The 57,671-nt window shown below is 41.9% G+C and carries 53 protein-coding genes, 1 tRNA gene and 1 pseudogene (2 of these 55 only partly in view); 32 read left to right on the forward strand and 23 right to left on the reverse strand.

The window, feature by feature from the left end:
* From asnB to nagB, 5 genes are all read right to left on the reverse strand, one after another.
* Positions 1-1,246, reverse strand: partial view of an asparagine synthase B gene (gene asnB / locus CHJ_RS03980; protein ID WP_317916930.1) — the 5' portion only. The gene continues 419 nt to the left of window position 1, outside the view; only the first 1,246 of its 1,665 coding nucleotides appear in the window; it begins with the start codon at positions 1,244-1,246; the stop codon falls past the left edge of the window.
* A 180-nt stretch (positions 1,247-1,426) separates the two neighbouring features.
* Positions 1,427-3,028 (reverse strand): cation:proton antiporter family protein, encoded by a 1,602-nt coding sequence (locus CHJ_RS03985; RefSeq protein ID WP_317916931.1) that lies wholly within the window; start codon positions 3,026-3,028, stop codon positions 1,427-1,429.
* Between the two features lie 92 nt (positions 3,029-3,120).
* Entirely contained in the window at positions 3,121-4,335 is a 1,215-nt protein-coding gene (nagC, locus tag CHJ_RS03990; protein WP_171754263.1) for a DNA-binding transcriptional regulator NagC, read from the reverse strand.
* 2 nt (positions 4,336-4,337) lie between these two features.
* Entirely contained in the window at positions 4,338-5,474 is a 1,137-nt protein-coding gene (gene nagA / locus CHJ_RS03995) for an N-acetylglucosamine-6-phosphate deacetylase (protein WP_171754331.1), read from the reverse strand.
* 19 nt (positions 5,475-5,493) lie between these two features.
* The gene (nagB, locus tag CHJ_RS04000) at positions 5,494-6,297 is read right to left on the reverse strand and encodes a glucosamine-6-phosphate deaminase (protein ID WP_171754264.1); all 804 of its coding nucleotides are present in this window, start codon (positions 6,295-6,297) and stop codon (positions 5,494-5,496) included.
* 252 nt (positions 6,298-6,549) lie between these two features.
* Here nagB and nagE point away from each other — a divergent pair, with 252 nt between their 5' ends.
* The 4 genes and pseudogenes from nagE (at position 6,550) to CHJ_RS04020 (ending at position 10,920) form a co-directional block, all read left to right on the forward strand.
* Positions 6,550-8,013 (forward strand): N-acetylglucosamine-specific PTS transporter subunit IIBC, encoded by a 1,464-nt coding sequence (nagE, locus tag CHJ_RS04005; RefSeq protein WP_171754265.1) that lies wholly within the window; start codon positions 6,550-6,552, stop codon positions 8,011-8,013.
* 256 nt (positions 8,014-8,269) lie between these two features.
* Positions 8,270-9,937, forward strand: a complete 1,668-nt coding sequence (gene glnS / locus CHJ_RS04010; protein ID WP_171754266.1) for a glutamine--tRNA ligase — start codon at positions 8,270-8,272, stop codon at positions 9,935-9,937.
* Between the two features lie 172 nt (positions 9,938-10,109).
* Positions 10,110-10,304: a YqaE/Pmp3 family membrane protein gene (locus CHJ_RS04015; RefSeq protein WP_171754267.1), complete on the forward strand. Its 195-nt coding sequence runs from the start codon at positions 10,110-10,112 to the stop codon at positions 10,302-10,304.
* Positions 10,305-10,412: 108 nt separating this feature from the next.
* Positions 10,413-10,920 (forward strand): annotated as a pseudogene (locus CHJ_RS04020) (GNAT family N-acetyltransferase).
* Positions 10,921-11,106: 186 nt separating this feature from the next.
* Here CHJ_RS04020 and fur read toward each other — a convergent pair.
* Positions 11,107-11,553 (reverse strand): ferric iron uptake transcriptional regulator, encoded by a 447-nt coding sequence (fur, locus tag CHJ_RS04025; protein WP_171754269.1) that lies wholly within the window; start codon positions 11,551-11,553, stop codon positions 11,107-11,109.
* Between the two features lie 179 nt (positions 11,554-11,732).
* Here fur and CHJ_RS04030 point away from each other — a divergent pair, with 179 nt between their 5' ends.
* Positions 11,733-12,236 carry a DUF4442 domain-containing protein gene (locus tag CHJ_RS04030; protein WP_317916933.1) on the forward strand — a complete coding sequence of 168 codons (504 nt, stop codon included), beginning with the start codon at positions 11,733-11,735 and terminating at the stop codon, positions 12,234-12,236.
* A 67-nt stretch (positions 12,237-12,303) separates the two neighbouring features.
* Here CHJ_RS04030 and fldA read toward each other — a convergent pair whose 3' ends face one another.
* The 3 genes from fldA to CHJ_RS04045 form a co-directional block, all read right to left on the reverse strand.
* Complete coding sequence (fldA, locus tag CHJ_RS04035; RefSeq protein ID WP_171754271.1) at positions 12,304-12,831, reverse strand: flavodoxin FldA; 528 nt, start codon at positions 12,829-12,831, stop codon at positions 12,304-12,306.
* A 49-nt stretch (positions 12,832-12,880) separates the two neighbouring features.
* Positions 12,881-13,102 carry a DUF2788 domain-containing protein gene (locus tag CHJ_RS04040; protein ID WP_171754332.1) on the reverse strand — a complete coding sequence of 74 codons (222 nt, stop codon included), beginning with the start codon at positions 13,100-13,102 and terminating at the stop codon, positions 12,881-12,883.
* Positions 13,103-13,364: 262 nt separating this feature from the next.
* On the reverse strand, positions 13,365-14,177 hold the full coding sequence (locus CHJ_RS04045) for an alpha/beta fold hydrolase (protein ID WP_317916934.1): 813 nt from the start codon (positions 14,175-14,177) through the stop codon (positions 13,365-13,367).
* A gap of 270 nt (positions 14,178-14,447) precedes the next feature.
* On the opposite strand from CHJ_RS04045, the gene seqA reads away from it, so the two are divergent.
* The gene (seqA, locus tag CHJ_RS04050) at positions 14,448-15,020 is read left to right on the forward strand and encodes a replication initiation negative regulator SeqA (protein WP_171754273.1); all 573 of its coding nucleotides are present in this window, start codon (positions 14,448-14,450) and stop codon (positions 15,018-15,020) included.
* A 116-nt stretch (positions 15,021-15,136) separates the two neighbouring features.
* On the forward strand, positions 15,137-16,783 hold the full coding sequence (gene pgm, locus CHJ_RS04055) for a phosphoglucomutase (alpha-D-glucose-1,6-bisphosphate-dependent) (protein ID WP_171754274.1): 1,647 nt from the start codon (positions 15,137-15,139) through the stop codon (positions 16,781-16,783).
* 65 nt (positions 16,784-16,848) lie between these two features.
* Here pgm and CHJ_RS04060 read toward each other — a convergent pair whose 3' ends face one another.
* From CHJ_RS04060 to CHJ_RS04070, 3 genes are all read right to left on the reverse strand, one after another.
* Positions 16,849-18,816 (reverse strand): hypothetical protein, encoded by a 1,968-nt coding sequence (locus CHJ_RS04060; RefSeq protein ID WP_317916935.1) that lies wholly within the window; start codon positions 18,814-18,816, stop codon positions 16,849-16,851.
* Positions 18,817-18,833: 17 nt separating this feature from the next.
* Positions 18,834-19,784, reverse strand: coding sequence for an OmpA family protein (locus tag CHJ_RS04065; protein WP_317916936.1), 951 nt, complete (start codon positions 19,782-19,784; stop codon positions 18,834-18,836).
* Positions 19,785-20,398: 614 nt separating this feature from the next.
* A complete protein-coding gene (locus CHJ_RS04070; RefSeq protein ID WP_317916937.1) occupies positions 20,399-21,166 on the reverse strand; it encodes a DUF1853 family protein in 768 nt (255 codons plus the stop codon).
* Positions 21,167-21,223: 57 nt separating this feature from the next.
* On the opposite strand from CHJ_RS04070, the gene CHJ_RS04075 reads away from it, so the two are divergent.
* Positions 21,224-21,979, forward strand: a complete 756-nt coding sequence (locus tag CHJ_RS04075) for a Nif3-like dinuclear metal center hexameric protein (protein ID WP_317916938.1) — start codon at positions 21,224-21,226, stop codon at positions 21,977-21,979.
* 106 nt (positions 21,980-22,085) lie between these two features.
* Here the strand turns inward: CHJ_RS04075 and CHJ_RS04080 are convergent, their stop codons facing one another.
* On the reverse strand, positions 22,086-23,375 hold the full coding sequence (locus tag CHJ_RS04080; protein WP_171754280.1) for a citrate synthase: 1,290 nt from the start codon (positions 23,373-23,375) through the stop codon (positions 22,086-22,088).
* Positions 23,376-23,771: 396 nt separating this feature from the next.
* Here CHJ_RS04080 and sdhC point away from each other — a divergent pair, with 396 nt between their 5' ends.
* The 9 genes from sdhC to CHJ_RS04125 all read left to right on the forward strand — a co-directional run bounded on the left by sdhC (position 23,772) and on the right by CHJ_RS04125 (position 34,039).
* Positions 23,772-24,164 carry a succinate dehydrogenase cytochrome b556 subunit gene (gene sdhC / locus CHJ_RS04085; RefSeq protein ID WP_171754281.1) on the forward strand — a complete coding sequence of 131 codons (393 nt, stop codon included), beginning with the start codon at positions 23,772-23,774 and terminating at the stop codon, positions 24,162-24,164.
* The gene (gene sdhD / locus CHJ_RS04090; protein ID WP_171754282.1) at positions 24,158-24,505 is read left to right on the forward strand and encodes a succinate dehydrogenase, hydrophobic membrane anchor protein; all 348 of its coding nucleotides are present in this window, start codon (positions 24,158-24,160) and stop codon (positions 24,503-24,505) included. Before sdhC ends, sdhD begins: the two co-directional genes overlap by 7 nt.
* A complete protein-coding gene (gene sdhA, locus CHJ_RS04095; protein ID WP_171754283.1) occupies positions 24,506-26,272 on the forward strand; it encodes a succinate dehydrogenase flavoprotein subunit in 1,767 nt (588 codons plus the stop codon).
* An 18-nt stretch (positions 26,273-26,290) separates the two neighbouring features.
* Positions 26,291-27,004, forward strand: coding sequence for a succinate dehydrogenase iron-sulfur subunit (locus tag CHJ_RS04100; protein WP_171754333.1), 714 nt, complete (start codon positions 26,291-26,293; stop codon positions 27,002-27,004).
* 92 nt (positions 27,005-27,096) lie between these two features.
* Positions 27,097-29,907, forward strand: coding sequence for a 2-oxoglutarate dehydrogenase E1 component (gene sucA, locus CHJ_RS04105; RefSeq protein ID WP_171754284.1), 2,811 nt, complete (start codon positions 27,097-27,099; stop codon positions 29,905-29,907).
* Positions 29,908-29,936: 29 nt separating this feature from the next.
* Complete coding sequence (gene odhB / locus CHJ_RS04110) at positions 29,937-31,148, forward strand: 2-oxoglutarate dehydrogenase complex dihydrolipoyllysine-residue succinyltransferase (RefSeq protein WP_171754285.1); 1,212 nt, start codon at positions 29,937-29,939, stop codon at positions 31,146-31,148.
* Between the two features lie 188 nt (positions 31,149-31,336).
* A complete protein-coding gene (gene sucC / locus CHJ_RS04115; protein ID WP_317916939.1) occupies positions 31,337-32,503 on the forward strand; it encodes an ADP-forming succinate--CoA ligase subunit beta in 1,167 nt (388 codons plus the stop codon).
* Positions 32,503-33,375, forward strand: coding sequence for a succinate--CoA ligase subunit alpha (gene sucD / locus CHJ_RS04120; RefSeq protein ID WP_317916940.1), 873 nt, complete (start codon positions 32,503-32,505; stop codon positions 33,373-33,375). Before sucC ends, sucD begins: the two co-directional genes overlap by 1 nt.
* A 94-nt stretch (positions 33,376-33,469) precedes the next feature.
* The gene (locus CHJ_RS04125; RefSeq protein WP_317916941.1) at positions 33,470-34,039 is read left to right on the forward strand and encodes an NnrU family protein; all 570 of its coding nucleotides are present in this window, start codon (positions 33,470-33,472) and stop codon (positions 34,037-34,039) included.
* 237 nt (positions 34,040-34,276) lie between these two features.
* On the opposite strand, the gene CHJ_RS04130 is transcribed toward CHJ_RS04125, so the two are convergent.
* Complete coding sequence (locus tag CHJ_RS04130; protein ID WP_171754289.1) at positions 34,277-35,452, reverse strand: multidrug effflux MFS transporter; 1,176 nt, start codon at positions 35,450-35,452, stop codon at positions 34,277-34,279.
* A gap of 385 nt (positions 35,453-35,837) precedes the next feature.
* Here CHJ_RS04130 and CHJ_RS04135 point away from each other — a divergent pair, with 385 nt between their 5' ends.
* The 3 genes from CHJ_RS04135 (at position 35,838) to CHJ_RS04145 (ending at position 38,060) form a co-directional block, all read left to right on the forward strand.
* Entirely contained in the window at positions 35,838-37,073 is a 1,236-nt protein-coding gene (locus tag CHJ_RS04135; protein WP_317916942.1) for an MFS transporter, read from the forward strand.
* 178 nt (positions 37,074-37,251) lie between these two features.
* Positions 37,252-37,539, forward strand: a complete 288-nt coding sequence (locus CHJ_RS04140; protein WP_317916943.1) for a hypothetical protein — start codon at positions 37,252-37,254, stop codon at positions 37,537-37,539.
* 80 nt (positions 37,540-37,619) lie between these two features.
* On the forward strand, positions 37,620-38,060 hold the full coding sequence (locus CHJ_RS04145) for a DUF411 domain-containing protein (protein ID WP_317916944.1): 441 nt from the start codon (positions 37,620-37,622) through the stop codon (positions 38,058-38,060).
* A gap of 91 nt (positions 38,061-38,151) precedes the next feature.
* Here the strand turns inward: CHJ_RS04145 and sodB are convergent, their stop codons facing one another.
* Complete coding sequence (gene sodB, locus CHJ_RS04150) at positions 38,152-38,736, reverse strand: superoxide dismutase [Fe] (RefSeq protein ID WP_171754293.1); 585 nt, start codon at positions 38,734-38,736, stop codon at positions 38,152-38,154.
* A 283-nt stretch (positions 38,737-39,019) separates the two neighbouring features.
* On the opposite strand from sodB, the gene CHJ_RS04155 reads away from it, so the two are divergent.
* Positions 39,020-39,352: a Grx4 family monothiol glutaredoxin gene (locus CHJ_RS04155; RefSeq protein ID WP_171754294.1), complete on the forward strand. Its 333-nt coding sequence runs from the start codon at positions 39,020-39,022 to the stop codon at positions 39,350-39,352.
* 64 nt (positions 39,353-39,416) lie between these two features.
* Here CHJ_RS04155 and CHJ_RS04160 read toward each other — a convergent pair whose 3' ends face one another.
* The gene (locus CHJ_RS04160; RefSeq protein WP_171754295.1) at positions 39,417-40,739 is read right to left on the reverse strand and encodes a Na+/H+ antiporter family protein; all 1,323 of its coding nucleotides are present in this window, start codon (positions 40,737-40,739) and stop codon (positions 39,417-39,419) included.
* Positions 40,740-40,820: 81 nt separating this feature from the next.
* On the reverse strand, positions 40,821-41,465 hold the full coding sequence (rnt, locus tag CHJ_RS04165; protein ID WP_171754296.1) for a ribonuclease T: 645 nt from the start codon (positions 41,463-41,465) through the stop codon (positions 40,821-40,823).
* Between the two features lie 329 nt (positions 41,466-41,794).
* Between rnt and motY the strand changes: the two genes are divergently transcribed.
* On the forward strand, positions 41,795-42,676 hold the full coding sequence (gene motY / locus CHJ_RS04170; RefSeq protein WP_171754297.1) for a flagellar protein MotY: 882 nt from the start codon (positions 41,795-41,797) through the stop codon (positions 42,674-42,676).
* Positions 42,677-42,718: 42 nt separating this feature from the next.
* On the opposite strand, the gene CHJ_RS04175 is transcribed toward motY, so the two are convergent.
* Together CHJ_RS04175 and purU are read right to left on the reverse strand one after the other, a co-directional pair.
* Complete coding sequence (locus tag CHJ_RS04175) at positions 42,719-43,156, reverse strand: DUF2753 family protein (RefSeq protein ID WP_171754298.1); 438 nt, start codon at positions 43,154-43,156, stop codon at positions 42,719-42,721.
* Positions 43,157-43,381: 225 nt separating this feature from the next.
* Complete coding sequence (purU, locus tag CHJ_RS04180) at positions 43,382-44,218, reverse strand: formyltetrahydrofolate deformylase (RefSeq protein ID WP_171754299.1); 837 nt, start codon at positions 44,216-44,218, stop codon at positions 43,382-43,384.
* A gap of 363 nt (positions 44,219-44,581) precedes the next feature.
* On the opposite strand from purU, the gene CHJ_RS04185 reads away from it, so the two are divergent.
* From CHJ_RS04185 to CHJ_RS04225, 9 genes are all read left to right on the forward strand, one after another.
* Positions 44,582-46,501 carry an ATP-dependent DNA helicase gene (locus CHJ_RS04185; RefSeq protein ID WP_317916945.1) on the forward strand — a complete coding sequence of 640 codons (1,920 nt, stop codon included), beginning with the start codon at positions 44,582-44,584 and terminating at the stop codon, positions 46,499-46,501.
* A 33-nt stretch (positions 46,502-46,534) separates the two neighbouring features.
* On the forward strand, positions 46,535-47,236 hold the full coding sequence (gene tsaB / locus CHJ_RS04190; RefSeq protein WP_317916946.1) for a tRNA (adenosine(37)-N6)-threonylcarbamoyltransferase complex dimerization subunit type 1 TsaB: 702 nt from the start codon (positions 46,535-46,537) through the stop codon (positions 47,234-47,236).
* Between the two features lie 94 nt (positions 47,237-47,330).
* Positions 47,331-47,627, forward strand: coding sequence for a chromosome partitioning protein ParA (locus CHJ_RS04195; RefSeq protein ID WP_171754302.1), 297 nt, complete (start codon positions 47,331-47,333; stop codon positions 47,625-47,627).
* A gap of 56 nt (positions 47,628-47,683) precedes the next feature.
* Positions 47,684-48,232: a Slp family lipoprotein gene (locus CHJ_RS04200; RefSeq protein WP_317916947.1), complete on the forward strand. Its 549-nt coding sequence runs from the start codon at positions 47,684-47,686 to the stop codon at positions 48,230-48,232.
* A gap of 44 nt (positions 48,233-48,276) precedes the next feature.
* Positions 48,277-49,152: an alpha/beta hydrolase gene (locus CHJ_RS04205; RefSeq protein ID WP_317918078.1), complete on the forward strand. Its 876-nt coding sequence runs from the start codon at positions 48,277-48,279 to the stop codon at positions 49,150-49,152.
* 115 nt (positions 49,153-49,267) lie between these two features.
* Positions 49,268-50,983 carry a long-chain-fatty-acid--CoA ligase FadD gene (gene fadD, locus CHJ_RS04210; RefSeq protein ID WP_317916948.1) on the forward strand — a complete coding sequence of 572 codons (1,716 nt, stop codon included), beginning with the start codon at positions 49,268-49,270 and terminating at the stop codon, positions 50,981-50,983.
* A gap of 260 nt (positions 50,984-51,243) precedes the next feature.
* Complete coding sequence (gene rnd, locus CHJ_RS04215) at positions 51,244-52,365, forward strand: ribonuclease D (RefSeq protein WP_317916949.1); 1,122 nt, start codon at positions 51,244-51,246, stop codon at positions 52,363-52,365.
* Between the two features lie 7 nt (positions 52,366-52,372).
* A complete protein-coding gene (locus CHJ_RS04220; protein WP_317916950.1) occupies positions 52,373-52,657 on the forward strand; it encodes a YcgL domain-containing protein in 285 nt (94 codons plus the stop codon).
* A gap of 51 nt (positions 52,658-52,708) precedes the next feature.
* Complete coding sequence (locus tag CHJ_RS04225) at positions 52,709-53,677, forward strand: lytic transglycosylase domain-containing protein (RefSeq protein WP_171754307.1); 969 nt, start codon at positions 52,709-52,711, stop codon at positions 53,675-53,677.
* A gap of 95 nt (positions 53,678-53,772) precedes the next feature.
* Here the strand turns inward: CHJ_RS04225 and folD are convergent, their stop codons facing one another.
* Positions 53,773-54,624, reverse strand: coding sequence for a bifunctional methylenetetrahydrofolate dehydrogenase/methenyltetrahydrofolate cyclohydrolase FolD (gene folD, locus CHJ_RS04230; RefSeq protein ID WP_317916951.1), 852 nt, complete (start codon positions 54,622-54,624; stop codon positions 53,773-53,775).
* 186 nt (positions 54,625-54,810) lie between these two features.
* On the opposite strand from folD, the gene CHJ_RS04235 reads away from it, so the two are divergent.
* Positions 54,811-54,887 (forward strand) — tRNA-Arg (locus CHJ_RS04235).
* 534 nt (positions 54,888-55,421) lie between these two features.
* On the opposite strand, the gene CHJ_RS04240 is transcribed toward CHJ_RS04235, so the two are convergent.
* The 3 genes from CHJ_RS04240 to CHJ_RS04250 form a co-directional block, all read right to left on the reverse strand.
* On the reverse strand, positions 55,422-56,042 hold the full coding sequence (locus CHJ_RS04240; protein WP_317916952.1) for a class I SAM-dependent methyltransferase: 621 nt from the start codon (positions 56,040-56,042) through the stop codon (positions 55,422-55,424).
* Positions 56,043-56,075: 33 nt separating this feature from the next.
* A complete protein-coding gene (locus tag CHJ_RS04245; protein WP_171754323.1) occupies positions 56,076-56,624 on the reverse strand; it encodes a VTT domain-containing protein in 549 nt (182 codons plus the stop codon).
* Between the two features lie 284 nt (positions 56,625-56,908).
* Positions 56,909-57,671: the end of a serine hydrolase domain-containing protein gene (locus tag CHJ_RS04250; protein WP_317916953.1), read on the reverse strand. It continues 1,148 nt past the right edge of the window; the window shows 763 of its 1,911 coding nt (coding positions 1,149-1,911); its start codon lies beyond the right edge, outside the window; its stop codon occupies positions 56,909-56,911.

Consider the following 57,671-nt stretch of genomic DNA (forward strand, 5'->3'; position numbering starts at 1 on the left):
TGCGCATCGCGACATCGATAAACTCTTTGTCTAAGAATGGAACGCGTCCTTCTACACCCCAAGCTGCAAGTGATTTATTCGCACGAGCACAATCGAACATGTTAAGTGCTAGTAGCTTACGTACCAGCTCTTCATGCATCTCTTTAGCATTTGGTGCTTTGTGGAAATACAAGTAACCACCAAATATCTCATCGGCACCTTCACCAGAAAGAACCATTTTGATGCCCATGGCTTTAATTTTTCTGCCCATTAAGAACATCGGAGTTGATGCACGAATGGTGGTCACGTCATAAGTTTCAATGTGATAAATGACATCGCGAATGGCGTCTAAACCTTCTTGAACGGTATAGGTCATTTCGTGGTGAACCGTTCCAAGTTTATCGGCAACATCTCGTGCAGCAATAAGGTCTGGAGCGCCTTCTAACCCAATGGCAAATGAGTGCAATTGAGGCCACCAAGCGGTGGATTTTTCATCGTCTTCAATTCGCATTGCGGCAAATCGCTTAGCAACTGCGGATGTGATGGATGAGTCTAACCCACCTGAAAGCAATACACCGTATGGAACGTCGGTCATAAGCTGGCGCTTAACGGCCGCTTCTAGAGCTTCTGTAAGTTCCTCTTTAGATGCTTCGTTATCTTTAACGGCATCAAATTCCATCCAGTCGCGGGTATAGTAACGCGTAGGTTCTTCATTGGTTGATGAATAGAAGCTACCAGGAGGAAACTCGCTGATGGTTTTACACACAGAGACCAGCGCTTTCATTTCCGAAGCAACATAGTAATTGCCTTGGCTATCGCGTCCTTGATAAAGAGGCATGATTCCGATGTGGTCGCGACCAACTAAATATTGATCTTTTTCTTCGTCATACAGAACAAAGGCGAAAATGCCATTAAGTTCTTCGAGTAATTTTTCACCCATATCTTGATAGAGGGCTAAAATAACTTCACAGTCAGAGTCCGTTTGGAAATCGTAGCTGTCTTGGTATCTTTCACGGATCTCTTTATGGTTATAAATCTCGCCATTTACCGCTAAAACTAACTTTTTATCAGGGCTATACAGAGGTTGCGCACCGCTATTCAATCCAACAATGGCTAAACGTTCATGAGCTAAGATTGCTCTTTTAGAAGCGTAGATACCTGACCAGTCTGGTCCGCGATGACGTAGTTTTTTAGACATTTCTAGCGCAATAGGTCGTAGCGCTGCATCGTCATGTTTTATGTCTAAAATACCAAATATTGAACACATATGTTTTTATTCCCTAATTAAATTCCGTTGTAGCAATAGAACAAATTTGCCATCGTCATTAAAAAAAGCAACCTTTTACGATAAAAAAAGTAATTAAAATGCCAATTAAAAAGATTTCATTTAATAAATCGGCTGAATAATGAATAAAATCCATAATCCGCTGCTTTTTTAGACGACTTTTTAATGTTGCTGTTTTTCTGTTATCTCAAATTGAGGTTGCAATTGATCACAGACGTGTCGAGCAAACCCGCTTCCTGCTTCGTTATATATGTTAAATGCCGCATCTACTCCCTCAATTAACAGCGAGTCGAGTTGATCTTGGTACTCTGCAATGGCGGCAATCTTCCCTTTATAGCCTTTTTTCTTAAGTTGTTGTAGCGCTAGCTGGTTTCCTAAATGGTGGGGCATAGCTAACAGTATCAGCTCTACTTTTCCTGTATCTAATATTCTTTCCCAGAAATCGGGGTCAGTGGCATCACCTTGAATAACAGAACGGCCATTTTGTATGTGGCGTTGAACGGCATCTTGACGAACTTCAATACCAAGGTTAATCGGACCATGTCGATGAGTCAGCTCGTCATATGCACCACTGCCAATTCGTCCCATTCCCAAAATCAGTACTTGAGCTTGACCCGGATTGATTCGCTTATCTAAGGCGTTCAGTTTTTCTGCTGACTGCTCTTTTAGCCAATTGGATGAGCGCTGATAAAGTCCATGACCGAATCTATTTAATGGTGCCGCTAGAATAAATGATAAGGAAACCGCGATGGCTATAGAGACCAATAGATCTCCCGGTAACCAACCCATCTTAAACGCTAGACCGCCAACAATAAGGCCGAATTCGCTGTAGTTGAACAATGATAGACTGGCAAGAAAAGAGGTCCGTACTCGAAATTTAAAACCATTAAACACCAGATAGTAGAGAGCGCCTTTGATAGGTAATAACAGCAAAAAGAGCAGAGCGGTTATAAATCCCGACAGAGTAGGGTGTTCCGAAAGACCAATATTAAGGAAAAAACAGACCAGAAATAGCTCTTTAAGGTTGAAAAGAGCTTTAGATAGCTCAGACGATTTTTTATGTCCAGCTAGAATCATTCCAAGAATAAGGGCACCTAAGTCCGCTTTGATACCGACAAGTTCAAATAAACCTGCCCCCATAACCAGTGCGAAAAAAATACCAAATATAACCAGCATTTCGCCATGGCCAACCCAAGTGAGAAACCGATAAAATAGCGGACGTAATAGTGGTAAGAGGAACAGAAAAATAGCGTACCATTCAGGCATTTTCCCTGTGGAAATGGTTAAAAAGACCACCGCAAAAATGTCCTGCATGACAAGAAAGCCGATGGCTATATTGCCGTAAATAGCATTCATTTCACCTTTTTCTTGTATGGTTTTTATGGCAAAGACAGTACTGGAGAAAGATAAGGCAAACGCTAAAAGTAGTAATTGGTCAAAGGCAAGCGCCGCGAAGCTGGATACTCCAACGACCTTTAATGCCATAAGGCAGGCCGTAAATAGAAGTGTGGAAAGTAGGTTATGTATGCTTGCCCCTGCCCATATCTCTTTTGACAGAAGCGTTTTGATATCTAATTTTAAGCCGATGGTAAATAGAAGCAGTGTGACACCCAGATCGGCGAGTAGCTCAATGGTGCTATTAGATTCAAAACCAAGAAAATTGAGAGCAAAACCAGCCACAAGAAAACCAACTAATGGAGGTAGTTGGCACTTTAATGCGATAAATCCTGAAATGAAAGCGGCTGATAATAAAATGATGTCCATACTTCTCCTTAAAATAAGAGGTGTTAGTTAACTGAGATTACAGTGAGCCTGTATTCATGCAAAACTAACAGTACTAGACTATTGGAAAACTCTTATTCTTCAAGAAGTTTTTGTAACAAAACACCATTTAACATTGAACGTTTGATCATGGCAAATGCGCCGATGGTTGGTTTTCCTTCAAGTTCAGAGGCAACGATAGGCAAATCAGTATGAAAGGTCGTTAAAGATTGCGTTTCGATATTACGTCTAATGGCAGGGAAAATCAGTTCTTGTGCGGCAGTGATATCGCCAGCAATGATGATTTTCTGAGGATTGAATAAGTTGATAGTAATCGCTATAGCCTTACCCAACTTATTACCTACACGAACCAAGCTCTGTTTGGCTAACTCATCGCCATTTAAAGCGTGTTGGCAGACATGCTGCATCGTAAGTTCTTCAATATCAGCTAATGAGGAATCATAACCTTGAGCGAGCAAAAGTTTTATTCGCTCTAGAATCGCTGGATTTGATGCGACGGTTTCCAAGCATCCAAAGTTACCACATTGGCACTGTGTACCGAGTGGATCAATTTGGATATGGCCAATTTCCCCAACATTGCGGTTAGCTCCTAAGAACACTTGCCCATGTACAATTATTCCTGCTCCCGTTCCTCGGTGAACGCTGACCAGTATTGAATCGTTGCAATCACGGCTAGCTCCAAAGTAATGCTCTGCAAGTGCTTTACCGCGAATGTCATTACCAATGAAACAACTGACGTTAAAATTATCGGTAATCAGATCAGTTAAGGCAAAATTATCAATGTCAGTATTGGGAATGTAGTCTACGACACCGGTTTCTGGGTTCACTAAGCCGGGTAATACAACGCCAATAGCAATAAGCTGTTTTATTTTGCTCTGTTGGCTATCAATAAAATGCCGGATGTGAAGGAGTAAGCCTTGTTGAAGCTCTACCTGATTGGTGTATTTAAAGGCATTGGAGTCGCTTGCCAGTTCAACACCACCTAGATTGAATAAACTGAACTGGATATAATCGCGACCCAAGCGGATCGCGATAGAGTGAAAGGTTTCAACCTCTGTCGTCAGTGAAATTGCCCGACGGCCACCAGTGGAAGCTTGCTGCGCCACCTCTTTAATTAGGCCGCGCTTTATTAACTGTCGGGTTATTTTTGTGACACTGGCGGGAGCCAATTGGCTAACGTCTGCAACTTGTATTCGAGAAATTGGCCCTTGTTGGTCAATTAAGCGGTAAACAGCTGCGCTGTTAAGTTGCTTTACAAGATCTACGTTACCTATTTGTCCGCCATTCATATTTATGTTTGCTCGTATTGTCCGTTTACTATTGTCGCACAGACGTTGAAATCTCTATCAAATATGGTCAAGTTTGCAACCATACCTTGTTTTATCCTGCCGAGTTTATTGTCCAAGCCAATTGCGCGAGCTGGATATAATGTCGCCATTCTTAGAGCTTCATCTAGTGCGATGCCAACTTGTTGTACGGTATTTTCTACCGCTTCTATCATGGTAAGGGCTGAGCCTCCAAGTGTGCCGTTTTCATCAATGCACATACCATCTCGGTAATATACTTTCTTCCCAACAAAAATAAAGTGATCCATCTCTGCGCCCGCTGGAGCTGTGGCATCGGTCACTAATACCAACTTATCACCTTTTACTTTATGTGCGATTCGAATATTAGCGTAATGAACGTGGAAACCATCTGCGATAACACCCGCATATACATCAGGGGTGTCATAAATGGCACCAATCACTCCCGGTTCCCGTCCAACCATTGGTGTCATTGCATTGAATAAGTGGGTTGCGAAACTGATGCCAGCTTCAAATCCCTTGCGTGCTTCTGCGTAGGTGGCGTTGGTATGTCCAATAGAGACAATAATTCCTGCTTCTTTAAGTTGCTTAATATGAGCTGGATTATTCTGCTCTGGTGCCAGTGTGACTTTTTTAACGTATTGATTATTATCGCAAATGTAATCAATCATCTCTTGTTCAGAGGCGCGAATAAAGTCAGGGTTATGAATGCCTTTTTTCATGACATTCAAATATGGCCCTTCAAGGTGTAAACCAAGAGATTGATGTTGATATTTTTCTTGGTATTGACGTTCTGTTTCAATGGCTTGACGCATGTTGTCATCAGATGACGTAATGAGTGTCGGCAAAAAGCTAGTGCAACCCGATTTTATATTGGTTTCATGCATGATTTGCAGTGTCTCAGGAGTAATGTCATCGTTAAACATCACACCACCACATCCATTGAGCTGTAAGTCTATAAAACCGGGGCTTAAGTTAGCTCCCTTGAGATCGACGCTCTTAATATCATTTGGCAATTGATCATTAGCAATGATGGAATGAATCGTATCACCCTCAATAATGACAGCGTGTCGATCAAGCACGTCACTACCGGTATAAATGGTACAGTTGGTTAGCGCATACATAGCAGGGAGCCCCATCTAATTACTTAAGATTACGGATATTTTCAGCTTCAAGTTCGCTGAAGTACTTAACGGTTTTCACTTTTAGTTCCTGCGTTGCAGGTTCATTGCAGACAATCACCGATTTTGCATGAAGCTGCAATGCTGACACAGTCCAAAGATGATTAACAGAACCTTCGACGGCTGCTTGCAGTGCTTGTGCTTTATTGTGGCCAGTAATCAAGATCATCACTTCTTTTGCTTCAAGTAGCGTACCGACACCGATAGTTAATGCGTATTTAGGAACTTGGCTTGTATCACCATCGAAAAAGCGTGAATTTGCTATGCGTGTGTCTTCAGTCAGTGTTTTGATACGAGTTCGTGAAGAGAGGGACGAAGCTGGCTCGTTAAATGCGATGTGACCATCGTTACCCACACCTCCCATAAAGAGATGAATTTGGCCGTAAGATTTAATTTTTTCTTCGTAACGTTGGCACTCGAGTTCGTGGTCGTCAGTGTTACCGTTAAGCAAGTTGATGTTTTTGTCTTGTATATCAACATGATCAAAGAAGTTTGAATACATAAAAGTGCGATATGATTCAGGGTGATCTGATGCAAGCCCTACATACTCATCCATGTTAAAAGTCACCACATGTTTGAAGCTTACTTCGCCTAGCTTATAAAGTTCAATAAGACGTTCATATGTCTTCAGTGGAGTGCCACCCGTTGGCAATCCGAGTACAAATGGACGCTCTTCAGTTGGCTTGAATGCATTGATACGATTAATAATATGTCTTGCTGACCAAAGGCTAACATCATAATCAGTAAGTAATGGAATGAGTCTCACGGTGGCACCTCAATAGTTCGATAATACGGTTAAAGTTTAATCCCGAAGGGTTGTTAATTCGAATCATAAAATAAGTTTTATGATCTCGCTAGCAAAATATCGCTTTTATGGCCAAAATGAGCGATATCGATCACACTATATGAGCTTTTAATTTGCGGGACGAAATTAATTACTTAAACTGAATATGACTAAATTGGAAGGCTAAAATAAGTCGGCCAAACAAAATTAAAATTCTATAGGGGGAATTTTACGGTGAATGTTCTCGGATATTTTCAAAAAGTAGGTAAGGCATTAATGGTGCCTGTTGCTACATTACCAGCAGCAGCAATATTAATGGGTATCGGTTACTGGATCGATCCAACCGGTTGGGGTGGTAACAATGCGTTGGCTGCGTTTTTAATTAAAGCGGGCGCGGCAATTATAGACAATATGTCTGTACTGTTTGCAATTGGTGTTGCATACGGTATGTCTAAAGATAAAGATGGTGCAGCAGCACTTGCTGGCTTTGTTGGCTACATGGTAATTACAACATTATGTAGTGCAGGTTCAGTCGGCGCTATTGGTCTTGTTGAATTAAATGAAGGTTCTACACTTGCTTTCAACAAAATTGGTAACCAATTTGTTGGTATTCTATCTGGTATTGTTGCGGCAGAGCTGTACAACCGTTATTACCAAGTAGAGTTACACAAAGCACTAGCCTTCTTTAGCGGTAAACGTTTAGTACCCATTTTGACCTCATTTGCGGCTATCGTCATTTCATTTGTACTAATGTTTGTATGGCCTATTATTTTCAATGGTCTTATTTCTTTGGGTGAAGGTATTGTTGGACTTGGAGAAGTGGGGTCTGGTATCTATGGCTTCTTTAACCGTTTATTGATTCCTGTTGGTCTTCACCATGCACTAAACTCTGTGTTCTGGTTTGATATGGCTGGTATTAATGATTTGGGTAACTGGTGGACACCAAACGCTGTAGAAGCGGGTGTAGGTGTTGTTGGTGAAACAGGTCGTTATATGGCTGGTTTCTTCCCAATCATGATGTTTGGTCTACCGGGTGCAGCTTTGGCTATCTACCACACAGCTCGTCCTGAGAACAAAACACGCGTAGCTTCAATCATGATTGCGGCAGGTTTTGCATCATTCTTTACTGGTGTTACAGAGCCTCTAGAATTCTCGTTCATGTTCCTTGCTCCTATGCTGTATGTGTTACACGCCGTATTAACGGGTGTATCTCTATTTATTGCTGACATGATGAACTGGACGGCTGGTTTTGGATTCTCAGCAGGTTTAGTGGATATGGTGCTTTCTGCACAAAACCCACTAGCAAACAAGTGGTACATGCTGATTGTTCAAGGTTTTGTTTTCTTCGCAATCTACTACTTTGTGTTCCGCTGGGCGATTACAACCTTCAAGTTGAAAACACCAGGACGTGAAGATGATGATGTGGAAGATACAAGCAAATCTCACGGCAGCGAAAACTCTGCAGAGCTAGCAAAACAGTATCTAGAAGTACTAGGCGGTCACGCTAACCTACAAAATATCGATGCATGTATTACTCGTCTACGTTTAACAGTAAACGACATGGATATTATCGATGAAAGTAAGCTTAAAGCATTGGGTGCTATGGGTGTTGTTAAACTAGGTAATAACAACCTTCAAGTTATCCTTGGGCCGCTAGCAGAAATCATTGCAGGCGAGATGAAGAATCACGCAAGCTAACTCTGTTATTCCAAGTTTTGTAACTGGAATAGACGGTTTTTGATAATGCCTCCCGATTGGGAGGCATTTTTCGTTAATATCTAGCGAAAATCGTTAATTAATGCGTAGTTTTAGTTGTGTCTATAGTGAGAAATGTGGATCATTAGCAGTTCAAACTAAAAAAGGCGAAAATCTTAACTGTCGTCTATTTTGGTCACTATTTTTGACAATACTAAGGCGGGTGAATAACTCGCCCCCAACAACTAGAGGTGCTTAGATGAGTGAAGCTGAGGCTCGTCCATCGAATTTCATTCGCCAAATTATTGATAAAGATTTAGCGGATGGCAAACACACAAGTGTGCATACTCGATTTCCGCCGGAACCGAATGGTTACCTGCATATCGGGCACGCAAAATCTATCTGTTTGAACTTTGGTATTGCTCAGGACTATCAGGGACAGTGTAATCTTCGATTTGATGATACAAACCCTGAGAAAGAAGACATCGAATACGTTGAGTCGATTAAAAATGATGTGCATTGGTTGGGTTTTGAATGGTCAGATGATATTCGTTATTCATCGGACTATTTTGATACGCTTCATGGATATGCTGTTGAATTAATTACTAAAGGCTTAGCGTATGTTGATGAGCTAAGTCCAGAGCAGATCCGTGAGTATCGCGGTACTCTTAAAGAACCTGGTAAAAACAGCCCTTATCGTGATCGTAGTGTAGAAGAGAACCTAGCGTTATTTGAAAAAATGCGTTTAGGCGAATTTGCAGAAGGTACCATATGCCTTCGAGCGAAAGTCGATATGGCTTCACCATTTATGGTCATGCGTGATCCGGTAATTTACCGCGTGCGTTTTGCTCATCACCATCAGACCGGTGATAAATGGTGCATCTATCCTATGTACGATTTTACTCATTGTATTTCGGATGCTATTGAAGGAATAACGCACTCAATATGTACTCTTGAGTTTCAAGACAATCGACGTATTTACGATTGGATATTGGATCACATTGATATTGAGTGTCAGCCTCGCCAGTATGAATTTAGCCGACTAAATTTAGAATATACGGTGATGTCTAAACGTAAACTTAATACTTTGGTTACCGACCAGTTAGTTAATGGTTGGGATGATCCTCGTATGCCGACCATTTCTGGTTTGCGTCGTCGCGGTTTTACACCAGCTTCAATTCGTGAATTTTGCCAACGTATTGGTGTGACAAAACAAGAAAACATGATTGAGTTTAGCTCGCTAGAATCTTGTATTCGTGATGACTTAAATGAAAATGCTCCTCGTGCGATGGCTGTGTTGGATCCGATTAAAGTTGTGATTGAAAACTTTGATGCAGAGAAAACCGAAACGTTATCGTTGGCGAATCACCCAAATAAACCAGAGATGGGTAGCCGTGACGTTCCTTTTACTCGAGAAGTGTTGATAGAGAGAGACGACTTCCGCGAAGAAGCAAACAAGAAATACAAACGACTTGTTTTAGGTAAAGAGGTTCGTTTACGCGGCGCTTATGTGATTAAAGCAGAGCGTATTGAGAAAGATGCTCAAGGTAACATTACAACTATTTACTGCAGTTATGATGCTGATACCCTTGGTAAGAATCCTGCGGATGGTCGGAAAGTGAAAGGGGTGATCCATTGGGTCTCTGCTAATTTAGGCTTACCAGCAGAAATACGTCTGTATGACCGTCTATTCACGGTTGAAAATCCAGCTGCCGCCGATGATTTTGCCGCGACTATTAATCCTGAGTCCTTAGTGGTACTTAATGGTGTGGTAGAGCCGAGTTTAGCTGTCGCGAAACCTGAAGATGGTTATCAGTTTGAGCGTACAGGCTATTTCTGTAGCGATGTTAAAGATTCTAAGCCTGATGCCTTGGTTTTTAACCGTACCGTTGGTTTACGTGATACATGGGCTAAAAAAGACCAGTAGACGTGACAATCTGTTGAAGAGTGCTCAAGCTGAATAAGCTTGGGCATTTTTTTTTACTCGCGATAATTTTTAAAATGTAGTAGCTTGTTTTTTAAGCTCAGAATTATACTAATTTAACCTCAATTTTAGATAATTTAGAACAGTACTAATTTACACTACAAGGGATACAATAATGAGACTTATATTGGCCATTCTTTTGCCGTGGTTTCAGTTTTTTACCATAGGCCGACCTTTCGCTGGCATCATCTGCTTAGTGCTACAAATTACGTTAATTGGCTGGATACCTGCTGCTATTTGGTCTGTTTATGCATTAAGCCAATACAAGACAGATCAAAAAATTAATCGCGCGTTAGGTGGTGAGAAGTAGCGAATAATTCAGCTGACGCTACCGTTGTAGCGCCAGAGTTAAACACCCACTAGTCTTATCTCTTGGGTGTTTTTTTATGCCGAATAATTGAAGGGGTTTTAAATTAGAATGCTGATTGAAACTGATCGACTAACAATGGCGCAGATAACTAACGATGACTGGCCTCTTTTTCTTCGTCTAAACACAGACCCAAGTATTATTTCACTCTGTTTTGATATTCCGAGTGAAAGTGAAATCAGAGCAAAGTTTCAATCACGTCTGCCTCTATGGAATTCGCAGTCCAACGAATGGCTCTGTTTAGTGATTCGGGGAAAAAAACTCAGCAATGGCCGTTGGTATAACAGGCTTTTTCATTGATAACTCAGTAGCCGAGGTTGGCTATCTCTTATTACCTGAGTTTCATGGAAGGCAATATGGCACAGAATCATTGTCAGCGCTGATTGACAGGGCTTTAGCGCTAGATGAAATTGTGAGTTTTCGAGCGGTTGTGACCGAAGGCAATATCGCTTCAGAACGAGTACTGCAAAAATGTGGCTTTACCCTGAGTCAGGTTATACCGCAAGCATACAGTATTGCGGGTAAACGGTATGATGACCGTATTTATTTAAAGGGATAATTTGAAAGTAAACTAGCCTGTAACTACTTGAAAAATAATAAGTGTCGCCTCTTTGTCGGGTGACTGGCGTTACGGTTATCGCAATGTGACTGGTGTAAACCGAATATGAATAGTAAAAAACCAGCTGGTTAGCCAGCTGGTTTTTTTTGCTTATCTAGTGATTAACAACTCAGTAAACTGAACTCTTTACTTCTTGATGTGCGCAGACTTATCATCTTTACAGTTTCCTTCAAGACATTTGCCGTAAAGGTATAAACTATGATTGGTCAGTTCAATATTGTAAGAGAGAGCAATCTCTTTTTGGCGCTGCTCAATGACATCGTCTGAAAACTCAATAACTTCGCCACAATCTAGACACACTAAATGATCATGATGATGCTGAGTGGACAATTCAAATACTGATTTACCGCCTTCAAAATGGTGACGGGTTACGATACCTGCATCGTCGAACTGATTCAGAACACGGTAAACCGTCGCTAAACCAATCTCTTCACCAAGGTCTATTAGTTTTTTATACAGCTCTTCGGCGCTGATGTGCTGACATGCTGGCTCTTGAAGTACTTCAAGAATTTTAAGACGTGGTAAGGTCACTTTAAGTCCAGCGTCTTTAAGCGCTTTATTATTATCTGTCATATCTCTTCCTGTAGATGAACTGCATAGTTAATGCGACAGTTACAATTGTCCCCATTATAGGTCAGCGTGCAATAACATTAAACCTCAAACTTCAAAGGGTTAATAATTAACATTTGAATATTTGCTCGAAATTTCGGATATTGTACTCTGGTAATAACATTTTGTTAACAGGGATAGTTATGAATAAGGGACTAGCGCGTATTTATCGACCGGGAATTGTGCGGTTTGCGCTTAATGCTTGGCCACCTTTTTGGGGAGCAGGGATTAAAATTGAAAGCATTAGTGAGGATTTTAGGAACGTAAGAGTACGGTTGAAACTACGCTGGTGGAACAAAAATGCGAATCGAACTCAGTTTGGCGGGAGTATTTTCTCTTTGACGGATCCCATATACGCATTGATGCTAATGGGTATTTTAGGTGAGAAGTACTTTGTTTGGGATAAAGAGGCGAGCATCAACTTTATTAAGCCGGGGTCGAGTGATCTTTATGCCGAATTTCAAATAAGTCAGGATGTACTGGATGATATCTTGACCAAAACCGCTACTGGTGAAAAGTGTTTTCCCGAATTTGTGATCTATGTAAAAGATCAGGATGACAATGTTATTTCAGAGGTACAGCGAAAACTGTATGTGAGAAAAAAGCCAAAATATAGAGAAATGGAAGAAAAAAGCGTTTCAGTTTAATGAAACGCTTTTGCCGTTACTTGTACAAAATAACCAGTAAGAATTTGAACAGCTGAGTTGGCAGACGTTAGTCTTCTAGCTCAGCCAAGCACATTTCTTCATGGATTTGGTTAACCCATGTAGTGACGCGCTCATTGGTGAGCTCTGGTTGACGGTCTTCATCGATACACAGCCCAACGAATGTGTTTTCGTCGACTAGCGCTTTTGACGCTTCAAACTCATAGCCTTCGGTTGGCCAGTGTCCAAGTACTGTGCCACCTTTTGTTTCAACGATGTCACGAATGTTACCCATTGCGTCACAAAAATACTCTGCATAGTCTTCTTGATCACCACAGCCAAAGATCGCAACAAGCTTGGTAGAAAAATCAATATCTTCAAGCTCTGGGAAGAAGTCATCCCAGTCACATTGTGCTTCACCGTAATACCAAGTTGGGATACCTAAAATAAGCAGGTCAAAGTTATCGATATCTTGCTTGCTGCTTTTTGCAATATCCTGAACATGAACGAGCTTTTTACTAAGCTGTTTTTGAATCATCTTTGCTACGGCTTCTGTATTACCAGTATCGCTACCAAAGAAGAGACCTACACTTGCCATAAATGAATACCTATAATTTATTGTTGATGTTGGCGGAAGCGTTGAGGTTTTAACCTAGCCCTGTGCCTTCCCAGCTAAGTTGAATAATGCCTTTGGCGATAAAGCCTGCACACCCCAAAAATAGAACAGACCAAACAACACGCTGACCAAATATAGGAACATTACCTTGCTTTAGAACGTCTTTTATTGCCATACCAATGAGAAAAAAGATGGCGGCAAATAATAGATCTAATCCGATAGATTCCAGTATATCGATGTAGTCGTAGAGCATGTCACTTCCTAATGCCATTTTCGTGCACGCACTATATCATTCTTAACATGTAAAGTTAATGATCTATTACCTTGGGCTGTGGATCTCGTTAAGGCAGTCTCTTTGGGCATTTTGGCATAGTAAACGATTATTATATAACTGTCGGATGTATACTCAAGTGACCTCAAGGTGCTCGTTCAGCGAGAATTTATTGGCAGCTGATCAAGGTTGTGATTTGAAGGCATAGTCATACTACGGCAAGAGTATATAGCCCTTTTCACCACTATTTTTTTATAAAGCGCCTTATAGCGCGTAATACTTCTTGAGGTTTCTCTGCGTGTAACCAGTGTCCAGTATTGGCGATAACATGAGCTTTAGCATTGGGAAATTGGCTTTGAATATCTTTCTGGTACTGTGTGGTAATGTAATCAGAGTCTGCTCCTTTTAAGAACAAAGTATTAACATCACAAGGTGGGTTTTCTGTCCAGCCAAGAATATTCCAGTAGTTTTCTAGAATAGAGTCGACATTAAAACGCCATACTAGCTTGCCTTCTTTTTTGAACAAAGATTTACTAAGAAACTGTCTAACACCTTCCATTTCGATATGCTGGGCTAGTAGCGCTAAAGCTGAACTGCGATCCGCTGGCGGCGTATTAATAACCGCTTGTAAACCATCAAAGACGTTATCATGTTTTCGGCGTGTATAGGCCACCGGAGCCATATCCATAACAATGAGCTTATTGATCAGTTCACAATGGTCAGCGGCCAATTTCATAGCAACCTTTCCGCCCATAGAGTGACCAATTAACGTTACCTTACTCAAGTTCAACGATACAAGCAGTCTATAGACATCATTGGCCATTTCTGCGTAGCTGTGACTTTCGCTATGGAAGGATTGGCCGTGATTTCGGAGGTCAATACTTAAAACTTGGTGATCGTCGACAAGATCTCGAGCAAGCAGACCTAAATTATCTAGGTTTCCAAACAGTCCGTGTAATAAGACGATGCTATCGCCGTTACCTTGCAGTTTGTAGTTAAGTTGCTGGCTGTCAGGTTGGTTATTGTCTGGCTGAATATGGTTAAACTGATTATGCATAATAGGTATTTTATTGAAGTTTTAAAAGAATGTTATACTCAAGGAGCCTGTTCAGCGAGCATTAATTGGCTTTTGATCAAGGCACTGATTTGAAGGCATAGTCATTCTACGGCAAGGATCAGTCGCACAGAGCAGAAGCCAATAAAACTCGACCCTTGAGGTCACTTGAGTATAGTGTCGGCTTAGTACTCAAGCAAATTGAATATAGCATCTTGAAGTTACTTGGGTATAATTATCAAGATATTAAAACAGTGAGATTGTGAAAAGCGAATGAAAACGATTGAAGTTGATGAAGATCTTTACCGTTATATAGCGGGCCAAACCGAACATATTGGTGAAAGTGCGTCGGATATCCTTCGACGTCTATTGCATGTAGATGGTACAGAGCCTGCTGCCCAAATCACTGAACCGGAAGTTGAAGAACAAACAACAACGGCGATTGAGAGCCAACCTGTAGGAATCGTGGTCAGCAAAGATGCAGGGAATGAAGAGAAAGTAGATGGCATTAAAGTGATGCGCTCACTCCTTATCTCTGATGAATTTGCTGCAAGCAATAAAGCGATCGACCGTTTTATGCTTGTTCTATCGTCGCTGTATCAAATTGATAAGCCGAGCTTTGCCGAAGCTACTCAGGTAAAAGGTAGAACACGAGTCTATTTTGCAGACAATGAAAATGTCCTACTTGCTAGCGGTAAAACCACCAAACCACGAGCGATACCAGCAACCCCATTTTGGGTAATTACCAATAACAACACCAATCGTAAACGTCAAATGGTTGACCAACTAATGACAAGAATGGGGTTCCAAGCTGATTTGATCGAAAAAGTGTGCAGTTCCATATAGTTTTTAGACGGCAGTGTAGTTTTATATGAGATTTAAGCCTCATAATGATGTAGTTCCTCAAACGTCGTTATGAGGCTTTTTTAGTTTTTATTTTTTTGTTTTAAAGGATTATTCGTATGGCAATACACGCTCGCGCAGGGCAAAAAGCTCAGCAAGAAGATTTACACAATATTCCCGCATTAGTGGCAAATTATTTTTTATTGCAACCTGATCCGAGTAACACTGCTCATAAGGTTCAATTTGGAACCTCTGGTCATAGAGGAACAGCAGATAAGTCGACATTTAATGAGAACCATATTTTGGCCATTGCCCAAGCCGTTGCTGAGGTACGACAAAGTAAAGGTACGACAGGTCCGCTGTTTGTAGGTAAAGATACCCATGCACTTTCTGAAGCTGCTATTTTTACCGCCATTGAGGTGTTAATTGCCAACGGAGTACAAGTGATTGTCCAGCAAGATAATGGCTATACTCCGACACCAGGTATTTCTCATGCTATTTTGACGCATAACCTTAAGCAACAAGAAAAAGCGGATGGTATTGTCATTACGCCTTCTCATAACCCACCTCAAGACGGTGGCATTAAGTACAATCCGCCTCATGGTGGCCCAGCAGAAGGTGAGTTAACGAAAGCGATTGAAGATCGTGCTAATCAACTGATTGCCGCTGGTTTAGAAGGTGTTAAACGTATGCCGCTAGCAGAAGCACAAGCAAGTGAGCTGTTGCTGCAAGTGGATTTGGTTAAGCCATACATTGATGATTTGGTCAATGTCATTGATATGGAAGCGATCCAGAAAGCGAACTTAAAAATAGGTGTCGATCCACTTGGCGGATCAGGTATCGACTACTGGCGTCAGATAGCGGAAACATATCAGTTGGATCTTACTTTGGTGAATGAAGCGATTGATCCTTCTTTCCAATTTATGTCATTGGATAAAGATGGTGTGGTTCGAATGGACTGCTCATCACCTTATGCGATGGCGGGTCTATTGGCTCTAAAAGACGATTATGATTTGGCTTTTGGTAATGACCCTGATTATGATCGCCATGGCATCGTCACACCTAAAGGCCTAATGAATCCAAACCATTATCTGGCGGTTTGTATTGATTATTTATACCGTCACCGTGAAGGTTGGGGTAAAGAGGTCGCTGTTGGTAAAACTTTGGTGTCTAGCGCACTGATTGACCGTGTGGTAGCTGATCTTGGCCGTGAACTGTGCGAAGTACCTGTTGGTTTTAAATGGTTTGTTGATGGATTGTATGACGGTTCATTCGGTTTTGGTGGTGAAGAGAGTGCCGGCGCTTCGTTCTTACGTAAAGATGGCACCTCATGGGCGACCGATAAAGATGGTATTCTTTTGTGTTTACTTGCTGCGGAAATAACGGCAGTAACAGGGAAGAATCCTCAACAGTACTATGAAGAGCTGGCCGCGAAACATGGCGAGTCCGCCTATAACCGTATACAAGCGGTAGCAAATCCTGAACAAAAGGCGGTGCTAGCGAAAATGTCACCAGACATGGTTTCTGCTGAGTTACTCGCAGGGGAGCCAATTACGGCTCGCTTAACTAATGCTCCAGGAAACGGTGCAGCAATTGGGGGGTTGAAGGTAACCACTGAAAATGGTTGGTTTGCTGCTCGTCCATCAGGTACTGAAGATATTTATAAGATTTATTGTGAGAGCTTTAAAGGTGAAGAACATCTAAAAGCGATAGAAAAAGAAGCACAAGAAATCGTAAATCAAGTGTTTGCTGACGCGGGTTTATAATATTACGGTGTTGAAAAAATAAGAGGGTTTAGTAGTAAACCCTCTTATTTACTTCGATAACCTAACTAAGGTCTCGCAATATGATCGGTGTCGCACTTACTTGCTGTGCAGTGTACGAAACATATCGCATAGAACTTTTGTGTTTGGTTCCTTGTAGTGCTTTGTTTACCTGTAGCCATATTGTAATATGTAAATGTTCCATTGGTAGTACCACCCCCATCCCAACGTACAGCTGCTGACCAATATGGTTTATCGGTTGGCCAGCCTAAATTAGAAACATCTCCATACTTATCAAAAATCGCTTCAAACACTTCATTAACCGGTATTTGCCAACCTAGATTATTGCCATTGTATTTCATGTCCTCTAAATTCGTTTGACAATACCATGCCGCTGGTCCTGAATATGCTGATGACAAGTACGCACTGCCATCATGTCTCATAAAGAGTGGCCATTTTTTGTCATTCTCGTCGTATGAGCCACTATTATATCGTGGGCTTTTTGCTTGATTTATCCCTTCATTATATTCATCCAGTGTTTGTGGGAATGAAAACCACATTGGTATATCTCTAACAAAGACTACATGCTCTGGATTTGGCGTTGGTTTTTTTGGATCTGTACCATCAGCAATTTCTTGACTGTCTGAAATACCATCGCCGTCAGTATCCACAAATGGGCTATTGGTTTTTTTCGGATCGGTGCCATTGGTCACTTCGTCACCATCATTAATGCCATCACCATCGGTATCGGGGTTGTTAGGGTCAGTGCCATCAATGTGCTCTTTGCCATTTGAGATGCCGTCGCCATCGTCGTCCTTGTCGCCGTTAATGACGGGGTCGTTGGGATCTTTGGGGTCGGTGCCGATCACGGTCTCTTTGCCATTGGTGATACCATCGCCATCGGTGTCCTTGTTTCCGTCAGTGATAGGGTCATTGGGATCTTTCGGGTCGGTGCCTTTGGTCACTTCATCACCATCGTTAATGCTATCGCCGTCAGTGTCAGGCTTGTTGGGGTCGGTGCCGATCACGCTTTCTTTACCATTGGTGATGCCGTCGCCATCGGTGTCCTTGTTGCCGTTAATGATAGGGTCATTGGGATCTTTCGGGTCGGTGCCATTGGTGGCTTCGTCGCCATCGCTAATGCCGTCACCATCGGTGTCAGGCGTGTTTGGGTCAGTGCCATCAATGTGCTCTTTGCCATTTGGGATGCCGTCGCCATCGTTGTCTTTATCGCCGTTAATGACAGGGTCGTTGGGATCATTGGGGTCGGAGCCGATCACCGTCTCTTTGCCATTGGTGATGCCGTCGCCATCGGTGTCCTTATTGCCGTTAGTGATAGGGTCATTGGGGTTTTTGGGGTCGGTGCCATTGGTCACTTCGCCACCATCATTAATGCCATCGCCGTCGGTGTCCTTGTTGCCGTTGACTACAGGGTCATTAGGGGCTTTGGGATCGGTGCCATTGGTCACTTCGTCACCATCGTTAATGCCATCGTCGTCAGTGTCAGGCTTGTTGGGATCGGTGCCGATCTCGGTCTCTTTGCCATTGGTGATGCCGTCGCCATCGGTGTCCTTGTTGCCGTTAGTGATAGGGTCATTGGGATCTTTCGGGTCGGTGCCATTGGTGGCTTCATCGCCATCGCTAATACCGTCGCCATCGGTGTCAGGATTGTTAGGGTCAGTGCCATCAATGTGCTCTTTGCCATTTGGGATACCATCACCATCGTTGTCCTTGTCACCGTTAATGACGGGGTCGTTGGGATCATTGGGGTCAGTACCATCAATATGCTCTTTGCCATTGGTGATGCCATCGCCATCGGTGTCCTTGTCGCCGTTAATGATGGGGTCATTGGGATCTTTCGGATCGGTGCCATTAGTCACTTCGTCACTATCGTTAATACCATCGCCGTCACTATCAGTGTTGGGGACTCTGCCAGATTTATCACTTGAAACAGATATTAGCGGATTGGTAGAGTCATTTTTACAACCAACAATGCTGAACATACACAATACAAGTAGAATTGTTCTTATAATCATAATGAATACCTCTTACATTAAAGGCTAAACGAAGGAGATATCAGCTCTACTCGTCGATTTAACATGCGTCCTTCAGCGGTACGATTACTGGCTTTTGGCCAATGCTCACCTTTACCTGTGATGGTGAGACGATCCTTGTTTATTCCTTGATATTTTAGATAGTTAGCAACGCTTCTTGCTCGCGATATAGACAGTGTCATATTGGATTCGGCAGTACCGATGTTGTCAGTGTGACCAATAATTTCCAGAGTAGATTGCGGATATTTTTTGAGTCTTAGTAAAATGTTTTGTAACCGAGACTTCATAAAATCTGTTAGTTGATGGCTTCCGCTCTTAAACATGACAAGATCATTTGTTTCCGAACTAATGATCTCTTTGTATTCTTTTATAAAAATGCGTTCATGTTCAGGTTCAACTAAGAGGTTAGGTTGTGAAATGGCTGGAATACCTTCTGACTGATTAAAGAAGTAATTGAGGCCAAGTGTGAATAAGTGCATATCGGATTCGCCCACATACTTGATATCATCTGCCCATTGATATTCAGCATTGATTGATAACGAAGGGGTAAAAAAATATTCTCCTCCTAATGAAAGAAGCGGAGAGGCTCCTGATTTTTCATCGGTATTTTGTGCTTTCCAAAGTAAACCGCCTGCCTTGCCATAAACAAATGCTTGTTCTTGTTCTGTAAGCGGAAGCTTCTTACGTATCGAAACTTCTACACCATTGATAGCAACATCAATGGTGCGATCGGTGAACGTTGCTGTAGGAGAACCTAAATCGTGATAGGCACTTTCTATGGCAAAGTTGTAAGGTAATGTGTAGCCAGCCAACAGCTTGTAAACGGCGGTACTTTCTTTACAACTTGTCGAGGTGTTGCTGCAAGTGCTGCTGTATGTCGAAACTCCGATACCTGCGCCGATATACGGTTCTGAGTTCGCAGTGCTGTTGTAGGCTATCGTTATAACCATAAAGAGCATATTTCGAAGGCAATTTATATACTTCGTAGCTGTCATAGAAGAATCAACCTTAAATTCTTTTGCTTTCTGGGATTAAATGTAAATATTTTTATCTACTTAAATTTCTTGGATTAATTGGTTGTGTTATTTTTATGGGAGGATATGTCTTCTTTGTTTGTGTAAGTAATAAGATTTTTCTTATTTATTTTCTGAGTCTAAATTTAGCCATCTACCAATTTTTTGAGTGGGGATATTTTAACTTGTTGATGTTTAAAGTATTTTTAGGAGTGCTGAGCAAGGGGTGTTTATTAGGTTAAATATGATATTAATGGTGGTTGTACTGAAGGTTGTGTGTTCTAACCTTTTCTTTTTTCTAGTGTTTTTTTAATCTTCTTCTTTGAGGTAATTGTGTTTATGTTTGAATATAATTTAAGATGGAATGTCATTCTCTTTTTTGTATCTAAATGTTTTTATAAGGTGCAAGCTGGCTGTTAAATTACTATTGAGCATTTTATATGTTATGCCACTTCTTTTTTTATTAAAATCAAACTATTTCAAAATGCAGAACTTAAAACGATAGCAGTGTATATAGTTCAAAAAGAGAGTGGGAGGAATGACTAACCCTTTCAAGGTTGTTTAATTTGAGGCCAGTTATCCGGAACAATCATCCAAAATTGCCCTGTTTGATCTTGGCAGTGTACGGTATATTGCAATGGATTATTTGGCAGAATATAGCGTTCGGCTTGGCCAACGTTTCCTGCTATCCAGTTAATTTTATCTAATCGATAAAGGGGCTCTGTTATCTGTTTCCACTGATGTTGATAACACCAAAAGCCAGTAATGGAGTGGTGGTTGATGCGGTGTCCTAAGCAGTGCTGAGGAAGGCTGTTTTGTTCAAATGGATTAATATAAAGCCGGCCTTGCATAAATAGATGTGAAGTGATGTTGCTAATATAAGGATATCGCTGCTTAAATGTGTCTGTTGCTGACATCGCTAACTGATGATTCAGCATATGATTCAGTTTTAGATCTAGCCGATCACGGCTATCTGGACCATACCAATGATCATCGTGTAGAAGATAAAATTTAATGGCAACTTCCCAATGCTGATAGTTACTCTGGTGCTGTACGATAAAATCAATGGCACCTAAGGTTCTTTTATTGGCGATTAGCTGAATCTCTTCCGCCACAACTTGATACTGTTCTGATTGTTCGAATAACTGTTTACACAGGGCTTGGTAGACAAACCCTAGGCGTTTATTGCCAGAGTAATTGACGACAAAATCAACGGAGTGGTTACTAAAAGGGTTACTTGCTATTGGTAATTGATCGGGGCATAAAATAGTTTGCTGTTGAGTAATCCAACGAGCGGCTTTTTCTAGTGATGCCTGCATGACCGATTTCCTGTAATATTCTCAATTAACGCTTGTTAATAAACGGTATAACACAATATGAACCACTTGCAATTAGAGTTACTGTTAAATAAAAAATTGTCTCCTGAGTTAATTAAGGATTATTGCCCAAATGGACTTCAGGTAGAAGGGCGACAAGAAGTGTTAAAAATGGTTACCGGAGTAACGGCATCGCAAGCACTTATTGATAAAGCCATTGAGTTAAAAGCCGATGCTTTGCTTGTTCATCACGGTTATTTTTGGAAAGGTGAACCAGAAGCCATTCGCGGAATGAAAGGCTCGAGAATAAAAGCACTGATTCACAATGACATCAACTTGTACGCGTATCATTTACCATTAGATGTACACCCTGAGTTGGGTAACAATGCTAAGTTAGCCAGTTTGTTGGGTATTGAAATAACGGGTGGCTTAGAGCCATCACCTCAGTCTGTTGCTCTGCATGGAGAGCTAGCCCATAGTATGTCTGGTGCTGAGTTGGCTGAGAAAATTGCATCGGTATTAAATCGAGAACCATTACATATCGCACCGGATATGGATAAGCCGATAAAAACAGTGGGTTGGTGTACTGGTGGTGGACAAGACTATATTGAGCTTGCGGCTGCCAGAGGGTTAGACGCGTTTATTTCGGGAGAGATTTCCGAGCGAACAACATACTCTGCAAGGGAGCAGGGTATTCACTACTTTAGTGCAGGGCACCATGCTACTGAGCGATATGGTGTAAAAGCGCTAGGAGAGTGGTTAGCGGAAGAACATGGCTTAGATGTTCAGTTTATTGATATCGATAATCCAGTATAGTGACTCTTATTCGCTGATGGTTACGCAATAAAAAAGGTTGGCATAAGCCAACCTTTTATCTAGCAAGGAGTCATATTCTCATACGCTCTTTACTTGCTGTTATTCGTTACTCACGTTCATGCAGAGGGTTAAACTCACGCATTTCTTGACCTGTGTAAAGCTGACGTGGACGACCAATACGGTTATCCGGATCTCCGTGCATCTCATTCCAGTGAGCGATCCAACCGATAGTACGAGCCATAGCAAAAATTACAGTAAACATAGACACTGGAATACCGATCGCTTTGAGGATGATACCTGAGTAGAAATCTACGTTCGGGTACAGTTTCTTCTCAACGAAGTATTCATCAGACAGTGCAATTTTCTCAAGCTCCATAGCAACATCTAACAATGGATCTTCAATGTTAAGCTCTTTTAGTACTTCGTGACATGCTTCACGCATAACCGTTGCACGTGGGTCATAGTTCTTATAAACACGGTGACCGAAGCCCATTAGACGGAATGGGTCATCTTTATCTTTGGCTTTCTTCACGTAAGTTGGGATGTTATCCACTGAACCAATTTCTTCTAGCATACGAAGACATGCTTCGTTAGCACCACCATGAGCAGGACCCCATAATGACGCAATACCCGCCGCAATACATGCAAATGGGTTAGCACCAGAAGAACCCGCTAAACGCACAGTTGACGTTGATGCGTTCTGTTCGTGGTCTGCATGCAAGGTTAAGATTTTGTCCATTGCACGAGCAACAACAGGGTTTACATTATAATCTTCGCATGGGTTTGCGAACATCATATGTAAGAAGTTCTCTGCGTAGCTTAAATCGTTTCTTGGGTAAATAAATGGCTGGCCAATAGAGTACTTGTAACACATTGACGCCAAAGTCGGCATTTTAGATAGTAGACGGTATGCCGCAATTTCACGGTGTGTGTCGTTATTAATATCTAATGAGTCATGATAGAAGGCCGCTAGAGCACCTACTACGCCTACCATTATCGCCATTGGGTGAGCATCACGTCGGAAACCGTGGAAGAAGCTTGCGATCTGTTCGTGAACCATAGTGTGCTTGGTTACGATTTTCTTAAACTCTTCATATTCCTTACGATTAGGGGCTTCGCCGTATAGCAGTATGTAGCAGACTTCCAGGTAATCTGCATTGTTAGCAAGCTGATCAATTGGGTAGCCTCGGTGTAGAAGTACACCTTTTCCACCATCAATAAAAGTGATTTGGGACTCACAAGATGCAGTGGCAAGAAAACCAGGGTCAAAAGTAAAGTAGCCATTTGAGCCTAGCTTACGAACATCGATTACCTCAGGGCCTAAAGTACCATCCATAATCGGCAGTTCAATTGGTGCTTTACCTTCAATATGAAGGGTCGCATTCTTATCTGCCATAACAATCTCCTTTGATTATAATTTTATCCATCCAGGACTTTATTAGTGTGACAATTTGTACTCATGATCATAACTAAAGTCAATTTTTCTAACTTTTTGTGTGCACTTGTTAAGATTTTCATCATTTTTCGTTGAAAAAACATGTTCTGTGTAGCAGTTTTTGTTAAGACAATTGTATTAATATGTTGCCAGCCGTATAGTGACCAAGAATTTTGTTGTTAACTCCTTATAAATTCAAGGCTAGAAAGAAATAACGTCATTAAAATTTCACTAGTCATTTAACAAAAAATTTACATTTAAAGTCCCGCTTAACGGCTATAAATGTTAAATTAAAGTTAAGTTTTGCGGGGTTGACATCTTAAATTGATCATAACAATAAATGCTCAAAGGAGCTGAGTGAGCAAGCCCGTGAAAGAAAGAAAGCCAAGACCTGTTAATCTCGATTTACAGACCATTCATTTTCCGATTACTGCAATCGCGTCCATCGTCCATCGCGTGTCAGGTGTGATTACATTTGTAGCTGTCGGTATTTTGCTTTGGTTGTTGTCATTATCCCTCTCCTCACCACAAGGCTTTATGCAAGCCGCTGATCTAGTCGATAGCTTTTTAGTGAAGTTTATCTTGTGGGGAATCTTAACTGCACTTGCCTACCATATTGTTGGTGGTATTCGTCATCTTATAATGGACTTAGGTCATTATGAAGATTTTGAATCCGGCACAATGACGGCCAAGGTTACTTTTGCTGCTACTGCAGTATTGTCGTTACTTGGAGGAATTTTGGTATGGTAAAGCATGTATCATCGTTTGGTCGTAATGGTATCCACGACTTCCTACTGATTCGTGCCACAGCTATTATCCTGACTTTGTATACCATATACATTGTTGGGTTTTGTGCTTTTGGTGGCGAAATCACTTACCACACATGGACAGCTTTTTTTGGTGGAACCTTTACCAAAGCGTTTTCCATGTTGGCACTGACCTCTATATTGATCCATGCATGGATTGGTATCTGGCAAGTGTTAACTGACTATATCAAGCCAAATTTAGTACGCGGTTTGCTTCAATTCGCATTTGTAGCAGTACTGTTCGTCTATTTCTTCTCTGGCCTATTTATTCTGTGGGGTGCGTAAGTGACTATTCCAGTTCGTGAATTCGATGCCGTTGTAATCGGTGCCGGTGGCGCAGGTATGCGTGCCGCATTACAAATTTCAGAGCAGGGCCTAAGTTGTGCCTTGTTATCAAAAGTATTTCCAACCCGTTCTCACACTGTATCTGCTCAAGGCGGTATTACGGTTGCGCTTGGTAACTCTCACCAAGACAATTGGCAGTGGCATATGTATGACACAGTAAAAGGTTCCGATTATATCGGTGACCAGAATGCCATTGAATATATGTGTAAGAACGGTCCAGAGTCTGTGATTGAACTAGAGAAAATGGGTTTACCGTTCTCTCGTTTTGAAGATGGTTCAATATATCAACGTCCGTTTGGTGGTCAATCAAAAGAGTTTGGTGGCGAGCAAGCAGCACGTACAGCGGCGGCGGCAGACCGCACAGGTCACGCATTGCTGCATACTCTGTATCAACAAAATATTAAGCATAAAACCACCATCTTCTCTGAGTGGTATGCGTTGGACTTAGTGAAGAACCAAGACGGCGCAATCATGGGCTGTACTGCTATCTGTATGGAAAGTGGTGAGATTTGTTACTTCAAATCTAAAGCAACTATTTTAGCCACAGGTGGCGCAGGACGTATTTACGCCTCGACCACTAATGCTCATATTAATACTGGTGATGGTGTTGGTATGGCGTTGCGTGCTGGCGTACCAATGCAAGATATTGAAATGTGGCAGTTCCACCCAACGGGAATCGCTGGTGCCGGGGTATTGGTAACAGAAGGTTGTCGTGGTGAAGGTGGTTATCTCCTCAATAAAGATGGCGAAAGATTCATGGAGCGTTACGCTCCAAATGCGAAAGACCTTGCAGGTCGTGACGTTGTCGCTCGTTCTATGATGATAGAAATCCGTGAAGGTCGTGGTTGCGATGGCCCATGGGGACCTCATATTAAGCTTAAGCTTGATCATCTTGGTAAAGATGTTCTTGAGTCTCGTTTACCGGGTATTTGTGAGCTGTCGAGAACATTCGCTCACGTCGATCCTGTTAAAGAGCCAATCCCTGTTATTCCAACGTGTCACTACATGATGGGTGGTGTACCTACTCAGGTTTCTGGTCAAGCCATTAAGCTTGATGGCAGCGGTAATGATGTAGAAGTACAAGGCCTGTTTGCTTGTGGTGAAATTGCATCTGTATCAGTACATGGTGCGAACCGATTAGGCGGTAACTCACTGCTTGATTTGGTGGTATTCGGCCGTGCAACAGGCTTACACCTTGGTGAAACATTACAAGCGCAAGCTGAAGCTCGCCCTGCAACTGAATCAGATATTGAAGAGTCATTGGCTCGTACAATGCGATGGGAAAATAGCAGCACTGGTGAAGATCCAGTTCAGATTCGCAAAGATCTACAATCTTGTATGCAAAATAGCTTCTCTGTATTCCGTGAAGGAGATGCTATGGCGAATGGACTTAATGAATTGAAAGTGATTCGTGAGCGTTTACAAAATGCCCACCTTTCTGACAAGTCATCAGAGTTCAATACCCAACGTATCGAATGTTTGGAATTAGACAACTTAATGGAAACAGCATTTGCTACCGCAGTCGCGGCAAATTACCGCACAGAAAGTCGCGGTGCGCATGCTCGTTTTGATTATCCTGACCGTGATGATGAGCAATGGCTATGCCACTCAATCTTTAATCCGGAAACAGAAGAGATGTCTAAGCGTGATGTAAACATGGAGCCGGTTCATCGTGAAGCGTTTCCTCCAAAAGTACGTACATACTAAAGGGAGACTAAAACAATGATGAAACTAACTTTCTCTCTTTACCGTTATAATCCTGATGTGGATAACAAACCACACATGAAGGAGTACACTCTTGAAGTGGAAGAGGGCTCCGATATGATGGTTTTGGATGCTCTTATTCTATTAAAAGAGCAAGATTCCTCGATCTCGTTTAGACGTTCTTGCCGCGAAGGTGTGTGTGGCTCTGATGGCCTAAACATGAATGGCAAAAATGGTCTAGCATGTATCACTCCATTATCCGACTTAATGGAGAAGAATCCTATTGTAATTAGGCCATTACCAGGATTACCTGTTGTTCGTGATTTAATAGTGGACATGACGCAGTTTTATGATAATTATGCAAAGGTAAAACCATATTTAATATCGGATGGTGCCCTACCACCTTCGAGAGAACATCTTCAAGCCCCTGAAGATCGTGCTCATCTTGATGGTCTTTACGAATGTATTATGTGTGCTTGCTGTACCACATCCTGCCCATCCTTCTGGTGGAATCCGGACAAATTTATTGGCCCTGCGGGATTACTAGCTGCTTATCGTTGGTTGATAGACAGTCGTGATACAGCTAGGGACGAACGCCTATCCGATCTTGATGATGCTTTCAGTGTTTTTCGTTGTCATGGCATCATGAATTGTGTAAGTGTATGTCCTAAAGGATTAAATCCGACCAAAGCCATTGGTCACATTAAGACCATGCTGGTGAATAAATCGGTTTAACATATAAGTATTGCCGGCTTCTTTTTAAGATAGCCGGCTAAAACAGGCCAACGGAATGTTGGATTAATATAACCTACTGTTTAAGGGAAAATATGCACAACGGCGTGATGAAGGCATGGCTCGAGTCTTCACACTTGGCTGGTGCCAATGCAACTTATGTAGAGGAACTCTACGAACTGTATCTAAGTGACCCCGATTTAGTAAGTGATGAGTGGAAACGTGTATTTGATGAGCTGCCTATGCAGACATCTGAGATTGCAGAGCAGTCTCATTCACGAGTTCGAGATTACTTCCGGCGACTCGCTCAAGAGACAAAGCATTACAATGTCCAAGTTAGTGATCCTGATGTCGATGCAAAACAAGTAAAAGTACTGCAGTTAATTAATGCCTATCGTTTCCGAGGGCATCAAGCTGCCAATTTAGATCCACTGGGAATCTGGCAAAGAGACCCCGGTCCTGATCTTGACCCTGCCTTCCATAATCTTACTGAAGACGACTTTGAAGAGACGTTTAACGTAGGTTCCTTTGCGGTTTCGCAAGAGACCATGCAACTAAAAGATCTCTATGGTGCATTAAAGAAAACCTATTGTGGTTCTATCGGCGCAGAATATATGCATATGATCAATACTGAGCAGAAACGTTGGGTTCAACAACGTTTGGAATCAGTATTAGGCCAGCCATCATTTACTGCTGACGAGAAGAAGACGTTTTTAGAAGAGCTTACCGCAGCGGAAGGTTTGGAACGATATTTAGGTGCTAAGTTCCCTGGAGCAAAACGATTTTCTTTGGAAGGTGGTGATGCCCTAATACCCATGATGAAAGAGTTAATTCGTCATGCAGGTAAATCGGAAATGCGCGAAGTCGTTATAGGAATGGCTCACCGTGGTCGTCTCAATATGTTGGTTAATGTATTGGGTAAGAAACCACAAGATCTATTCGATGAGTTTGCAGGTAAACATGGTGAAAGTTGGGGAACCGGTGACGTGAAATATCACCAAGGTTTTTCAGCCGACTTTGCTACTCCAGGTGGCGATGTTCACCTAGCTTTGGCGTTTAACCCTTCTCACTTAGAGATAGTCAACCCAGTAGTGATGGGGTCTGTAAGAGCTCGTCAAGATAGACTTGGTGATGATGATGGGAGCAAAGTATTACCTATTACCATCCATGGTGACTCAGCTATTGCGGGACAAGGGGTGGTTCAAGAAACCTTCAACATGTCTCGAACTCGTGGTTTCCAAGTAGGCGGTACAGTACGTATCGTAGTCAATAACCAAGTTGGCTTTACTACATCTAACCCGCAAGATACGCGTTCAACGATGTACTGTACTGACATCGCTAAGATGGTTCAGGCACCTATTTTCCATGTTAATGCCGATGATCCAGAAGCGGTTGCTTTCATCACACGCATTGCATTGGACTACCGCAACACCTTTAAGCGTGACGTGGTTATTGACTTAGTCTGTTATCGCCGACATGGCCATAATGAAGCGGACGAACCAAATGCGACTCAGCCTTTGATGTATCAAAAAATCAAAAAGCACCCAACACCTCGTAAGCTATATGCAGACGTGTTAATTGATCGTGGTGAGTTTGATATTGAAACGGCAACTGAGCTGGTAAATGGGTACCGTGATGCGCTTGACCATGGAGAAGTTGTGGTTAAAGAGTGGCGTCCAATGGAGATGCACTCGGTAGACTGGAACCCTTACTTAGGTCATGACTGGAATATTGAATGGGACAGCAAGTTTGAATTTGAGCGTCTTAAAAAGCTTGGTGAAAAACTGTGTCAGCATCCAGAAAGTCATAAACTACAAAGTCGTGTGAACAAGATTTATAACGATAGACGTTCCATGCTTAATGGTGAAAAACCATTAGATTGGGGTATGGCTGAAATCTTGGCATACGGTACGCTTGTTGATGATAGCCGACGTATTCGACTATCTGGTCAGGACTCTGGCCGTGGCACCTTCTTCCATCGTCACTCTGTTCTACATAATCAGGATGACGCGAGTACCTTTGTACCTCTACAAAATGTACACAATAAGCAGGGGCCATTTGAAGTCTTTGATTCGGTATTGTCTGAAGAAGCGGTGTTAGCTTTTGAATATGGCTATGCAACGGCTGAACCTGGTGGATTAACGATTTGGGAAGCACAGTTTGGTGACTTTGCTAATGGTGCCCAAGTGGTTATTGACCAGTTTATCTCTTCTGGTGAACAGAAATGGGGACGCTTGTGTGGACTAACGATGCTATTGCCACACGGCTATGAAGGTCAGGGTCCAGAGCACTCATCTGCGCGTCTTGAACGTTATCTACAGTTGTGTGCGGAGCAAAATATACAGGTCGTTGTCCCGTCGACTCCGGCGCAGGTATACCATATGTTACGTCGCCAAGTTGTTCGACCTATGCGTCGACCGCTTATTGTGATGTCGCCTAAATCGCTACTACGACACCCGTTATGTACATCAACGCTAGAAGAGCTTTCTGATGGCACTTTCCAACCTGCAATTCCAGAGGTGGATAGTTTAGACGCCAGCAAAGTGAAGCGAGTTGTATTCTGTTCCGGTAAAGTTTATTACGACTTACTTGAGCAGAGACGTAAGAATGAGCAGGACGATGTTGCTATTGTCCGTATTGAACAGCTTTATCCATTCCCACTATTTGAAGTTCGCGACATTATTGCCGCCTACGAAAATGTGCAAGATTTTGTCTGGTGCCAAGAAGAGCCTCAAAACCAAGGCGCTTGGTATTGTAGCCAGCACAATTTCCTCAATGCTATACAGGGAGCGACATTGAAATACGCTGGTCGTCCAGCCTCTGCTTCACCTGCCGTAGGATATATGTCCGTACACATGAAACAACAGAAAGCGTTAGTTGATGATGCTTTAAATCTAGACTTTTAAAAGTTCTAGAAGTTAAGGAAGAAGAGATTATGACAATTGAAATTCTGGTTCCAGATTTGCCTGAATCCGTTGCTGACGCCACTGTTGCGACATGGCATAAGCAACCTGGAGAAGCGATAGCTCGTGATGAAGTTATTGTTGATATAGAAACCGACAAAGTGGTGCTGGAAGTTCCTGCACCAGAAGCGGGTGTGTTAGAAGCGATCATTGAAGAAGAGGGTGCCACAGTACTGTCTAAACAATTGATTGCTAGGTTAAAGCCGGGAGCAGTCGCAGGCCAACCGACTTCAGATACCACTGAATCAACAGAGGCATCGCCAGATAAGCGCCATAAAGCCTCTCTGGATGAAGAGAGTAATGACTGGTTAAGCCCAGCAGTTCGTCGCCTGCTTGGTGAGCATGGACTTGAAGCTAGCCAAGTAAAAGGCACTGGTGTTGGTGGGCGTATCACTCGTGAAGACGTAGAGGCTTACCTTGCTAACAAACCTGCTCAAGTTGAGAAAAAAGAGCAAGAGCCAGCGGTTGAAGTTCCAGCGGCAGCACGTAGTCAAAAACGTGTTCCTATGACTCGTCTACGTAAAACAGTGGCAAACCGACTGCTAGAAGCGAAAAATAGCACCGCGATGCTGACCACGTTTAACGAAGTGAACATGAAACCGATTATGGATCTTCGTAAGCAGTATAAAGACCAATTTGAAGAGCGCCACGGCGTGCGTCTTGGCTTTATGTCCTTCTATGTAAAAGCAGTGACAGAAGCGCTAAAACGCTACCCTGAAGTGAACGCGTCAATTGATGGTACTGATATTGTTTATCACAATTACTTTGATATTAGCATGGCAGTATCTACTCCTCGTGGGTTGGTGACTCCTGTACTAAAAGATTGTGATTCATTGGGTATGGCTGATATTGAGAAAGGCATCAAAGAGCTTGCTATTAAAGGTCGTGATGGAAAACTCACTGTCGACGAACTTATTGGCGGAAACTTCACCATCACCAATGGTGGTGTATTTGGTTCATTAATGTCGACACCAATTATCAACCCGCCTCAAGCGGCAATACTTGGTATGCATAAAATTCAAGACCGTCCAATGGCGGTTGATGGAAAAGTAGAAATCTTGCCAATGATGTATCTGGCACTCTCTTATGATCACAGATTAATCGATGGACGCGAGTCGGTTGGTTTCTTGGTGACCATCAAAGAACTGCTAGAAGATCCAGCAAGACTATTGCTGAATGTATAGATAAAAAATTGAGTTGGGCTTTTAGTCCTATTCACTGGGTATCAGGGGAGAGCCACTCTGATACCCTAACTAGTTATCCAATAACGGCTAGTTAAAAGTACCTCAAAAGGTAAAGGTCCCTAAATGAATTAGGTGAACCTTAATGGAAATAATAATTCCCCCAAGGGATAAACATACGGAATAGCGTAATGAATTTGCATGAATATCAAGCCAAACAGCTGTTTGCTGAGTTCGGTTTGCCTGTCCCAGAAGGCTTTGCTTGTGATACTCCACAAGAAGCATTTGAAGCAGCTGGCCGCATAAGTACCGAGAAAAAAGTCGTTAAATGCCAAGTGCACGCAGGTGGACGTGGTAAAGCTGGTGGTGTTGAACTGCACGACACTAAAGATGGTGTTAAAGCCTTTGCTCAAAAGTGGCTAGGTAAGAACTTAGTGACTTATCAAACAGATGCCAATGGACAGCCTGTTACAAAGATTTTGGTTGAAGAAGCATCTAACATCGCCAATGAGCTCTATCTTGGTGCTGTAGTCGATCGTTCTACCCGTCGCATCGTCTTTATGGCCTCGACTGAAGGTGGCGTTGAGATTGAAAAAGTAGCTGAAGAGACTCCAGAGCTAATCCATAAAGCGGCAATTGATCCGTTGGTTGGTCCACAAGCGTACCAAGGTAGAGAGCTGGCGTTTAAATTGGGTCTTGAAGGGGATCAAATTAAGCAGTTTACTAAGATCTTCATGGGTCTGGGCAACATGTTTGCTCAATATGATTTAGCTCTGCTAGAAATCAACCCATTGGTGATCACTGGTGAAGGCAATCTACTATGTCTTGATGGCAAGATTAACATTGATTCCAATGCTATGTATCGTCAGCCTAAACTTCGTGAAATGCACGATCCTTCACAAGAAGATGAGCGTGAAGCTCATGCCGCACAGTGGGAGCTGAACTATGTTGCACTTGATGGCAGCATTGGTTGTATGGTTAACGGTGCCGGCCTAGCGATGGGTACGATGGATATCGTTAACTTGCATGGTGGCCAACCTGCAAACTTCCTAGATGTGGGCGGCGGCGCGACGAAAGAGCGCGTGACCGAAGCATTTAAGATCATCCTGTCTGACGATAATGTAAAAGCCGTTCTAGTGAATATCTTCGGCGGAATAGTTCGCTGTGATCTTATTGCAGACGGTATTATCGGTGCAGTAGAAGAGGTTGGTGTAAAAGTCCCTGTTGTTGTTCGATTAGAAGGTAACAATGCCCCATTAGGCTCGAAGAAATTAGCCGAAAGTGGATTGAACATCATTGCTGCGAATTCCCTAAAAGAAGCCGCAGAAAAAGTAGTTGCTGCAGCGGAGGGCAAATAATGTCTGTATTAATTGATAAAAATACTAAAGTTATCTGCCAAGGTTTCACTGGTGGACAGGGTACGTTCCACTCAGAGCAAGCGATTGACTACGGAACACAAATGGTGGGTGGTGTATCTCCGGGTAAAGGCGGTCAAACTCACTTAGGACTACCTGTTTTCAATACGGTACGTGATGCCGTTGAAGAGACAGGTGCTACAGCATCGGTCATTTATGTACCAGCACCGTTCTGCAAAGATGCCATTCTTGAAGCTATCGATGCAGGCATTAAGCTTATCGTAACTATTACCGAAGGCATTCCAACATTAGACTTACTGGATGTTAAAGTACTTCTTGATGAAGCTGGTGTGGTCATGATTGGTCCTAACTGCCCAGGTGTTATTACTCCTGATGAATGTAAAATTGGCATCATGCCGGGTCACATTCATAAGAAAGGTAAAGTGGGTATTGTTTCTCGTTCTGGTACATTAACTTATGAAGCAGTTAAGCAGACGACGGATGAAGGCTTTGGCCAGTCTACGTGTGTTGGTATTGGTGGTGACCCTATCCCGGGTTCTAACTTTATCGACATCCTGAAACTGTTCCAAGAAGATCCAGAAACAGAAGCCATCGTAATGATCGGTGAGATTGGTGGTACAGCAGAAGAGGAAGCTGCGGCATTTATTAAAGATAATGTCACTAAACCTGTTGTTTCTTATATCGCTGGTGTTACGGCACCTCCTGGTAAACGAATGGGTCACGCTGGGGCAATTATCTCTGGCGGTAAAGGAACGGCTGAAGATAAATTTGCTGCATTAGAAGCGGCAGGCGTTAAAACGGTAAAAAGTTTAGCGGATATCGGTTCAGCACTACGTGAAGTGACAGGTTGGTAAACATAACTGCCATTTGACGACGAAAAGCTCAGAGTAATATCTGGGCTTTTTTATGTCTTGTTGATAATTAAAATAATTAAAAGGAAACAATTAAATGACAATGTTGGTATTAGGGTTGCTGCTATTTTTGGGAATACATTCTGTTTCGATTATTTCTGTCTCATTCCGCGATAGTATGGCGGCAAAAAGTGCACTAGGGTGGAAAGCATTTTACTCAATTGTCTCTTTGCTTGGGGTGATTTTAATAGCGAAAGGGTATGCCGCTGCACGACTGGATCCTGTGATTGTTTATAATGCACCTTTGTGGCTTAGACATCTGGCCTTTTTGTTAATGCTGCCTGCGATGATTTTTTTTGTTGCGCCTTACTTCCCTGGAAGAATTAGCCAAACTCTCAAGCATCCACAATTGGTGGCGGTTAAAATTTGGGCTCTTAGCCATCTATTAGTGAATGGCACTCTGGCGGATATCGTGCTATTTGGTGCTTTCTTAGCTTGGGCTGTGGTTGATAGAATTTCGATGAAAAAACGTTCACAACGTCCGCTGCCTGGTCTTAAACCTGCGGGAATAAACGATGTGATTGCCATTGTTATTGGGCTTGGCGCAACTGTGGCACTGTTATTCTCTCTGCATGGAATGCTAATCGGTATGCCATTGCTTGGTTAATGATCCATAACACAGCTCAGGACGCTTTTAGATGAACCCTTCGGGCAGCATTTGTTGGCATTTTCTACAGCGTTATCGCCTGATTGTGTCGTTGGCTACACGGCATAGACGCTGCCTTGTATAAACACCAACAAAAAGCGGCAAAAATATATTGGAAAGGTCAACAGATCCTAGCGACGTCTAACGTGATAATGATTAAGAGATGTTATTCAACATCTCTTTTTTATACCTGTCTTATTATACCGGTTTAGATGCAAATCCAGCTCGCATGCTAATGCTGCTAAGAGTAGCAAAAACCATAATAACCACGCCCAAATGCCACGCTTCACTTATGCCTATTTTCACCAGCAACATACTTGATAAAGCAGAGAATATCATCTGTCCCCCGCCAGATAATGCCGCAACGGAGCCAGCCTTTCTTTTATAAGGGATTAACAGCTGAGATTGGGCGCAAGGAAACGCCATGCCATTGCCCATGTTTAACACAAACTGACCTGCCATCATGGCGGCAGGGTGAAGAGGGGCAATGATTAACCAGATTGCGGCGCTAAGATGCACCACGGGTACTAGGTAGAGCATCCTCTTACTACCAATAATGGGACGGAGTCGATTACAGGTAAAACCGCCAGCCAATAAACCGAAAGCAGGAATCAGCGCCCAAACCGCATATTGATCAGAGGTCATGCCTATATGAATCTGCATAATGAAAGGCATGACAGAGATAGAAAGTACAACCAAGCTAAAATTATACCAACCTAGGCTGGCAAAACTTAAGAAGTACTTAGATTGAATTAACTGCTGATATGTTGTCAGTATCGTCTTTGGGTTTGGTAACGGCTGTTTCGCTGGCAGTGTTTCTGAAAATAGAAACAGCAAAGAGACGAGTAACGTTAAGATATAAGAAAAAAGTGAGATAAATACCGCCAGCCAGCCAAAGCTATGGTTAATAAAACCACCTAATACAGGAGCGATAATGGGGGTAAATGACGCAACAATTGCAACCCATGATAATGCCTTTGGTAGCTCGTGTTGATCATAAGAGTCACGCAGTGAAGCGCGAGATAGCACCGCGCAGCATCCAGCACCAAGTCCTTGAATAAACCGACCAAGTACCAGCATTTCAAATGATTGGCTAGCAAATATCGCCAATGTTAAGCCAATAAGTGCAAGTGTTAACCCTGTCAGCAATACCGGTTTTCTCCCCAGCGCGTCAGAAATAGGGCCATAAAGAAATTGAGATGGACCAAAACCAAGTAAGTAGATTGAAATAAGCAACTGAGCTTGATCAGAACTGATTGAAAAATCTTGCGCGATCCATGGCAATGAAGGGAAAACGAGTCCCATGCTAAATTGACCGATACTCACTATGAGGCAAGCGAGTAAAACGGGTTTCCATTTAAAAACCGATGACATTGATAATCCAAATTGAATAACGGTGGAGACATTTACCGGAGTAATACCATGAGCTTAATATTGGAATTGTTTGATTTGCTCAGCGGGGTTCAGCTGCATCAGTATACACTAATTTGAATATGAATTTTGATTATACACAAGTAATTTTACGCGGCATGTTTAGCGAGAGCAGTGTGATTTCTGGTGAAGTGATGGGGAAGAGATAACGGCTGAAATAAGTGGAAAATCTATAATTTTGATTGCAATTTTCTGATTTTTTAAGCTTAATGCAGCCCATCTAGCCGTGGTTTCTTATAGATAATTCGCGTGACAATTCGTGTGGCGCTTGAACACTCGCATTTTAGCCTAGTGTCGTCAGGCTCGGCATAAATAAAAAATGAGAAATATGAACAGTTATCGTTATTTTATTGGTCAGCAATGGCCTCTACTATCATTTGGTCTCCTTACCGTTTTTGCAGGTAACTTGGGACAGTCTTTTTTCCTTAGCTGGTTTGGCGCGGATATTCAAAGAGATCTCTCTATATCTGCTATTGATTATGGTATGACATACGCGATTGCGACGCTGTGTAGTAGCATTACCATTATGTTTGTTGGTGGTATGGTGGATCGCTGGGCGGTTCGTCGTTTTACCACGTTAGTTGCGTTCGTCTTGGCGAGTGCCTGCTTGGCAATGGCAAATGTTGCCTCTCCAATCATGCTCTTTTTTGCATTTTATCTACTAAGGCTGACTGGTCAGGGCTTGCTGCCGCATACCGCACAGACAACTATGATCCGTTGTTACACTCATCAGCGGGGCAAAGCTATCAGTATTGCGGGAAGTGGCGTGGCTATTGGTGAAGTAATATTGCCCACCTTGGTGGTTATTTTGATTGGCTGGTTAGGCTGGCGCAGCAGTTGGTTGGCGTTATCTGCTGTAGTGGTATTCATATACCTTCCCATCGCTTATTACTTATTGTCTAAAACCGATCAAGTCAAAATCTTAGCCAAAACGGCGCGAGCAAAAGTGACAGGTGTAAATAAGAGTGGTCGACGAGAAGTACTATCAGATTGGCGTTTCTGGTCTATTTTACCTTCAACATTAGCTGCTCCTTTTGTAGTAACGGGTGTTTTTATTCAACAAAACTTTTTATTAACGCAAAAAGTGTGGTCGCCTACCTTACTGGCAAATAGCTTTGTTGCATACGGAATCATGCACTGGGTAAGTTCCATGATTGCAGGAACCTTGGTAGATAAGTACGGAGCTAAGCGCTTACTCGCTTACTTTATGTTGCCACTTATCAGTGGCCTTGCAGTATTGGCCTACTTTAACCAAAGTTGGTCGGCTATGTTGTTTATGACCCTGTTTGGGCTTGGTATTGGCGCATCTGGACCTGTCATTAACGCGCTTTGGGCTGAGGTGTATGGTACTGAGCATATTGGTGCTATTCGCTCCATGATGACTTCATTAATGATTCTTTCTACCGCTGCGGCTCCATGGATATTTGGCCTCTTTATTGAGATGGGATGGTCAGATAAGTCATTTTTCGGCATGTTGGCAGTGGTGATGGTTGTTGTTGCCTTAATGGTTTTACCAGCACAGCGTTCGTTTATTCATAGCGGGTTTAACAAAAATAATGGCTAATAAGCACAAAACAGTTGACCTTACCCTTAGGTTAGCGTTTAACGTGTGTATATCTTAATAGACAAAGATAGCTATGAAACGAAACTGCAACAGACCACCGATGGCTAAATGGCTTAGTGGTTTGTTTTTATTCATACTAACATTGAGCGTTATAATGGCGAGCCAAACAAGGGTAGCCATGGCAAGTCTATTGGATGTTAATGGTGCGAGTACCACGTTGGAATCACATCATGTAGATTGTGCAGAGCTTGCTGCTGCGGCTGATGGTGTTCATTGCGACACTATGCTAAAAGCCGCTAACATGGCTTGTTGTATCACTCCCAACGCTTATCCAATGATGTCAACTTGCTGCTTACTTAGTGGTAATATTCTGTATGTTCGTCTGCCATTTATTATCTCTCAAAAAAACGTTTTAACAGGCTATGAAAGCCGATATTTACGCCCTCCCATTCTGTTCGTCGCTTGATATTTTTATAGTCGTAAAGCACCACAACTGAGTTTGGTCGCTATACAGATCAACAGAATTTCCAGTATTTGGAGAGAGAAATGAAACGTAAACTAACCGCCGTTATTCTATCGACATGCCTATTTAGTACAGGAGTACTCGCCAACGCTATGGTTGACTTATATAAGTCACCAAGTTGCGGTTGCTGTACGCAATGGATGAACATACTTGAAGAGAAAGGTTATCAGGTTAAGGTGCATCATCAGCAGCAATGGAACGACATTAAACAGCAACATAAGCTGCCTTCGCAACTGGTCTCTTGTCACAGTGCCGTTATTGATGGCTACTTGATAGAAGGCCATGTACCTGAGGCTGATATCGCTCGTTTATTGGCAGAAAAGCCAGAAGGTATTGTTGGGCTATCTGCGCCTGGCATGCCTGCGCATTCTCCCGGGATGGCTGGTATAGAAGGGCAGTATAAAGGGTTTGATGTGGTGGCTTTTGATCGTCATGGCAACACAACAATCTATACGCAATATTAGTCTTTAGAGCACAGTTTAGTGTGCAGTAAGCAATAAAAAAGCTGGCGAACATATAAGTCATCGCCAGCTTTATCTATTTGTTAAATTGAGCTTATTTCGCTAAGTTTTCAGCAACAAATGCCCAGTTAACTAGTGCCCAGAAACCATTCATGTAATCAGGACGTACATTGCGGTAGTCAATGTAGTAAGCGTGCTCCCAAAGGTCTACTGTTAGTAGAGGAGTGATGCCTTCTTCTGTTAGCGGAGTCGCTGCATTAGATGTGTTAACAATATCCAAAGAACCATCTGCTTTCTTAACCAACCAAGTCCAAGAAGAACCAAAGTTGTTAATCGCTGAATCAGTGAACTTCGCTTTGAACTCATCAAATGAACCGAATGCAGCGTTAATCGCTTCTGCTACGGCACCTGTTGGTTCGCCACCTGCGTTTGGCGCTAGACAGTGCCAGTAGAAAGTGTGGTTCCAAATCTGAGCTGCGTTGTTAAATACGCCACCAGTAGAAGTTTTAACGATCTCTTCTAGTGATTTGTTTTCAAACTCAGTTCCTGGGATAAGACCATTTAGTTTCACTACGTAGGTGTTGTGATGTTTACCGTGGTGAAAATCTAGTGTCTCAGCTGAGATATGTGGTTCTAGTGCATCTTTTGCATAAGGAAGTGCAGGTAGTTCAAATGCCATTGCCGTATTCTCCATTGATTTGAAAGAGTTACCTCTTTCTATTGCTTCCAATTAATTGTAATTATTCGTCAAAATGACTGACTTGTAGGTATTTTATCAAGTTTTTACTTTATTAAAACCCTATTAACAAAAAAAAATCATTTATTTATCAGGTTACTGCTCTCTAGGCTTAACTAATGAAGCTAGTTTAGTATAGTTAACCCTACAGATATTGTGCTTTTTATTCTTGTATAAATACGTAGAATGAGAGCCTGAAGTGAAGTAAAAGTCATGTGAGAACACAATGGAAACGATCGATAAAATTAAGAAACAGCTGGAAGAGAACGCTATCCTTTTATATATGAAGGGATCCCCTAAACTACCAAGCTGTGGTTTTTCATCTCAGGCATCTCAAGCGCTTATGGCGTGTGGTGAAAAGTTTGCTTATGTAGACATCCTACAAAACCCAGATATTCGTGCTGAATTACCTGCTTATGCACAGTGGCCTACATTCCCACAATTATGGATTGAAGGTGAGCTAATTGGTGGTTGTGACATTATTTTGGAGATGTTCCAAAAAGGTGAGCTTCAGCCATTGATTAAAGAAGCGGCTGCTAAGATTGAAGACGCAGAGTAGATATTGCTGCAAAAGAAAACCCGGCTACTGGCCGGGTTTTTTATGTCTGTTATATGGCGTCGTGTTACAGCACCATCGCAGCAATCCATCCAAATACAATTAATGGAATATTGTAGTGGATAAATGTAGGGACTACCGTTTCCCATACGTGCTCGTGTTGGCCGTCAGCGTTGAGTCCGGATGTTGGACCAAGGGTTGAGTCGGAAGCCGGTGAACCTGCGTCACCTAGAGCCGCAGCAGTACCTACCAGAGCAATAGTTGCCATTGGAGAGAAACCAAAAGCAGCAGCCAATGGTACATAAATGGTTGCCAGAATAGGGATGGTTGAGAAAGAAGAACCGATGCCCATGGTGACCAATAATCCCACGATAAGCATAAGTAACGCAGCTAACGCTTTGTTGTCACCTATGCTGGTCGCAAGTGCTTCAACTAACGTTTCTACGCCACCGCTCTGTTTCATCACAGCGGCAAAACCTGCGGCAGAGATCATGATAAAACCGATCATCGCCATCATATGTACACCTTTGGTGAAGACATCGTGTGTCTCTTTATATTTAATCACACCTCCAAATGTGAACACCATAAAGCCAGCTAAACCACCAATAATCATCGAACCAGTGCTCAACTGTGCACCTAGAGCCGCAGCAATGGCAACAAGAGCCACCATAATATTGCGCTTATCTATGCTAACTTCACTGTGAACGGTTGTTAGCTCGGTCTCTTTATATTCGCGAGGTTTACGATAGGAGAAAAATATCGCAAACAGGAGTCCTGAAATCATACCTAAACCGGGTAGTAGCATCGCGGTTGGAACTTGGCTAGCAACAACTTCTGGAAGGCCATTGTCGTGTAAGTTCTTAAGCAAAATGTTGTTTAAGAAAATACCACCAAAGCCGATTGGCAATACCATATAAGGGGTCACCAAACCGAATGTGAGTACACATGCGATCAGTCGACGGTCCAGTTTCAGTTTTGCAAAAACGCCCAGAAGAGGTGGAATTAAAATTGGAATAAAGGCGATATGAACAGGGATGACGTTTTGTGAAGACATAGTCACAAGTACTAATGCACAAATGATTAGGTACTTTAGCCCTGTTGACGCAGCAGCATTTTCATTGCCATGAATACGCTTAATAACGTTTTGTGCTAGAAGGTCAGTTAAACCAGATTTAGAAATGGCCACTGCAAATGTACCTAACATCGCGTAGCTCAATGCGATAGTTGCACCACCGCCTAAACCACTTTCAAATGCAGAGATTGATTCGTTCAGGCTCATACCTGACACTATGCCACCAACAATAGCACTAAAGGTAAGCGCAACGACAACGTTGACTCTCATTAGTGCCAGTAGCAGCATGATACATACTGAGATTACTACCGGATTCATATTATTCTCGATTGGGTTGTGTTTGTTTATTTGTTCAAACCACTATGGCCTATAAAATAAGCGAGATGGCTCGATTTATTGTTATTCGGAATCGACTAATGGCCAGCCGCCAAGGGCTTTCCATTTATTTACAATTCCGCAAAATAACTCTGCTGTTTTTTGTGTATCGTATAGTGCAGAGTGGGCTTCTTTATTGTCAAAATCCATCCCGGCTGTTTTACATGCTTTGGCCAAAACGGTTTGACCATAAGCAAGACCACTTAATGCAGCGGTATCAAAAGTAGCAAAGGGATGAAAAGGGACTCGTTTTAATGCGCTGCGTTCGCTCGCTTGCATAACAAAGCTATGATCGAAGTTAGCATTGTGAGCAACCATGATTGCACGGCTACAATCGGCTTGCTTCTGTTCTTTTCGTACCAGTTTATAGATCTCTTTTAGCGCTTCGCTTTCTGTTACCGCACCGCGTAGTGGGCTAAAAGGATCTCTGATGCCATTAAACTCCAGAGCTTCTTTTTCAAGATTCGCTCCTTCAAATGGTGTGACATGAAAGTGAATGGTTGAGGCTGGATGAAGGTCTCCATTGTCGTCCATTTTTAATGTGACGGCACAAATTTCCAAAAGTGCATCGGTTTTTGCATTAAATCCAGCGGTCTCTACATCAATAACAACGGGAAAATAACCACGAAAGCGTTTTTTTAATGTGAGTTGTTCGTTTTCTACTGTCATGTCTTAAAATTATAAATGTGATAAGGCACGCATTATTGCAGATTCTAACTCAGAGCAAAATGGTTAAAGTCAAATCTATCTACTGATATAGCAACTATTTTTCTTTTGTAGGATGGATGTTAATGTTTTTAAAGATATAAGAGTCGACAAAAGAGGGACTAGCGAGCTTAAATTGATGACGACAGTGTGTTTATTACCAATTGTGGCTAACTTCTTGCAATGGCTACCCAGAAGTACTGACTATTTGTAGAAAGTGAGCGAGAAAGGAGCGTTTTTTCCTAGAAGGCGGCAATGATATGCCGTTGTCGCTATTTAAGAGTTTTATGATTATGAAAAAGTTGATTGCGTTAAGTGTATGTTTGTCATCAGCAATGATATCTCCGGTATCAGAGGCGGTGTCGATCCGTTATGCCGCAACACCTGAGCAATCTGAGTGGCAAATGGTGGTGAACACACCGTTAGAGTGTCGTCTTGTTCATCCTATTCCCAATTATGGTCAGGGTGAGTTTTCTTCGATTGCGAGCAAAAAAATCAACTTAGATTTTGAGCTTAAAATGCGTCGGCCAATGGGAGAGACACGCAGCGTTAATTTGGTTTCTATGCCACCTTCATGGCGAGCAGGCGAGAGCGCTGATCGCATGAATACGATGAAATTCTTTAAACAGTTCGATGGCTATGTGGGTGGACAAACCGCATGGAGTATTTTGTCTGAGCTAGAAAAAGGTCGTTCTCCTACCTTCAGCTATTCTGATTGGCTTAGCCGAGATCAGCGCGTTGAAGTCGCGTTATCGTCGGTTACATTCCAAGATAAATACAATGCATTTTCACTCTGTATCAGCCAGTTATTGCCGTACAGTTTTGAAGATATCTCTTTTACTATTTTGCATTACAACCGCAACAGTGATCAGTTAAATAAAGCATCGCAAAAACGCTTAGCGCAGATAGCAGAATATGTGAAATACAATACTGATATCGATTTAGTGCTCATCTCGACTTATACCGATTCAAGTGGTGACAAGACTGCGAATCAAAGTTTGTCAGAAAGAAGAGCGGTGGTGTTGCGTGATTACTTCAAGTCTATTGGTTTACCGGGGAATAGAATCGAAATCCAAGGATATGGTAAACGTCGCCCGATTGCAGACAATGGGACGCCTATTGGTAAAGATAAAAACCGTAGGGTGGTTATCTCGCTCGGAAGAACCCAAGTATAGAATATTAAAATGCGGCCAAATGGCGGCATTTTTTATCTCAGCTTAGTTCAGTTTAAATCGAGCGATTATTTCGCAATTGCTAACGGTATTAATGTGCTGAACTCTTTGCGCGATGCTAGTGTCTGGGTGTCTTTTCATAAAATTGATTAGCGCTTTTTGGCAGCAGCCTAATGAATCGATAAACGCGTGACATGACTTTTGTGGGCATTGCGGTACTAGCATCAATAATTTTTCTGATGCCAACTGTAGGTATTTTAACTCATACTCTTGATCGCCATTTGTACGCCAGAAGTTGGCTAAGTTGTGGCAAGAGATAACATTAATGGTCAGCAGATCATCAATATTAACCTGTTCTTCATCGATGAGTTTATCCGACACATTAAGTGCTTGTTGGTAATGTAATATACTACGAAGGTAATCTTTTTGCTGTAGTGCACTATCGGCCAGTAGTGTGTGTTCTTCCCATTTATCTATGCTCATGGTAACTCTCCTTTACGACTCACTAGCGATATACCGTTGATTAAAACTTATGAGTAAGGGTGACGATCAATTATCGTCACTGATTACTAACACTCGGTTTAATTAAGGTGAAATATTGATGAAAGTGAATTGTAAATGATAATTATTATCATGTAAATGCGTAATGTAGCAGCGACACGATGGACTCAGTATCGCTGCATTGAATTAAGCTAGAAGAAGCTGTGGCTAGAGAATAACGGTTTTGTTGCCATTGACAAAAACATGATCGTTCACCACTTTATTGATGGCGCGACTTAAAATGTTCTTTTCAACATCCCGTCCAGCTTGAGCCATATCTTTGGCGCTAAAGTTATGATCTACCGGGATAACATCTTGTTTAATAATTGGCCCCTCATCGAGGTCATTAGTCACAAAATGCGCGGTCGCACCGATGATTTTTACACCGCGGTCATAAGCTTGCTGGTAGGGTTTTGCACCGATGAAAGCGGGCAAAAAGCTGTGGTGAATATTAATGATCTTATGATGATATTTTTCGACAAATTGTGGTGTCAGAACTCGCATATATTTTGCCAGTACTAAATAATCGGCTTGGTAAGAGTCAATTACCGCCAGCATTTTCTCTTCATGCTCTTCTCTAGTGAGGCCTTGATGATCCACATGGTGGTACGGAATATCAAATTTTTCCGTTAAGCTTTGTAGAACATCATAATTTCCAACGACCGCAGCAATATCAATATTTAAACTGCCATCGTAGCTCTTAATTAAAATGTCCCCTAAGCAGTGGGCCTCTTTGGTCACCAAAATAACCACTTTCTTTCTTGATTTTGAGCTTACTAGCGAACGCTTTGTGCCTTGTGGTAGTGCTTGGTCTAGATCAAATAGAAAGGTGTCATCGTTAAATATCCCCTCTAATTCTGTTCGCATAAAAAAATGGCCATTGGTGTTATCAACAAATTCATTGTTATGAATAATATTGAGCTGATGCTTGTAGCATATATTGGTTATTTTAGCGATCAGGCCAGGTGCGTCACTGCAGTGAGTGAGCAAAGTCTTTTTTTCCATTTTCTGTTACTTCCGTATTTATAAATTCTTGCTGAACAAGCACCTTGAGGTTACTTGGTTATATTCGTTACCTCTATAATTAATCCATTCTTAATTTGGTTTCAATAAATTAATTTGATTGATTATCGCGTCACCCTAACAAACCTGCCATAATCTGCTTCATTAAAGATTGGCAAAATGTCGCATTTACACTCAAGTGACCTCAAGATGCAGGATTCAGAACTGCATCAACAGGTTCAGTTCAAGAAAGATAATCGAAGGAATGGCATTCCCTTTCAAGGTTATCTGACGCAGAAAAGAGCATATTGATGAGCTGCCAATGAATTCTCGCTGAACAAGCCCCATGAGGTTACTTGAGTATAGATGATGAACAAAACATTTTCGGCAGAGGGTGCGTTAGGAAAAGCCATTCCGGGTTTTCAACCTAGGCAAGCCCAACTGGATATGGCAGAAGCTGTAGAGAAAGCCATTAAGGAAAAATCTCAGTTAGTGGTGGAAGCAGGAACTGGGACGGGTAAAACATTTGCATATTTGGTTCCAGCGCTGTTAAGTGGTAAAAAAACCATCATTAGTACCGGCTCTAAAAACCTTCAAGAGCAGTTATTTCATCGTGACCTTCCTTTAATGGTGGACGCTTTAGGCTATTTTGGGCAGATAGCCTTGCTGAAAGGCCGTTCAAATTACCTCTGTTTAGACCGTTTAAGTCGACAATTAGTAGAGAGCCATAGTAACGAATCCGATCCAACAATGTTAACTCAGTTAATCAAGGTTCGTAGCTGGTCATCGGAAAGCAAGACGGGTGATTTGGGTGACTGCGATGATATTGCGGAAGACAGCCCAGTTATATCATCTATTACTTCGACCAATGATAATTGTTTAGGGAAAGAGTGCCCAAGTTTTCAAGAGTGCTTTGTATTAAAAGCGAGAAAAAGAGCATTAGAGTCCGATGTTGTGGTGGTAAACCATCATCTGTTTATGGCCGATCTTGCCATCAAAGAGACAGGTTTTGGAGAACTTATTCCTGAAGCCGATGTGTTTATCTTTGATGAAGCACATCAAATACCAGATATTGCTAGCCAGTATTTTGGTCAATCAGTCTCTAGTCGACAGATGTTAGAGTTAGCTAAGGATATTGAAATTGGCTATCGAACTGAAGCTCGAGATATGCGCCAACTAGAAAAAGTGGCGACCCGCATAAGCCAGTCAGCAATGGACATGAGAATAGTGTTTGGTGAACAGCATTTTCGTGGCAATTGGCGTGACGCAATAAAATCAGATCCAATCAAAAATAATGTCAGACGTATACTCGATGGCTTAGAGTTGGCGATTGAAGTACTTAAGTTGGTTCTGGGGCGAAGTCAGCTACTCGATACCGCGTTTGAAAGAGCGACGCTGTTAAAGTCACGCTTAGAACGCGTTTGCGATGTTTCAATAACTGGATATTCATATTGGTTTGATACGTCACCCCGTCACTTTAGTATTCACATTACACCGCTTTCTGTGGCGGATAAGTTTAGCCAGCAAATCGAACTCAAGCCTGGTGCATGGATTTTTACTTCTGCAACCTTGTCTGTCTCTAACGATTTTAGTCACTTTACTCATCGGTTGGGTTTGCAACCACCTCAGCAGTTTTCATTGCCTAGCCCGTTCGATTATCAGCTTCAAGCAAAGCTGTGCGTGCCTAGGTATCTCCCTGAGCCTAACAGTCCCGGTTTGGCGAAAAAGCTAGTGACTATGTTGTCGCCTGTTATAGAGAAAAACAATGGCCGCTGCTTTTTCCTTTGTACTTCACACAGTATGATGAAAGAGTTGGCGGATGGTTTTCGGGACAATTTGTCTGTACCAGTGCTGATGCAGGGGGAAACCAGTAAACAGAAGTTATTGGCTGAATTTATGGAGCTAGGAAATGCTCTATTGGTCGCCACCGGAGCTTTTTGGGAAGGGATTGACGTTAGAGGTGACAGCTTAAGCTGTGTTATTATCGATAAATTGCCGTTCACTGCCCCTGATGACCCACTATTAAAAGCGCGTATAGAGGATTGTCGAATAAGTGGCGGAGAACCCTTTACCCAGGTTCAATTACCGGATGCCGTTATTACCCTTAAACAAGGGGTAGGGCGTTTGATACGAGACAAGACAGATCGAGGCGCATTGATTATATGCGATAATCGGTTGGTCACTCGTGATTACGGTGGAACGTTTTTACAGAGTTTGCCGCCAATTCCGAGAACCAGAGATCTGAGCCAGATCTCCCAGTTTTTAGAACAGACCCTAGCTAATTAGACTTAACAAACTAACGAAAAATTTGAGACATTCATGAGTACGAAAATTCTTGCCTTAGACACATCTACTGAAAACTGTTCTGTTGCATTATTGGTGGGGAATACCTGCTATACCCGTAGTGAAGTATCACCGCGTGGCCATACACAGAAAATATTACCAATGGTGGACGAGGTATTATCTGAAGCAGGGCTCACCCTTAATGACGTTGATGCTCTTGCTTTTGGACGAGGTCCCGGCAGTTTTACTGGTGTAAGAATTGGCATTGGTATTGCACAAGGTTTAGCATTTGGTGCAGATTTACCGATGATTGGTGTGTCGACGTTAAAAACCATGGCGCAAGCAACGTATCGTAAACAGGCTAAAGCATCTGTCGCTTGTGCTATTGATGCCAGAATGAGTGAAGTCTATTGGGGAAGATACCAGCGTCAAGAAAGTGGCGATTGGATTGCGATTGATGAAGAGTGTGTTATTGCACCGGAAAATTTGCTTTCTCAAGTAGAGTCTGACGATGTGACTTGGACGCAAGCCGGGACGGGCTGGCAAGCGTATCAGCAATCACTAGAATCATTGGCTATTTCTGTTGAAGAGGGTGATGTACTTTACCCCGAAGCAGAAGATATTGCTTTTCTTGCGCAGTTTGAGCTACAAAAAGGCAACACGGTAACGGCTGAGCAAGCCAGCCCTGTTTACTTAAGAGATAAGGTAGCTTGGAAAAAACTGCCCGGACGTGAATAATTTGTTTTATTCGGACATATTTTAGCTGGTGATATGTAATAAAACGGTATGGCAAATAGGATTTTAAACGCGTGTTATGAATGGTAGGTGATATATGGTGATGATAAACGGTTTGCCTGCCACAACAGTGGCAAATACTAGCAAAGCACAAAAAAACAGCCCGGCTAAAAAACAACAAAACAGAAGCCAAATTGCCCAAACCACTAAGGTTGCAGACGCTGTTGCACACTCTATACGCCATGTAGACGAATCTGAAATCGAAAGGGCACAGATACAATATGATCTTCCTCCGGGAGGATCACGAAAAGCGATGGAAGAGTATATGGATGTACTCAATCAAGCGCGTAAAGAGGAACTTGCCCAGTTAATAGGCGTTGACCTGTATATATAGGGTCTAAAATATCTGAAAGGTCAAACGACCCAAGTTAATTTAAAAGGCGGCTAGCTATGTATAAAGCAACGTTTGTTCTATTTTTTACTCTCTTTCTTTCCGCTTGCTCCTCTCTTCCTGACAATCTTGCTACTGCTAATAAAAATGTCATAACCGATTTTACACAGTGGAAAGGTACTGACCTTAATGTCGCAAATGAGGTTCGGCTTGGGGGAGTAGTGGCCAGTGTCACCAACTTAGCGGACAAAACTCGTATTGAGATGGTTAACATGCCAATTAGCAGCTCAGGTCGGCCAGACTTGCTCTCAGAGCCAACGGGACGATATGTCGCCTATATTGATGGCTACGTTGAATCTATGTCATTGGCCAATGGTAGATTGGTGACGTTCCTTGGCGTCAGTGATGGCATTGAGCAGGGAAAGGTAGGGGATTTTGACACGGATTTTCCGGTTATTAATGTGACCAGCTATTACCTATGGCGGATCGAGGAGAAAGTTATCGTTAATGAAAGCGGTAGTATTCTTCATCCGTGTTGGGGCGGGATACATTGCCGAAGCAGTTCCCCCTCATCGAATACCGGCCGAGTAGTAAGAGAGTTGAAATAGTATTTAGAGGCGTCATTAGTCGTTAGGGATAGGGAAAAAAAGTGATTCGAGAGCAGACCATACAACTGGCAAATTATGAACTGGCGACTCTACAACTGGGCCATGCGGCGGATGCCGAACTAACGGTGGTTTTTTTACACGGTTGGTTGGACAATGCAGCCAGCTTCTCTTCGGTATTGGCTGAGTGTGCGACGCTACGGTCAAATGTGCATTACATTGCCATCGATCTGCCTGGGCATGGGAAATCGGCACATCGACAATCGGACAACTTTTATCCATTTCATGACTATATTGACGACGTTCATCAACTTTTAGCCAAATTGTCTGCCAATAAGTTGATCATTGTCGGCCATTCTCTTGGCGCGTTAATAGGCTGCTGCTATAGTGCTGCGTTTCCTGAGCAGGTTGACGGGCTAATTCAGATTGAAGGCTTTGGACCCTTGGCAGAGAAAGAAGATAACAGTGTGGCAAGGTTGCGAAAAGGCATTCTAAGCCGCAGACAAATTGCTAAAAAGAGACAACGAGAGTTTTCATCACTGGCTGATATGGTTAGTTTGCGAGCAAACCTGAACGGCGTAACAGAGCAGCAAATATCCCCGTTGGTAGAGCGAGCGAGTTTTGCTAAAGGCGAAAAATGGCAATGGCGGCATGATGTAAAACTTCAGGCTGACTCACTATATAGAATGTCATTTTTGCATGCAGACACATTTATGAAAAGTGTAACATGTCCGCAGATCATCATTTTAGGTGATGAAGGCTTTTCTTATCTCTCTGAACAAGTTTTATCCTATCTGGAAGAGGGTGAAAACATTAATAATCAAAAGGTTAAGGTTGAGCGTTTGTCTGGTGGACATCACTGCCATATTCAACAGCCTAAGTTAACATCGAAAATTATTTTGGATTTAGTTAACAAAATTTAAACAACTGTTTAATACTTTAGTGCGTCCACTTATATGCTTGTGCTGTAATAAGTGGCAATCACAATCATAAAAGCAAATTGATATTTGCTAAATTCGTGCAACAAGGAGACAAGTCGTGGAGAAACCTTGGCTTTCACGCTATCCAAGCGATGTACCAGCTACAATTAACCCTGATGAGTACCCATCTCTGGTTGAGATGTTTGAGAATGCAGTAAGGAACTTTGCTGATCAACCCGCGTTCGTCAATATGGGTTCAGTCATGACCTTCCGTAAGTTAGAGGAGCGAAGCCGTGCCTTTGCTGCATACTTACAAAATGATTTAAAACTGAAAAAAGGCGATCGTGTTGCATTAATGATGCCTAACTTGCTGCAATATCCTGTTGCGTTATTTGGGGTATTAAGAGCCGGTATGATCGCCGTAAATGTTAACCCTTTATATACGCCAAGAGAGTTAGAGCATCAATTAAATGATGCCGACGCTTCGACTATTGTGATCGTGTCGAATTTTGCTAATACCTTAGAGCAAATTGTAGATAACACACCAGTAAAACATGTTGTGTTGACCAGCTTAGGGCAGATGCTGCCAACTGCTAAAGGGACGGTTGTCGATTTTGTCGTTAAGTACGTCAAAGGCATGGTACCTAAGTATGATTTACCGGGAGCTATCTCTTTTAAGAAGGCTCTGCATAAAGGTCGAAGACTGCAGTACGTCAAACCATTTATGTCTGGTGAAGACATTGCGTTCTTGCAGTACACCGGTGGAACAACTGGGGTGGCTAAAGGGGCGATACTGACTCATCGCAATATGATCGCTAATGTCATGCAAGCCAAAGCGGTTTATCGTCCTGTCTTGAAAGATGGCCGAGAAACCGTAGTAACTGCACTGCCTCTGTATCATATTTTTGCTTTAACAGTAAACTGCTTACTCTTTTTGGAAGTTGGCGGACGCAACCTACTCATTACCAACCCAAGAGACATTCCCGGTTTTATTAAAGAGCTGCAAAAGTATCAATTTACTGCAATTACCGGCGTGAACACCTTGTTTAATGCTTTGGTAAACAATGAAGATTTCCAAGAGCTTAACTTTAGTAATTTGAAGTTAACCATCGGTGGCGGTATGGCGGTTCAAAAAGCCGTTGCTGATAAGTGGAAAAAGACCACTCGAGTTCCACTCGCTGAAGGCTACGGCCTAACGGAATGTGCACCTTTAGTCTCGGTTAACCCATATAATCTAGAAGACTATAATGGCTCCATCGGTTTGCCTGTATCCTCAACAGAGGTTCGTATTGTAGACGATGAAAGTAAGCCATTGGCAAATGACCAAGTCGGTGAACTGCAAGTTCGTGGACCGCAGGTTATGCAAGGTTATTGGCAGCGAGCAGAAGCGACCAGAAACACCATTGATGAAGATGGCTGGCTATCAACCGGTGACATTGTTAAGTTCGATGATGAAGGCTTTTTGCATATTGTTGACCGTAAAAAAGATATGATTTTGGTCTCTGGTTTTAATGTCTACCCTAATGAGATCGAAGATATTGTTGCCCTGCACGGTAAAGTGTTAGAAGTTGCCGCCATTGGCGAACCACATGAAGTCTCAGGTGAGATGGTGAAAATCTGTGTTGTAAAACGAGACCCAAGTGTCACCGCACATGAGATTATTGAGCATTGCCGTAAGTACCTCACTGGTTATAAAGTTCCTAAAATTGTGGAGTTTAGGGATGAACTGCCTAAAACCAATGTAGGTAAAATATTGCGTCGTGAGCTTCGTGAAGAGGCTGATGCAAAACGTGCAGAAGCCGACGCCACAAACGCTGAAGATAAACAAGAATAGTTTTTCTAGCAGTGCTATTATCATTGAATGACTCAATCGGTATCTATCGTTTGAGTCATTTTTTACTGTGTAAACTCTATGGCGGGAGATTTTCTAATTCTATGGAACAGTGAGTTTCAACAGAATGATTGAATGCGTATAAAAGAGTTATGTCTATGTAGATCTGCTATGTTTTAAACACAGAGCCTTATCTTTAAATCAAGTGGTGTTGGCCTGATAGGGTCAGTAAGTGACTTGAATATAAATAAGTAGAGATTTTTGTGAACTACCAAATAATTGATACCACCTCAGCATTAGAAGAGATTTGTCAGAAAGCCAGCCAACATGACACCATTATGTTGGATACTGAATTTGTCAGAACACGTACATTCTTTCCGCAATTGGGTCTTGTCCAGTTGTATGATGGTGAAAACCTGTCACTGATTGACCCCACACTTATTGATGATCTGTCTTCTTTTGAACGTCTGTTAAAAAATGCAGGGGTGTTAAAAGTACTGCATGCTTGTGGTGAAGATTTAGAAGTATTCAAACAGAGTTTTAACTGTACCCCATTTCCTATGGTTGATACTCAAATCATGGCCGCATTCTTGGGGCACGGGTTATCAACGGGCTTTGCAGCATTGGTCAGTGAGTATCTTGATGTTGAGCTGGATAAAAGTGAATCGAGAACCGACTGGTTGGCGAGACCTCTTACCGAGAAACAGTTGCAGTATGCCGCAGCAGATGTGTTTTATCTCAAGCCAATGTATGAACAGTTAGAGAGTAAAATCACCAAAGCAGGTTGGTGGGATGCAGCGTTGCAAGAGTCAGAATTACTGATTGAGAAGCGTAGTGTTGAGGTTGAACCTGAGAAAGCTTATCTGTCGATTAAAGGTGCGTGGCAGCTTACCCCTAATCAGTTAGCTATTTTGAAGCCTCTTGCAACATGGCGTGTAAAAGAGGCTTTGAAGAGAGATTTAGCACTAAACTTTGTCTTTAAAGAGCAAGATCTATGGTCTGTTGCTCGTTACGAATTAAAGAGCTTAAAGAAGATGGAAGAGAATGATGTTGATCATCGCTCTATTCGTCGTCATGGTGAAAAGATCATCACTATGGTTAAGAAAGCCCAGCTTATTTCTGAAGATGAGTGGCCAGAGAAAATTGAACGTCTAATGGATTATCCGGGTTATAAACAGCAGTTTAAAGCGTTGAAAGATGAGGTAAAAGTAGCTTCACAAAACTCCGGTTTGGCCACAGAATTTTTGGCGTCGAAAAAACAGTTAAATCAGCTGCTTCGTTGGGTATGGGTTAAGCAGCGAGATGCCGCCAAGCTACCTGATGTTCTTCAAGGGTGGCGAAGAGATCTGTTTGGTAATAAATTAGATAGTTTAATAAAAGGGTAATAGACCTATGCTTTGTTCTATATATAAAAGTAACAAAAAAGAGGGCGCTTACCTATATATCCCAAAGAAAGATGATTTTTCTGATGTTCCTGATAGTTTGATGGAGATGTTTGGGAAACCTTTTTTTGTTATGGTAATCAAACTTGATGGAAGAAAACTCGCTCAAGTTGATATTGAGAAAGTGAAAGCGTCGTTGCAAAGTGATGGTTTCTTTTTGCAATTGCCACCCCCACCAGAGAATTTGCTGGAAACATATAAAAAAGAAAAAGCCAAACACCAAGGTGACGCCTAACATAATAACAACTTAAAGGGATGTGCATCGATTGGCTAACGGAGAAAGGAAGTGAAAAAAGTAGTCAGTTTGTTTATTGGTTTTGCGTTAAGCGCATCGGCCTATGCCAACAATGCCGATTTTGCCAACTATGTGGAAGGATTAAAGAAGCAAGCAATAGAGAATGGTATTTCATCTTCGGTAGTTGAAGAAGCTTTCTCTAATGTAAAATTTAAACCTAAAGCGGTAAAGGCAGATAAAAATCAACCAGAGAAAAAACTCACTTTGGATGAGTATATTCCACGAGCAGTGCCCGATTGGAAAGTAAAGCAAGCTCAATCACTTTATGATAAGCATTACACTGAGTTGAACCGCATTGGTAAACAATATGGCGTTCAACCAAGGTTTATTGTTGCCCTTTGGGGGGTAGAAAGTAACTTTGGTAAACTAACCGGCGGTTACAATGTTATTGATGCGTTGACCACTCTGGCTTATGACGGTAGAAGAGAAGACTTTTTCCGTAAAGAGGCAATGGCAGCGTTAACTATACTGGACCAAGGCCATATTACCGCTTCTAAGATGAAAGGTTCGTGGGCTGGGGCGATGGGTCAGTGCCAATTTATGCCAAGCTCTTTCCTTAATTTTGCGGTTGACGGTAATGGCGATGGTAAAAAAGATATCTGGAATAATAAAGAGGATGTCTTTGCTTCCGCTGCTAATTATCTAAGCCAATCTGGCTGGGATGATAACTATACTTGGGGACGACAAGTTCATGTTCCTAAAGGGCTATCTTCTTCTTTGTTAGGCCGGTCGAAAGAGAATGCTAAATCATTGCAGCAGTGGAATGAACTTGGTGTCAGGCGTCTTAACGGCAATGTGCTCCCTGTTCTTGATGAAGATATTGATGCTTGGTTAATCATGCCTGATGACGAAAATGGTAGAGCGTATCTTATCTACAATAACTATCAGGTGTTGATGAAGTGGAATCGTTCGTATTACTTTGGTTTGGCGGTGAGCCATTTAGCAGACAAACTTAAATAATCTCGATTGAGTTTATATACTCAAGTAACCTATTTTTAAGGCCGCTAATGCGGCCTTAATTTTATGATTTGGTAAATCGAGTTTATTCGCCGTGATTAACGGTATTGTTCACACGCAATCATCGTATTTTCGATTAGACTGGCTACCGTCATAGGACCAACGCCTCCCGGTACAGGAGTGATAAACTTGGCTCTCTGTTTAGCACCTTCATAATCGACATCACCAACCAGCTTACCTGATTCAAGACGATTAATACCTACATCAACCACTATCGCTCCCTCTTTGACCCAGTTGCCCGGAATAAAGCCAGGTTTACCCACCGCAACAACCACAACATCAGCAAGGCGTACATGCGTCTCAAGCTCAGTGGTAAATCGGTGGCAAGTTGTTGTGGTACAGCCAGCCAATAGCAGCTCTAATGTCATTGGTCGACCAACAATGTTGGAAGCGCCAACGATAACCGCGTGCTTTCCGCGTAACTCAATGTTGTAACGCTCTAATAGAGTGATAATGCCCTTTGGGGTACAAGAGCGAAGCTTAGGGATTCGCTGAGCCAATCGACCCACATTGTATGGGTGAAATCCATCGACATCTTTTTCTGGCAAAATACGCTCAAGCACTTTGGTAGTATCAATACCAGCAGGCAGTGGAAGCTGGACTAAAATGCCGTCAATCTCATTATCACTATTAAGTTTGTCGACCAGTTCAAGTAGTTCTGATTCACTGGCTGTTGCCGGTAAATCAAAAGATTTAGAAACAAAGCCAACTTCATCACAAGCTTTGCGTTTGCTACCGACATAAACCTGAGATGCAGGATCTTCACCAACTAAAATTACAGCAAGGCCGGGGGCTCGTAATCCCGCTTCCGTACGTGCTTTAACACGTGCAGCAACTTCAGAACGAACGGTTTGTGATATTAATTTTCCATCTATATTTTGAGCAGCCATATCTTCCCTTTACTGTAGAATTACTAAGCGTGCGCATTGTCGCAAAAAATGAATGGAATAGCTATAACGCAAACGATTGCGCAGAATAAATATCAAACACTTGGCTTTTTTTTAGTCAGTTAAATCAGAAAGTAAAAGAAAGCGATTGACCTGACCAGTGCTTCTCGTATAATTCGACCCTACAACGCGCCCTTAGCTCAGTTGGATAGAGCACGTGCCTTCTAAGCATGTGGTCAGAGGTTCAAATCCTCTAGGGCGTGCCATATACGAGAAGCCGTAACAAGTTAGTACTTGCTACGGCTTTTTTTCGTTTGTCGCTAATGGGTCAAGTTAGTGAATCCTTTAATCAAGATTTTGCATTAAAATAAATCATGTGAAGAATTTTATTGTGTATAAAATGGGTTGCTTAAAGTTGGATGCGAAGGAACTTCATCTATAACAACAGGCGACCCAACGGTGTGGTCACTAGACTGGGTGGTTTCTGACAATTTGATTTCTGATACAAATTTATTTAAAGAGTAGGACGGTGGCATCGGATAAAGCTTATCCACCGGCCCTGAGTAGTATATGAGTGGTTATATTAAAATGCTTAGAAATGGTTGCACTGAGGTTGGATTAATGAATGTTAAACATCATCCGAATTACCATACTTGCAGTGATATTCAGTCATATTTCAATTCACCCTTGTCTCTGAAAACCTATGGATAAAAAAATAAGAGCAAAATAATCCATTCGAAAAAAAATGTGATAGTGATTACACCTATCTTTGCCATCCACTTTTTATTTGCCATAACTGACTATACCCCCAAGTCATCAAGCTTAAACTCTTGATTTAGCTCTAATGAGTTAGCTGATAATGTTTTGCCAAACTTGTGGCACTTATATACAAAAGCAGGAGGTAAATTTTGAATAGTTAAATTTACATCTACACGGTCAAAAATCTCTTTTAATTTACTATACTTTCCTAAGCTATATTGATATTGAACGAACATGCCTCCATCTTTTAAATGTTTGTATACTTTATTCATAAGTTCATCAACTTCAGAATCTTCTAGAAGGCTTAAAGGTAAGCTTGAAATGATAATATCAATATTACGTGCGGCTAAAGTGTTAAGCTCTTTATCAAAATCTAGTGCCGATTTCTTTACAAATTTCACAGTTTTATTTGTTGAGAACTTTTCAATGCAATGTTGGTAAAAGCTTTGGTTAATTTCTAGTGATATTAATTTAGCGTCATCATTTAAGTTGTCCAATATTTTTTTAGTGAAACAGCCATCTCCCGGGCCAAATTCAAAAACTGTTTTTGCGCCATCGAAATCCAATCCTTTAAGACAATTTTGTACTAAACGATTAGAGCTTGGTCTAATTGTTCCACTGGTTTTAATCGTACGGAACGCTTCTTTAAAAAATGATTTCATTTTCTGCCCTTAATTGTATTCTTTCGATAGGAATTAAATTAGAAATAAATAGATGCTGATTATTGAAACTTCACCTAAGAAAATGCCGATAAACATATGAGTAAATGGCATTGCCACAATTCCTGAGACATAGCAAATCAAGTCTGTAGGTACTAATGGGAAAAATGCCCATCCTGTAGTGACTAATATGGACTTACGGCTATTTAGTCGCGATCTCCATTTCTTTACTGATACTGGGTGCTTTCTTTCCAAATATTGGCTAAAGCCTAATAAATCTGAAAAGTAGTACAATAAAGTCGCTGAAAACATCACGCTGATGATAGAAATTAACAGAACACTTAGCAGGTCATCCGGAAACAATAATGCCCCTACTATTACAAAAGGTGTGCTTGGGATTAAGAATAACCCTCTTATTAAACTTGCGGAAATATAGGTAATCATCAGTTCATTACTATATGTTTCCACTAATAGCTTAATATTTTGTGGGGTAAATAAGTTAGGGTTGATTACATATGAAATTAACAGTGTGACAATACATGTTAGCCATATAGTGTAAATTGTGTATTTTGCTTTTTTAATCATAATAATTTCTTGTTACTAAATATGTATTTGGTTGATTGTTTTCTTTAATTGAATGTCTGATTGGGAGGTTACATATATAAGAGAATGGCATCAATTCAATATCAATTAAGCACTCAACATAATCAATGATAGGTTTCTATTTGGAGTTCACTGATTGCTATTGTATTTTCATTGATGGAGATGGATTATTTTGCGGTTGATTGAAATTTTTAGGGCTTTGATTGAAAAATCAGATGCTGCTGATAATAGCATCTGATTTTTTTAGTTTGAGTACGTGAACAGTTTTACAGGTACTGGAATCCTAAGAGGTTCCAATACCAATAAAACCAAAGCATAATCACGCCGGCTAGCGTTACCATACTATAGCGAATACGGGAAAATACACCGGGTAATAACTTTACCTTCCAGACATGAATAGTTTTCAATATTTGATGTATAAGAATGATGATAGACAAGATTGGCATGATTAACCAAACTTTAAATACCAGAGGAATTATTCCCATAAACTTACTTGCTTGCGAAGTAAAAACGATAAGTCCAGAAATAAATACAACCAGATTAAATGCAGAGAATAGTGCGACTGATTTATGTGCCGTTTTTTCTGGAACAGAACAGTGTTTTACTAAATTGCGTTGATAAACGTAGCGTAAGAAGCTAAAAACAAACAACAGCATAGAGATTAATAAAAGATAACCACTAAAGCTGCCGCGCTCATAAAACTTCGCCTTATAGGCTGACATAAACGGTAGGCTATCGAGTGTTATACCAATAATCTCTTGTTTTTGGTTTTCCTGAAATGCAATTAGTGTAGCAAAACCACTAGGGCCAGTGGAGTCTGGCAGCTTGAAGAGGTTTTTATCTATTTCTACGTAGTGCGCTGCGTCTGATCCAGATGCTATTATCAATGTATTGTCTTTTCCCGGTTTGACGTTAATTGTTGATGAAATGCCTAATACTTTTCCAACTCTTGAAACGTTACTACGCCAGAATTTATAACTGCCTGAATACTTGTCTGCACGATTAGAAAAATTCTTTGGGCCGCTTAGC

Source organism: Vibrio sp. MACH09 (assembly GCF_033238805.1).
GTDB lineage: Bacteria > Pseudomonadota > Gammaproteobacteria > Enterobacterales > Vibrionaceae > Vibrio.

What these genes read in the sequence shown, in the direction of transcription:
- folD (WP_317916951.1), bottom strand. Translation starts at nt 54,624, where the DNA reads ATGGCTGCTCAAAATATAGATGGAAAATTAATATCACAAACCGTTCGT.
- nagC (WP_171754263.1), bottom strand. Translation starts at nt 4,335, where the DNA reads ATGAATGGCGGACAAATAGGTAACGTAGATCTTGTAAAGCAACTTAAC.
- CHJ_RS04185 (WP_317916945.1), top strand. Translation starts at nt 44,582, where the DNA reads ATGATGAACAAAACATTTTCGGCAGAGGGTGCGTTAGGAAAAGCCATT.
- CHJ_RS04060 (WP_317916935.1), bottom strand. Translation starts at nt 18,816, where the DNA reads ATGATTATAAGAACAATTCTACTTGTATTGTGTATGTTCAGCATTGTT.
- CHJ_RS04245 (WP_171754323.1), bottom strand. Translation starts at nt 56,624, where the DNA reads ATGATTAAAAAAGCAAAATACACAATTTACACTATATGGCTAACATGT.
- CHJ_RS04080 (WP_171754280.1), bottom strand. Translation starts at nt 23,375, where the DNA reads ATGGCAGATAAGAATGCGACCCTTCATATTGAAGGTAAAGCACCAATT.
- CHJ_RS04195 (WP_171754302.1), top strand. Translation starts at nt 47,331, where the DNA reads ATGGTGATGATAAACGGTTTGCCTGCCACAACAGTGGCAAATACTAGC.
- CHJ_RS04125 (WP_317916941.1), top strand. Translation starts at nt 33,470, where the DNA reads ATGACAATGTTGGTATTAGGGTTGCTGCTATTTTTGGGAATACATTCT.
- sdhD (WP_171754282.1), top strand. Translation starts at nt 24,158, where the DNA reads ATGGTAAAGCATGTATCATCGTTTGGTCGTAATGGTATCCACGACTTC.
- sucC (WP_317916939.1), top strand. Translation starts at nt 31,337, where the DNA reads ATGAATTTGCATGAATATCAAGCCAAACAGCTGTTTGCTGAGTTCGGT.
- CHJ_RS04135 (WP_317916942.1), top strand. Translation starts at nt 35,838, where the DNA reads ATGAACAGTTATCGTTATTTTATTGGTCAGCAATGGCCTCTACTATCA.
- CHJ_RS03985 (WP_317916931.1), bottom strand. Translation starts at nt 3,028, where the DNA reads ATGGACATCATTTTATTATCAGCCGCTTTCATTTCAGGATTTATCGCA.
- CHJ_RS04160 (WP_171754295.1), bottom strand. Translation starts at nt 40,739, where the DNA reads ATGAATCCGGTAGTAATCTCAGTATGTATCATGCTGCTACTGGCACTA.
- sucA (WP_171754284.1), top strand. Translation starts at nt 27,097, where the DNA reads ATGCACAACGGCGTGATGAAGGCATGGCTCGAGTCTTCACACTTGGCT.
- CHJ_RS04145 (WP_317916944.1), top strand. Translation starts at nt 37,620, where the DNA reads ATGAAACGTAAACTAACCGCCGTTATTCTATCGACATGCCTATTTAGT.
- CHJ_RS04175 (WP_171754298.1), bottom strand. Translation starts at nt 43,156, where the DNA reads ATGAGCATAGATAAATGGGAAGAACACACACTACTGGCCGATAGTGCA.
- CHJ_RS04155 (WP_171754294.1), top strand. Translation starts at nt 39,020, where the DNA reads ATGGAAACGATCGATAAAATTAAGAAACAGCTGGAAGAGAACGCTATC.
- CHJ_RS04220 (WP_317916950.1), top strand. Translation starts at nt 52,373, where the DNA reads ATGCTTTGTTCTATATATAAAAGTAACAAAAAAGAGGGCGCTTACCTA.
- glnS (WP_171754266.1), top strand. Translation starts at nt 8,270, where the DNA reads ATGAGTGAAGCTGAGGCTCGTCCATCGAATTTCATTCGCCAAATTATT.
- fldA (WP_171754271.1), bottom strand. Translation starts at nt 12,831, where the DNA reads ATGGCAAGTGTAGGTCTCTTCTTTGGTAGCGATACTGGTAATACAGAA.
- CHJ_RS04065 (WP_317916936.1), bottom strand. Translation starts at nt 19,784, where the DNA reads ATGGTTATAACGATAGCCTACAACAGCACTGCGAACTCAGAACCGTAT.
- tsaB (WP_317916946.1), top strand. Translation starts at nt 46,535, where the DNA reads ATGAGTACGAAAATTCTTGCCTTAGACACATCTACTGAAAACTGTTCT.
- rnt (WP_171754296.1), bottom strand. Translation starts at nt 41,465, where the DNA reads ATGACAGTAGAAAACGAACAACTCACATTAAAAAAACGCTTTCGTGGT.
- purU (WP_171754299.1), bottom strand. Translation starts at nt 44,218, where the DNA reads ATGGAAAAAAAGACTTTGCTCACTCACTGCAGTGACGCACCTGGCCTG.
- motY (WP_171754297.1), top strand. Translation starts at nt 41,795, where the DNA reads ATGAAAAAGTTGATTGCGTTAAGTGTATGTTTGTCATCAGCAATGATA.
- odhB (WP_171754285.1), top strand. Translation starts at nt 29,937, where the DNA reads ATGACAATTGAAATTCTGGTTCCAGATTTGCCTGAATCCGTTGCTGAC.
- sucD (WP_317916940.1), top strand. Translation starts at nt 32,503, where the DNA reads ATGTCTGTATTAATTGATAAAAATACTAAAGTTATCTGCCAAGGTTTC.
- fur (WP_171754269.1), bottom strand. Translation starts at nt 11,553, where the DNA reads ATGACAGATAATAATAAAGCGCTTAAAGACGCTGGACTTAAAGTGACC.
- CHJ_RS04200 (WP_317916947.1), top strand. Translation starts at nt 47,684, where the DNA reads ATGTATAAAGCAACGTTTGTTCTATTTTTTACTCTCTTTCTTTCCGCT.
- CHJ_RS04100 (WP_171754333.1), top strand. Translation starts at nt 26,291, where the DNA reads ATGAAACTAACTTTCTCTCTTTACCGTTATAATCCTGATGTGGATAAC.
- seqA (WP_171754273.1), top strand. Translation starts at nt 14,448, where the DNA reads ATGAAAACGATTGAAGTTGATGAAGATCTTTACCGTTATATAGCGGGC.
- CHJ_RS04040 (WP_171754332.1), bottom strand. Translation starts at nt 13,102, where the DNA reads ATGCTCTACGACTACATCGATATACTGGAATCTATCGGATTAGATCTA.
- CHJ_RS04240 (WP_317916952.1), bottom strand. Translation starts at nt 56,042, where the DNA reads ATGAAATCATTTTTTAAAGAAGCGTTCCGTACGATTAAAACCAGTGGA.
- CHJ_RS04045 (WP_317916934.1), bottom strand. Translation starts at nt 14,177, where the DNA reads ATGCATAATCAGTTTAACCATATTCAGCCAGACAATAACCAACCTGAC.
- CHJ_RS04070 (WP_317916937.1), bottom strand. Translation starts at nt 21,166, where the DNA reads ATGCAGGCATCACTAGAAAAAGCCGCTCGTTGGATTACTCAACAGCAA.
- nagA (WP_171754331.1), bottom strand. Translation starts at nt 5,474, where the DNA reads ATGTATGCGCTAACCAACTGTACCATTTATACCGGTAGTGACGTGCTT.
- pgm (WP_171754274.1), top strand. Translation starts at nt 15,137, where the DNA reads ATGGCAATACACGCTCGCGCAGGGCAAAAAGCTCAGCAAGAAGATTTA.
- CHJ_RS04015 (WP_171754267.1), top strand. Translation starts at nt 10,110, where the DNA reads ATGAGACTTATATTGGCCATTCTTTTGCCGTGGTTTCAGTTTTTTACC.
- CHJ_RS04130 (WP_171754289.1), bottom strand. Translation starts at nt 35,452, where the DNA reads ATGTCATCGGTTTTTAAATGGAAACCCGTTTTACTCGCTTGCCTCATA.
- CHJ_RS04075 (WP_317916938.1), top strand. Translation starts at nt 21,224, where the DNA reads ATGAACCACTTGCAATTAGAGTTACTGTTAAATAAAAAATTGTCTCCT.
- CHJ_RS04030 (WP_317916933.1), top strand. Translation starts at nt 11,733, where the DNA reads ATGAATAAGGGACTAGCGCGTATTTATCGACCGGGAATTGTGCGGTTT.
- sodB (WP_171754293.1), bottom strand. Translation starts at nt 38,736, where the DNA reads ATGGCATTTGAACTACCTGCACTTCCTTATGCAAAAGATGCACTAGAA.
- CHJ_RS04140 (WP_317916943.1), top strand. Translation starts at nt 37,252, where the DNA reads ATGGCAAGTCTATTGGATGTTAATGGTGCGAGTACCACGTTGGAATCA.